Origin of the sequence: Staphylococcus sp. OJ82 (genome assembly GCF_000294465.1) — a bacterium.
In the GTDB taxonomy this organism is placed as follows: domain Bacteria; phylum Bacillota; class Bacilli; order Staphylococcales; family Staphylococcaceae; genus Staphylococcus; species Staphylococcus equorum.
This window is the reverse complement of sequence record NZ_ALPU01000003.1, coordinates 519,043-576,451: the sequence shown is the minus strand read 5'-3', so window position 1 is coordinate 576,451 and position 57,409 is coordinate 519,043. Positions and strand designations below refer to the sequence as shown.

The 57,409-nt window shown below is 33.3% G+C and carries 70 protein-coding genes (2 of these 70 running past the window's edge); 12 read left to right on the top strand and 58 right to left on the bottom strand.

Going from position 1 to position 57,409, the window contains the following annotated elements; all coding sequences use genetic code 11:
- The 4 genes from sdrM to SOJ_RS05025 form a co-directional block, all read right to left on the bottom strand.
- Window positions 1–343 carry the 5' portion of a multidrug efflux MFS transporter SdrM gene (gene sdrM, locus SOJ_RS05040; protein WP_002507013.1) on the bottom strand. The gene continues 998 nt to the left of window position 1, outside the view, so the window shows 343 of its 1,341 coding nt (coding positions 1–343); its start codon is at window positions 341–343; its stop codon lies beyond the left edge, outside the window.
- 339 nt (window positions 344–682) lie between these two features.
- Window positions 683–1,366, bottom strand: a complete 684-nt coding sequence (trhA, locus tag SOJ_RS05035) for a PAQR family membrane homeostasis protein TrhA (RefSeq protein ID WP_002507012.1) — start codon at window positions 1,364–1,366, stop codon at window positions 683–685.
- A 17-nt stretch (window positions 1,367–1,383) separates the two neighbouring features.
- Entirely contained in the window at window positions 1,384–2,571 is a 1,188-nt protein-coding gene (locus SOJ_RS05030) for a UTP--glucose-1-phosphate uridylyltransferase (RefSeq protein ID WP_002507011.1), read from the bottom strand.
- A gap of 124 nt (window positions 2,572–2,695) precedes the next feature.
- The gene (locus tag SOJ_RS05025) at window positions 2,696–3,190 is read right to left on the bottom strand and encodes a metal-dependent hydrolase (protein WP_002507010.1); all 495 of its coding nucleotides are present in this window, start codon (window positions 3,188–3,190) and stop codon (window positions 2,696–2,698) included.
- A 176-nt stretch (window positions 3,191–3,366) separates the two neighbouring features.
- Between SOJ_RS05025 and SOJ_RS05020 the strand changes: the two genes are divergently transcribed.
- Window positions 3,367–3,627: a SunI/YnzG family protein gene (locus SOJ_RS05020; protein ID WP_002507009.1), complete on the top strand. Its 261-nt coding sequence runs from the start codon at window positions 3,367–3,369 to the stop codon at window positions 3,625–3,627.
- 159 nt (window positions 3,628–3,786) lie between these two features.
- Window positions 3,787–4,101: a heme oxygenase gene (locus tag SOJ_RS05015; RefSeq protein WP_002507008.1), complete on the top strand. Its 315-nt coding sequence runs from the start codon at window positions 3,787–3,789 to the stop codon at window positions 4,099–4,101.
- Between the two features lie 130 nt (window positions 4,102–4,231).
- Here the strand turns inward: SOJ_RS05015 and SOJ_RS05010 are convergent, their stop codons facing one another.
- From SOJ_RS05010 to SOJ_RS04985, 6 genes are all read right to left on the bottom strand, one after another.
- A complete protein-coding gene (locus SOJ_RS05010; RefSeq protein WP_002507007.1) occupies window positions 4,232–5,605 on the bottom strand; it encodes a YjiH family protein in 1,374 nt (457 codons plus the stop codon).
- A 210-nt stretch (window positions 5,606–5,815) separates the two neighbouring features.
- Window positions 5,816–6,778, bottom strand: coding sequence for a FecCD family ABC transporter permease (locus SOJ_RS05005; protein WP_002507006.1), 963 nt, complete (start codon window positions 6,776–6,778; stop codon window positions 5,816–5,818).
- Window positions 6,775–7,809: a FecCD family ABC transporter permease gene (locus SOJ_RS05000; protein ID WP_002507005.1), complete on the bottom strand. Its 1,035-nt coding sequence runs from the start codon at window positions 7,807–7,809 to the stop codon at window positions 6,775–6,777. Before SOJ_RS05000 ends, SOJ_RS05005 begins: the two co-directional genes overlap by 4 nt.
- Before the next feature lie 11 nt (window positions 7,810–7,820).
- Window positions 7,821–8,831 (bottom strand): ABC transporter substrate-binding protein, encoded by a 1,011-nt coding sequence (locus tag SOJ_RS04995; protein ID WP_002507004.1) that lies wholly within the window; start codon window positions 8,829–8,831, stop codon window positions 7,821–7,823.
- Between the two features lie 91 nt (window positions 8,832–8,922).
- Window positions 8,923–9,984: an alanine/ornithine racemase family PLP-dependent enzyme gene (locus SOJ_RS04990; RefSeq protein WP_002507003.1), complete on the bottom strand. Its 1,062-nt coding sequence runs from the start codon at window positions 9,982–9,984 to the stop codon at window positions 8,923–8,925.
- Between the two features lie 2 nt (window positions 9,985–9,986).
- Window positions 9,987–11,744: an IucA/IucC family protein gene (locus tag SOJ_RS04985; protein ID WP_002507002.1), complete on the bottom strand. Its 1,758-nt coding sequence runs from the start codon at window positions 11,742–11,744 to the stop codon at window positions 9,987–9,989.
- 398 nt (window positions 11,745–12,142) lie between these two features.
- Between SOJ_RS04985 and SOJ_RS04980 the strand changes: the two genes are divergently transcribed.
- Entirely contained in the window at window positions 12,143–14,104 is a 1,962-nt protein-coding gene (locus SOJ_RS04980; RefSeq protein WP_002507001.1) for an IucA/IucC family protein, read from the top strand.
- Between the two features lie 124 nt (window positions 14,105–14,228).
- Here SOJ_RS04980 and SOJ_RS04975 read toward each other — a convergent pair whose 3' ends face one another.
- The 6 genes from SOJ_RS04975 to SOJ_RS04950 form a co-directional block, all read right to left on the bottom strand.
- Window positions 14,229–14,735 (bottom strand): Asp23/Gls24 family envelope stress response protein, encoded by a 507-nt coding sequence (locus tag SOJ_RS04975; RefSeq protein WP_002507000.1) that lies wholly within the window; start codon window positions 14,733–14,735, stop codon window positions 14,229–14,231.
- A 68-nt stretch (window positions 14,736–14,803) separates the two neighbouring features.
- Entirely contained in the window at window positions 14,804–15,043 is a 240-nt protein-coding gene (locus SOJ_RS04970; RefSeq protein WP_002506999.1) for a DUF2273 domain-containing protein, read from the bottom strand.
- 12 nt (window positions 15,044–15,055) lie between these two features.
- Entirely contained in the window at window positions 15,056–15,592 is a 537-nt protein-coding gene (amaP, locus tag SOJ_RS04965; protein ID WP_002506998.1) for an alkaline shock response membrane anchor protein AmaP, read from the bottom strand.
- Window positions 15,593–15,718: 126 nt separating this feature from the next.
- Window positions 15,719–17,329: a BCCT family transporter gene (locus SOJ_RS04960; protein ID WP_002506997.1), complete on the bottom strand. Its 1,611-nt coding sequence runs from the start codon at window positions 17,327–17,329 to the stop codon at window positions 15,719–15,721.
- A gap of 259 nt (window positions 17,330–17,588) precedes the next feature.
- Window positions 17,589–18,608 carry a zinc-binding alcohol dehydrogenase family protein gene (locus tag SOJ_RS04955; RefSeq protein WP_002506996.1) on the bottom strand — a complete coding sequence of 340 codons (1,020 nt, stop codon included), beginning with the start codon at window positions 18,606–18,608 and terminating at the stop codon, window positions 17,589–17,591.
- 21 nt (window positions 18,609–18,629) lie between these two features.
- Window positions 18,630–19,637, bottom strand: a complete 1,008-nt coding sequence (locus SOJ_RS04950; protein ID WP_002506995.1) for an NADP-dependent oxidoreductase — start codon at window positions 19,635–19,637, stop codon at window positions 18,630–18,632.
- A 147-nt stretch (window positions 19,638–19,784) separates the two neighbouring features.
- Here SOJ_RS04950 and SOJ_RS04945 point away from each other — a divergent pair, with 147 nt between their 5' ends.
- The gene (locus SOJ_RS04945; protein ID WP_002506994.1) at window positions 19,785–20,783 is read left to right on the top strand and encodes an LLM class flavin-dependent oxidoreductase; all 999 of its coding nucleotides are present in this window, start codon (window positions 19,785–19,787) and stop codon (window positions 20,781–20,783) included.
- Window positions 20,784–20,853: 70 nt separating this feature from the next.
- Here the strand turns inward: SOJ_RS04945 and SOJ_RS04940 are convergent, their stop codons facing one another.
- From SOJ_RS04940 to rpsJ, 36 genes are all read right to left on the bottom strand, one after another.
- On the bottom strand, window positions 20,854–21,732 hold the full coding sequence (locus SOJ_RS04940; protein WP_002506993.1) for an alpha/beta hydrolase: 879 nt from the start codon (window positions 21,730–21,732) through the stop codon (window positions 20,854–20,856).
- A 213-nt stretch (window positions 21,733–21,945) separates the two neighbouring features.
- Window positions 21,946–22,338 (bottom strand): 30S ribosomal protein S9, encoded by a 393-nt coding sequence (gene rpsI, locus SOJ_RS04935; RefSeq protein WP_002506992.1) that lies wholly within the window; start codon window positions 22,336–22,338, stop codon window positions 21,946–21,948.
- A gap of 19 nt (window positions 22,339–22,357) precedes the next feature.
- Window positions 22,358–22,795 (bottom strand): 50S ribosomal protein L13, encoded by a 438-nt coding sequence (gene rplM / locus SOJ_RS04930; RefSeq protein ID WP_002506991.1) that lies wholly within the window; start codon window positions 22,793–22,795, stop codon window positions 22,358–22,360.
- Window positions 22,796–23,002: 207 nt separating this feature from the next.
- Complete coding sequence (truA, locus tag SOJ_RS04925) at window positions 23,003–23,806, bottom strand: tRNA pseudouridine(38-40) synthase TruA (RefSeq protein WP_037539455.1); 804 nt, start codon at window positions 23,804–23,806, stop codon at window positions 23,003–23,005.
- A gap of 6 nt (window positions 23,807–23,812) precedes the next feature.
- Window positions 23,813–24,619, bottom strand: coding sequence for an energy-coupling factor transporter transmembrane component T family protein (locus tag SOJ_RS04920; protein WP_002506989.1), 807 nt, complete (start codon window positions 24,617–24,619; stop codon window positions 23,813–23,815).
- On the bottom strand, window positions 24,609–25,472 hold the full coding sequence (locus SOJ_RS04915; protein WP_002506988.1) for an energy-coupling factor transporter ATPase: 864 nt from the start codon (window positions 25,470–25,472) through the stop codon (window positions 24,609–24,611). Before SOJ_RS04915 ends, SOJ_RS04920 begins: the two co-directional genes overlap by 11 nt.
- Window positions 25,469–26,278 carry an energy-coupling factor transporter ATPase gene (locus SOJ_RS04910; RefSeq protein WP_002506987.1) on the bottom strand — a complete coding sequence of 270 codons (810 nt, stop codon included), beginning with the start codon at window positions 26,276–26,278 and terminating at the stop codon, window positions 25,469–25,471. The genes SOJ_RS04915 and SOJ_RS04910 overlap by 4 nt, the downstream gene beginning before the upstream one ends.
- A 616-nt stretch (window positions 26,279–26,894) precedes the next feature.
- A complete protein-coding gene (gene rplQ, locus SOJ_RS04905) occupies window positions 26,895–27,263 on the bottom strand; it encodes a 50S ribosomal protein L17 (protein ID WP_002506986.1) in 369 nt (122 codons plus the stop codon).
- An 18-nt stretch (window positions 27,264–27,281) separates the two neighbouring features.
- Entirely contained in the window at window positions 27,282–28,226 is a 945-nt protein-coding gene (locus tag SOJ_RS04900) for a DNA-directed RNA polymerase subunit alpha (RefSeq protein ID WP_002506985.1), read from the bottom strand.
- A gap of 77 nt (window positions 28,227–28,303) precedes the next feature.
- Window positions 28,304–28,693 (bottom strand): 30S ribosomal protein S11, encoded by a 390-nt coding sequence (gene rpsK / locus SOJ_RS04895; protein WP_002506984.1) that lies wholly within the window; start codon window positions 28,691–28,693, stop codon window positions 28,304–28,306.
- Window positions 28,694–28,716: 23 nt separating this feature from the next.
- Window positions 28,717–29,082: a 30S ribosomal protein S13 gene (gene rpsM, locus SOJ_RS04890; RefSeq protein ID WP_002506983.1), complete on the bottom strand. Its 366-nt coding sequence runs from the start codon at window positions 29,080–29,082 to the stop codon at window positions 28,717–28,719.
- Window positions 29,083–29,103: 21 nt separating this feature from the next.
- Window positions 29,104–29,217 (bottom strand): 50S ribosomal protein L36, encoded by a 114-nt coding sequence (rpmJ, locus tag SOJ_RS04885; RefSeq protein ID WP_002482634.1) that lies wholly within the window; start codon window positions 29,215–29,217, stop codon window positions 29,104–29,106.
- Window positions 29,218–29,248: 31 nt separating this feature from the next.
- Window positions 29,249–29,467, bottom strand: coding sequence for a translation initiation factor IF-1 (infA, locus tag SOJ_RS04880; RefSeq protein ID WP_001118443.1), 219 nt, complete (start codon window positions 29,465–29,467; stop codon window positions 29,249–29,251).
- A 172-nt stretch (window positions 29,468–29,639) separates the two neighbouring features.
- Window positions 29,640–30,290, bottom strand: coding sequence for an adenylate kinase (locus tag SOJ_RS04875; protein ID WP_002506982.1), 651 nt, complete (start codon window positions 30,288–30,290; stop codon window positions 29,640–29,642).
- Between the two features lie 17 nt (window positions 30,291–30,307).
- A complete protein-coding gene (gene secY, locus SOJ_RS04870) occupies window positions 30,308–31,600 on the bottom strand; it encodes a preprotein translocase subunit SecY (RefSeq protein ID WP_002506981.1) in 1,293 nt (430 codons plus the stop codon).
- Window positions 31,600–32,040, bottom strand: coding sequence for a 50S ribosomal protein L15 (rplO, locus tag SOJ_RS04865; RefSeq protein WP_002506980.1), 441 nt, complete (start codon window positions 32,038–32,040; stop codon window positions 31,600–31,602). The genes secY and rplO overlap by 1 nt, the downstream gene beginning before the upstream one ends.
- 16 nt (window positions 32,041–32,056) lie before the next feature.
- The gene (gene rpmD / locus SOJ_RS04860) at window positions 32,057–32,236 is read right to left on the bottom strand and encodes a 50S ribosomal protein L30 (RefSeq protein WP_002506979.1); all 180 of its coding nucleotides are present in this window, start codon (window positions 32,234–32,236) and stop codon (window positions 32,057–32,059) included.
- A 16-nt stretch (window positions 32,237–32,252) separates the two neighbouring features.
- The gene (rpsE, locus tag SOJ_RS04855) at window positions 32,253–32,750 is read right to left on the bottom strand and encodes a 30S ribosomal protein S5 (protein ID WP_002506978.1); all 498 of its coding nucleotides are present in this window, start codon (window positions 32,748–32,750) and stop codon (window positions 32,253–32,255) included.
- A gap of 20 nt (window positions 32,751–32,770) precedes the next feature.
- Entirely contained in the window at window positions 32,771–33,133 is a 363-nt protein-coding gene (rplR, locus tag SOJ_RS04850; protein ID WP_002506977.1) for a 50S ribosomal protein L18, read from the bottom strand.
- Between the two features lie 31 nt (window positions 33,134–33,164).
- Complete coding sequence (gene rplF / locus SOJ_RS04845) at window positions 33,165–33,701, bottom strand: 50S ribosomal protein L6 (protein ID WP_002506976.1); 537 nt, start codon at window positions 33,699–33,701, stop codon at window positions 33,165–33,167.
- Between the two features lie 27 nt (window positions 33,702–33,728).
- Window positions 33,729–34,127, bottom strand: coding sequence for a 30S ribosomal protein S8 (gene rpsH / locus SOJ_RS04840; RefSeq protein WP_002506975.1), 399 nt, complete (start codon window positions 34,125–34,127; stop codon window positions 33,729–33,731).
- 30 nt (window positions 34,128–34,157) lie between these two features.
- The gene (locus SOJ_RS04835) at window positions 34,158–34,343 is read right to left on the bottom strand and encodes a type Z 30S ribosomal protein S14 (protein WP_002482625.1); all 186 of its coding nucleotides are present in this window, start codon (window positions 34,341–34,343) and stop codon (window positions 34,158–34,160) included.
- 21 nt (window positions 34,344–34,364) lie between these two features.
- Window positions 34,365–34,904 (bottom strand): 50S ribosomal protein L5, encoded by a 540-nt coding sequence (gene rplE / locus SOJ_RS04830; RefSeq protein ID WP_002506974.1) that lies wholly within the window; start codon window positions 34,902–34,904, stop codon window positions 34,365–34,367.
- A gap of 25 nt (window positions 34,905–34,929) precedes the next feature.
- Entirely contained in the window at window positions 34,930–35,247 is a 318-nt protein-coding gene (gene rplX / locus SOJ_RS04825; RefSeq protein WP_002506973.1) for a 50S ribosomal protein L24, read from the bottom strand.
- 41 nt (window positions 35,248–35,288) lie between these two features.
- Entirely contained in the window at window positions 35,289–35,657 is a 369-nt protein-coding gene (rplN, locus tag SOJ_RS04820) for a 50S ribosomal protein L14 (RefSeq protein ID WP_002506972.1), read from the bottom strand.
- A gap of 30 nt (window positions 35,658–35,687) precedes the next feature.
- On the bottom strand, window positions 35,688–35,951 hold the full coding sequence (gene rpsQ, locus SOJ_RS04815) for a 30S ribosomal protein S17 (RefSeq protein WP_002506971.1): 264 nt from the start codon (window positions 35,949–35,951) through the stop codon (window positions 35,688–35,690).
- A 26-nt stretch (window positions 35,952–35,977) separates the two neighbouring features.
- Complete coding sequence (gene rpmC / locus SOJ_RS04810) at window positions 35,978–36,187, bottom strand: 50S ribosomal protein L29 (RefSeq protein WP_002506970.1); 210 nt, start codon at window positions 36,185–36,187, stop codon at window positions 35,978–35,980.
- Window positions 36,177–36,611, bottom strand: coding sequence for a 50S ribosomal protein L16 (gene rplP, locus SOJ_RS04805; protein ID WP_002506969.1), 435 nt, complete (start codon window positions 36,609–36,611; stop codon window positions 36,177–36,179). Before rplP ends, rpmC begins: the two co-directional genes overlap by 11 nt.
- Window positions 36,612–36,613: 2 nt before the next feature.
- Window positions 36,614–37,270 (bottom strand): 30S ribosomal protein S3, encoded by a 657-nt coding sequence (gene rpsC, locus SOJ_RS04800; RefSeq protein WP_002506968.1) that lies wholly within the window; start codon window positions 37,268–37,270, stop codon window positions 36,614–36,616.
- Window positions 37,271–37,293: 23 nt separating this feature from the next.
- On the bottom strand, window positions 37,294–37,647 hold the full coding sequence (gene rplV / locus SOJ_RS04795) for a 50S ribosomal protein L22 (RefSeq protein WP_002482617.1): 354 nt from the start codon (window positions 37,645–37,647) through the stop codon (window positions 37,294–37,296).
- A 28-nt stretch (window positions 37,648–37,675) separates the two neighbouring features.
- Window positions 37,676–37,954, bottom strand: a complete 279-nt coding sequence (gene rpsS, locus SOJ_RS04790) for a 30S ribosomal protein S19 (RefSeq protein ID WP_002482616.1) — start codon at window positions 37,952–37,954, stop codon at window positions 37,676–37,678.
- A 64-nt stretch (window positions 37,955–38,018) separates the two neighbouring features.
- On the bottom strand, window positions 38,019–38,855 hold the full coding sequence (rplB, locus tag SOJ_RS04785) for a 50S ribosomal protein L2 (protein WP_002506967.1): 837 nt from the start codon (window positions 38,853–38,855) through the stop codon (window positions 38,019–38,021).
- A 28-nt stretch (window positions 38,856–38,883) separates the two neighbouring features.
- The gene (rplW, locus tag SOJ_RS04780) at window positions 38,884–39,159 is read right to left on the bottom strand and encodes a 50S ribosomal protein L23 (RefSeq protein WP_002506966.1); all 276 of its coding nucleotides are present in this window, start codon (window positions 39,157–39,159) and stop codon (window positions 38,884–38,886) included.
- Window positions 39,159–39,782 carry a 50S ribosomal protein L4 gene (gene rplD / locus SOJ_RS04775; protein WP_002506965.1) on the bottom strand — a complete coding sequence of 208 codons (624 nt, stop codon included), beginning with the start codon at window positions 39,780–39,782 and terminating at the stop codon, window positions 39,159–39,161. The genes rplW and rplD overlap by 1 nt, the downstream gene beginning before the upstream one ends.
- Before the next feature lie 26 nt (window positions 39,783–39,808).
- Window positions 39,809–40,468, bottom strand: coding sequence for a 50S ribosomal protein L3 (gene rplC / locus SOJ_RS04770; RefSeq protein WP_002506964.1), 660 nt, complete (start codon window positions 40,466–40,468; stop codon window positions 39,809–39,811).
- Between the two features lie 27 nt (window positions 40,469–40,495).
- Window positions 40,496–40,804 carry a 30S ribosomal protein S10 gene (gene rpsJ / locus SOJ_RS04765; protein WP_002482611.1) on the bottom strand — a complete coding sequence of 103 codons (309 nt, stop codon included), beginning with the start codon at window positions 40,802–40,804 and terminating at the stop codon, window positions 40,496–40,498.
- Between the two features lie 359 nt (window positions 40,805–41,163).
- Between rpsJ and SOJ_RS04760 the strand changes: the two genes are divergently transcribed.
- Window positions 41,164–41,550 (top strand): hypothetical protein, encoded by a 387-nt coding sequence (locus SOJ_RS04760; RefSeq protein WP_002506963.1) that lies wholly within the window; start codon window positions 41,164–41,166, stop codon window positions 41,548–41,550.
- A 315-nt stretch (window positions 41,551–41,865) separates the two neighbouring features.
- Here SOJ_RS04760 and SOJ_RS04755 read toward each other — a convergent pair whose 3' ends face one another.
- Together SOJ_RS04755 and SOJ_RS04750 are read right to left on the bottom strand one after the other, a co-directional pair.
- Window positions 41,866–43,200 carry an NCS2 family permease gene (locus SOJ_RS04755; RefSeq protein WP_002506962.1) on the bottom strand — a complete coding sequence of 445 codons (1,335 nt, stop codon included), beginning with the start codon at window positions 43,198–43,200 and terminating at the stop codon, window positions 41,866–41,868.
- A gap of 110 nt (window positions 43,201–43,310) precedes the next feature.
- A complete protein-coding gene (locus SOJ_RS04750) occupies window positions 43,311–45,449 on the bottom strand; it encodes a DNA topoisomerase III (protein ID WP_002506961.1) in 2,139 nt (712 codons plus the stop codon).
- A gap of 122 nt (window positions 45,450–45,571) precedes the next feature.
- On the opposite strand from SOJ_RS04750, the gene SOJ_RS04745 reads away from it, so the two are divergent.
- The 3 genes from SOJ_RS04745 (at window position 45,572) to SOJ_RS04735 (ending at window position 48,509) form a co-directional block, all read left to right on the top strand.
- Window positions 45,572–46,441, top strand: a complete 870-nt coding sequence (locus SOJ_RS04745) for a GNAT family N-acetyltransferase (protein WP_002506960.1) — start codon at window positions 45,572–45,574, stop codon at window positions 46,439–46,441.
- A gap of 248 nt (window positions 46,442–46,689) precedes the next feature.
- Window positions 46,690–47,547 carry a RhaT/GlcU family sugar-proton symporter gene (locus SOJ_RS04740; RefSeq protein WP_002506959.1) on the top strand — a complete coding sequence of 286 codons (858 nt, stop codon included), beginning with the start codon at window positions 46,690–46,692 and terminating at the stop codon, window positions 47,545–47,547.
- 170 nt (window positions 47,548–47,717) lie between these two features.
- Entirely contained in the window at window positions 47,718–48,509 is a 792-nt protein-coding gene (locus tag SOJ_RS04735) for a glucose 1-dehydrogenase (RefSeq protein ID WP_002506958.1), read from the top strand.
- A gap of 303 nt (window positions 48,510–48,812) precedes the next feature.
- On the opposite strand, the gene SOJ_RS04730 is transcribed toward SOJ_RS04735, so the two are convergent.
- Window positions 48,813–49,721, bottom strand: coding sequence for an AEC family transporter (locus tag SOJ_RS04730; protein ID WP_002506957.1), 909 nt, complete (start codon window positions 49,719–49,721; stop codon window positions 48,813–48,815).
- Between the two features lie 149 nt (window positions 49,722–49,870).
- Between SOJ_RS04730 and SOJ_RS14555 the strand changes: the two genes are divergently transcribed.
- Together SOJ_RS14555 and mspA are read left to right on the top strand one after the other, a co-directional pair.
- A complete protein-coding gene (locus SOJ_RS14555) occupies window positions 49,871–50,047 on the top strand; it encodes an SE1832 family protein (RefSeq protein ID WP_002506956.1) in 177 nt (58 codons plus the stop codon).
- 64 nt (window positions 50,048–50,111) lie between these two features.
- On the top strand, window positions 50,112–50,429 hold the full coding sequence (gene mspA, locus SOJ_RS04725; RefSeq protein ID WP_002506955.1) for a membrane stabilizing protein MspA: 318 nt from the start codon (window positions 50,112–50,114) through the stop codon (window positions 50,427–50,429).
- A gap of 223 nt (window positions 50,430–50,652) precedes the next feature.
- On the opposite strand, the gene SOJ_RS04720 is transcribed toward mspA, so the two are convergent.
- The 3 genes from SOJ_RS04720 to SOJ_RS04705 form a co-directional block, all read right to left on the bottom strand.
- Window positions 50,653–53,826: an efflux RND transporter permease subunit gene (locus tag SOJ_RS04720; protein ID WP_002506954.1), complete on the bottom strand. Its 3,174-nt coding sequence runs from the start codon at window positions 53,824–53,826 to the stop codon at window positions 50,653–50,655.
- 209 nt (window positions 53,827–54,035) lie between these two features.
- Window positions 54,036–55,286: a lipid II:glycine glycyltransferase FemX gene (locus SOJ_RS04715; protein ID WP_002506953.1), complete on the bottom strand. Its 1,251-nt coding sequence runs from the start codon at window positions 55,284–55,286 to the stop codon at window positions 54,036–54,038.
- Between the two features lie 367 nt (window positions 55,287–55,653).
- Window positions 55,654–56,415 carry a VOC family protein gene (locus tag SOJ_RS04705; RefSeq protein ID WP_002506952.1) on the bottom strand — a complete coding sequence of 254 codons (762 nt, stop codon included), beginning with the start codon at window positions 56,413–56,415 and terminating at the stop codon, window positions 55,654–55,656.
- Window positions 56,416–56,635: 220 nt separating this feature from the next.
- Here SOJ_RS04705 and SOJ_RS04700 point away from each other — a divergent pair, with 220 nt between their 5' ends.
- Complete coding sequence (locus SOJ_RS04700; protein ID WP_002506951.1) at window positions 56,636–57,070, top strand: MarR family winged helix-turn-helix transcriptional regulator; 435 nt, start codon at window positions 56,636–56,638, stop codon at window positions 57,068–57,070.
- A 1-nt stretch (window position 57,071) separates the two neighbouring features.
- A protein-coding gene (locus SOJ_RS04695; RefSeq protein ID WP_002506950.1) for an MFS transporter crosses the window boundary here: on the top strand, window positions 57,072–57,409 show its beginning. It continues 862 nt past the right edge of the window; 338 of the gene's 1,200 nt are visible here — the first part of the coding sequence; the start codon lies at window positions 57,072–57,074; its stop codon lies beyond the right edge, outside the window.

Genomic DNA, 57,409 nt, shown 5'->3' with positions numbered 1-57,409 from the left:
TCAGTGCCATCATTACACCAGCACCTAAACCTTGTATAAAACGAGACATGATAAGTATCTCGAAAGTGCCACTTATTCCGGATAAGAAACTTCCTATAGTAAAAAGCAATAATCCTAAAAGTGTGATATAAATAATTTTCGTTCGATCTAGTAGTTCTCCTACAATCGGATTAGCTATGACAATTGCAATAAAATAAACTGCGAAAATCAATGAAATGGATGAAGTAACATTTAAGTCATCTCTTATAGTAGGAATTGCTAAAGAAACAATTGATGTTTCGATGGCAGACATAAACATAATTAATATTAATGCAACTACGACACCTAAAGACTTAATATTCATAATCTACCTCCTTGCATAACAAATTAAAATTCTTTTAGCATAATCAGAGCAATTACTATGTAGTAATAAGTTTCAAATCGACTTTTTGAGGCTAGGGCAGAAATACATGTTACAGTCTAAATCTTTCTTTGTTTTAAAAAAAGAGCGGGATAGAAATCAAAATCTGATTTCATATTCCCGCCCCCACAAAGCCTACTAAAAAATAATACAAGAGCCGAAACTCTTGCATAAGTACTTAAAACAAGCCGATATATATCAGACAGCTAGTGCCCATATAATAATTGCTTTTAAAACATAGATTTATGTCCTAGAGACTACTAAATCTATGTTTTTTTAGAATTACATAAAATATAAAATAGCTATAAAATGAAATACGGATGCAATTACTATAAAGAAGTGCCAAATCATATGAAAATATGGACGATCTTTTTGTGCATAGAACCATGCTCCAACGGTATAAGCAATCCCACCAAATAGTATAAATAGCATAAATGTTACCGATGAATCGAAAATAATTGTCGGTAAAAATAAAACGCCAATCCATCCCATAACTAAATACATAGTTAAGCTCAATTTATGACTAACATTTTTAGCTAAAGATTTGTATAGAATACCCCAGAGTGTAATACCCCAAAGTACTGCCATTGCAGTCCATCCTAACCATCCGCCAATTAACACTAAACATATTGGCGTATATGTTCCAGCAATTGCAACATATATCATACTGTGATCAATAATTCTGAGTATATATTTATGCGAAGAATTATTAGGCATCGCATGATAAATCGTTGAAGATATAAGCATTAAGAAAATACTTATCACATATAGCGAAACGCTAAATGAACCTAATATGCCATAATCCAAAAAACTTTGTATTGCTGCATAAGGCAATACACATAAAGCAATGAATGCAGCTGCCCCATGTGAAACTGCATTTCCAATTTCCTCACCAAATGTTAAAGGTACAATATTTTTAAATGTTTTAGCCACTTTGCTATTATCTACATCTACTGTATGAGACATAAGTGTAACCACCTTTTTTATATCAAATTCATACGTTTCAAATCAGCTGTAGCTGTTTCAACACTATCTTTACCTTCTTTATTTTTTAAAGGAGAAAACTCTTCTTCTCTCGGTACTTGTAATGTAATAAAGCTATTAGCATATTGGAAAATATCAAAATAGAATAATTCAAACTTAAGTGTCGGTTGCTCAATTACGCCAAAATCATCATCTAACTGTTTTAGTTTTTTAATCGCTAAATGATATGGCAATGCATGATCAACCACATTGTTAATAAATAAAAGTTTAAATGTATGTATTCCTATATTAGCGTTATTAAATTCATTAGCAACTTCAGGGTCTAATTCTGAATATTCAAGTACAGTATCTTTTTGATTAGCTGTCACTAATCTACCAACACTTTCTCCCTCTTTAGGTTGAATTGACTTTGTAGTGATATCCATACTTTTTTGGAATGTATAACCTGCAAATAATGGATCCAATACTTTCACAAGAACGTTATCAATATTATTCAAGAAAATATATTCCACTCCATTGTCTGTCATTTCATCTAAATAGCCTGAATTTTTAAGTGATTTAAACACGCCACCATTACCGTTAGGCGTTTCTAGGATATTACCATCTACGTCTAAAACTAACTTGCCTTCTTCAGATAAGGCAACAATGTTCTCTTGCTTGAAAAAGTGCACATGTGATTTATCATATCCAAAATAATCTTTAGCTTCGAAAAATAGTTGTGTTTCTTTGTCATTTACTTTGCTAGTCATGATATACCAATCGACAGCTACACCTGTTTGCTCTTTTAATGCTATTAATTGTTGTGCTTGAATTTCAAATAAACTAACGCCTTCAATTTCAAATGAACCTTTAGGTCCTTTATAACCTAAACGCGTCCCTTGTCCACCTGCCATTAATAACACTGCAAATTTACCTTTTTGAATTGCGTCTAAACCAACTTCTTCATATTTTTTGATTTCTTCTTCTGAAAAATCATTTTTAACATCATATTTCACCTCATTAATAGAGGAAACGTCATCAATTACTTTTTTATTTACATACAAATCTTCGTATAAATCTTGAATATCAGATAAGTTTAAAGAGTCTACTTTATTAGCCAATTGTTCTTTCTCATTTGTACTCATTAGTTTTTCAAATTCAATTAAATGGTCTTGATTAAACTTTTCTAAACCTTTCTTATCTAGCATGTTCTCTCTCCTTAATATTCAAATATTAGATAAAAATAGTATCTTATTACTGACTTGAATATATAATTTCACTATTTGTACTTTATATTATTATGATTATATGCACAACCTTAATCATAACCATTTAAAAAAACAGCTGCTTAATAAATGGTTGAAAAAACACATAAGTTGCGCCTATAGTTAACGCGCTCGCAAGTGATAAATCAACGAGACCACCTGTTTTAAAAACTAAAGGGAATTTCACACTGATTGGGATAGGATATAAAAATTTAACTCCCCTAGGTGTTAACATATCTAGTATAACATGAGACAGCATTCCTAATATAATCGTAATTAAATAATAAATTGGCGTTTGAATAGCATATAATAAACAAATTATAATTGAAATAAATAATAGCGAGTGTGTAAATGTCCTGTGACCAAATAATAATCTAATAAAAAAGCTCAAAACTTTAAATCGTCTACCAATTTTACTTTGTGCATGACAAATATCAGGTAATAAACTTGATATAACTGCAAGCGTTATAACCGTAATTGATGTAAACAAATCTGTATGAAAATATTCTATAGTTAATGCGCCTACTAATAAACCGCATGATGCGTGGGTTTTACCTGTCATTTTCACTTCTCCTTATCGCAATATATTTTATCATATCTTTTATATCAATGCGAACGTACTTTCGGAAAAAACACTGAGTATAACATATTAAATAAAAGTATCACACAATTACTTGAAAACGGTTGCATGTTGTTGTATGATATAGCTATAAATTAATTAAAGGATGTGTTCTAGATATGGCAATGACAGTTAAAAAAGATAACAATGAAGTAAGAATTCAATGGAGAGTTGCAGATATTAAGATTCCAACAAGTGATATTAAGAACATTTCACAAGATCAAAATATCCATGAAATTCCAAAATTAGATAGAAACAAAGTTTCGAGAATTGGTTCTACTTTCGGAAAAACGAACCGTGTTATCATCGACACTAATGACCATGAATACATTATTTATACGCAAAATGATCAAAAAGTATATAATGAAGTAACAAAATAATATTAAACAATTAACAATAAAAAGACGCAATTCTAACCCCACGTTAGAATTGCGTCTTTTTTATATTAATCACGACTTAAACATATAAGGGATATCAATTAACCTCTAATTCACAATGATGATATACTATAGCTAAATCTTAGAAAGTGGGTGCATATCATGTACGTTGTTACGAATAGAATTGATGTTAAAAAAGGTTTTGCAGAAAAAATGGCGCCTAATTTTACAAAAAAAGGCAAAATAAATGAATTAGAAGGATTCCGTAAAGTTGAAGTTTGGCTAATCGAAGACGAAACAGATTACGATCAAATGTATGTGAATACTTGGTGGGATTCTGAAGAAAACTTCAAAGCATGGCTTGAAAGTGATGCGTTTAAAGAAGCACACGCAGGTAAGTCAAAATCTAAAAGTGAAGATTCACCAGTCATAGGGAATAAAGTTGTTAAAGCAAATGTTTTATCAACACTTAATTAATCAGATACGTTTGTAAGTTTAAATACAACAAAACAGTAAATATTGCAAAACACCCCGAAGATTAGTTTTTCAATCTAACTTTCGGGGTGTTTTAATTGTATTCATATTCATAATTCATAATGTTTTTAAACTAATTAAAATATAGATGCGCCATCAACGCTATAATCGGTAATGCAATAATTGTTCTGATTAAGAAAATAACAAATAGTTTAAAGATACTGACTGGAATTTTCGAGCCTAATATCACCCCACCTACTTCTGATAAGTAGATTAACTGACTAATACTTAATGCACCGATAACGAATAATGTAATATCATTGCCTACGCCCTCAATTAATATAGAAGGTAAAAACATATCGGCAAAGCCTATTAATATTGTTTCTGATGCTTGAGCAGCTTCAGGAATTTGCAGCAATTCTAAATATGGTACAAATGGTTTACCTATAATTGCAAATATTGGTGTGTAGGTCGCAACGATTGTCGCTAGTGTACCAATACTCATAACAACTGGTAAAATAACAAACCACATATCTACAACTGTTTTAAGTCCCGATTTGAAAAATGATTTGAATCCTGGTGCATTAATACCTGTTTCTGTTGCCATATCAAAACCGTGACTTAATGCTGTTTTATTTTCTGGTAATTTTTCAGTTCTCATTTCTTCAGATACTTCTTTTGAGTATTCGTCTTTGATAGATTTTAATGGCCAGACTCTTGGCAAAATTAATGCACAAACAATACACGAAACAATAACTGAAAAGTAGAAATAGAAGAAATGGTTTTGCATATGTACTGTTTCCGCAATGACGATAGCAAATGTTATAGATACTACACTAAAGGTAGTAGCAATAACTGTTGCCTCACGTCTAGAATAAAAACCACTTTCATATTGCTTACTTGTTATTAATACCCCTACTGTTCCATCTCCAATAAACGATGCTAAGTTATCCACTGTAGAACGCCCTGGTAATGTGAATAAAGGTCTCATAATAGGTCTAAAGATTGGACCTAAAAATTCTAACAATCCATATTCCATAAGTAATGGTAAAAATAATGCTGCAAATAAGAATACAGCAACTAATGTTGGCAATAGACTTTCAAATACAAGCCCGCCAGTGTCTGCAGAATATATTACTTCAGTACCAACTTTCAAATAAGTCATCCATACAAAGACAACTGCTAATATTCTTAATAGCAACCAGACGATGTTCACATTAAATGCATTATATAAAAGACCGTCTGGTTTTAATTTATTTTTCAGTATTGTAGAGCATAAAATCGATAATATGCCTGATATTGTGACAATCAAAACAATAATTAATGGTATGGCATCCCCTAGCACATCTTGTAATAGTCCTGCTAAAAACGCAACGGGTAATGTGGTTTGTTTAACACCATCTTCAGTCACAGTAATAGGTACTAAAAACAAGATAATACCAATTAATGACATGACAATGAATTTTAATCTACCTCGTACTAATTGTGATTTACTATATTTATTCATTTCATTCACCCCTTAGGTGTTTATATTTTTATATACACTTAAAAAAGCAACAGCAATAATTATAACCTATTATGTATAAATATGTAAATCAATAATTTTAGGTTTTTATTGTCTTCTTGTATATGTATAAATAAAATAATTGACTCTAATATTATTTAGGGTCAATTACACTTTATATGAAAACGCTTACTTTTGCAATTTATTTTTGAATTATATTTTTCTTATTAAAAATAAAAAGTATGGAACGCCGACAATAGCAACGATTACACCGACAGGAATATCGATAGGTGGATGAATACCTCTTGCAAGTCCATCACTAATTGACAGTATAAGTGCACCAATCAAACCTGACATAATTATGATGTGGATATGTTTATGGCCAACTATTCGTCGTGCTATATGCGGTGCTATCAGTCCAAGAAAACTTAATCCCCCGACGAGTGAAATTGAAGCGCCTGCTAAAGCTACTGCTAAAAATAATAAAATCATTTTAATCTTTTTAATTTTTGTCCCTAGTCCCAGCGCTACATCGTCACCAAGAATTAAAATATCTAACTGATGACAGTAATAAAAAATGAGCGGTAAGGTAATGATAAACCATGGTAATATCACTGTTATGTTCGACATGTTGTGACCATATAAACTTCCAGTAAGCCAAACTAATGCAGTATTTGCATCTAGCGGATTACGTATTAACATATATTGAACAATCGCCGTACAAATTGCACCTATTGCTAAACCAATTAATGCGATTTTGGAACCTTTCATATTAAATTTAGATATTAACAAAGTCAAAATCAAACTAATACAAAATGCACCAAAGAAAGAACTAAATGGCAAAATATATAAAGGCGCTGTAGGAAATAGCATTATAACCGTAACAGCGGATAAACTCGCACCTTTTGTAATACCAATAACATCTGGTGATGCAAGTGAATTTCTTACAACACCTTGTATCAGAGCACCAGAAATCGCTAAGCTACTACCAACAATCAATGCCAAGCACATTCGTGGCACTCGATACTCATTTAAAATAAAGTTATCTTGTAAAAGTAAACTTTTAACCACTTCAGCAGGATGTATAAATACTGAACCTATGGACAATGATCCAATTGCAAAAATAATAAGTAATATCGTCACAATCGTATATTTTAATATAAGTCTAATATTCATATGCGATCCACTCCTTTAGCAGTAATTGCAAGGAAGTATAATGCACCTACAAATGAAGTAACAATACCTACAGGCGATTCAAATGGAAATGCAATTAATCTACTGAGTACATCAGATAGCAGTAATAAGTCTGCACCAATAATTATCGCTAAAGGAATCATCACCCTATAATTTGTATGTACATAATATTTAACAATATGTGGGACGATTAATCCTACGAAGCCAATAGGACCCGCTACTGAAACAGAAGTTCCTGCTAATAAAATAACAAGTATAGCTATAATAATTCTCACTACTTTTACATTTTGCCCTAAAGATATAGCTAACTGTTCACCTAGCTCCATAATTGTTAATTGTTTTGCTATCATAATAGTCCCAATAAAAGCAATAATAAGCCAAGGTAAGATGCCTAAAATTTGTGTCCAGTTGATAGTAGATAATGAACCTACAAGCCAAAACATAACTGTGGAAGTTGCATGTTCGTTTAGTAGAATAATTCCTTGAGTCATACTTGTAAAAAATAAATGAATGGCCATACCTGCTAGTGCTAACTTAATTGGTGTTATTCCTTTTGTAGATCCTGATAGCAGATAAACTGTTAAACCACCTACAAACGCGCCAAAAAATGCTAGTATTGTAGCAAATGGTGTTAAGGCAGGTATAAGCATCGTGATAAATACGATAACAAAAGAAGCGCCCGAGTTAACGCCAAATATTTGAGGCGATGCCAAAGGGTTTCTCGTCATAGCTTGCATGAGTAATCCAGCCACGCTAAGTGCTGCACCAATGAATAGTGCTGCAATCATTCTAGGCATACGCACATTATGAATTAAAAATGTTTGTTTCGTTTGATCGTGTGTCCATAGATAATCTATAAAATCCTTCGTTGTAATGTGTGAAGCACCAACCGTTAAATTAAAATACATCATAACAAAAAGCGCACCCACACTCACAATGAATATGAGTGCTGTGCGTTTTTGTATTTTGCTTTCAGACCTATTGGTTTGACTAATACGCTTTACTTTAGCCATTTACCATCACCCTACTGTTGTTGTTTATCATTATTTTTGGTTTTAGAAACTTCTACGAGTTGTTTTGCTATTTCTTCAGATGAAATAATACCACGTGCTCGTGCCCATGTATTTCGATCAAAAATAGATACTTTATTATTTTTCACTGCGTCTAGATTTTTCCACACTGGATCCTGTTCTTGTTTTTTCAAATTCGGGTCTTCTTTTCCTTCATCAACCATGATAAACATTCGTCCTGGATTAATATCTGAAAGTACCTCAGAATTTAATTGTAAATAAGGACCTTTTAAGTATTTAGCCAAATTATCTGTTTCTGTTTTATTTAATGCGTTCTTAAAACCTAGCTCTTTTAGCAGTTCACCAACATAAGTATTTTCAGGATGAGATAATAATCCTGATTTTGCAATGACAGTAGCTAACACTGGCTCAGATTTATCCATAGTAATTTCTTTACTGTATTCTGACATTAAATCCTGATGTTCTTTTAATCTTTCTTTTCCTTTATCTTCTTCGCCTACTGCTTTCGCAATTGTTTTAAACGCATCTAAATTATCTTTATAGTCACTATCAAAACTTGGCAGTAGAATTGTCGGCGCAATTTTTTCTAAATCTTTTTGTATGCCTTTATGTCTATTAGTATCAGCTATAATTAAATCTGGTTTTTGATTACTAATTTCTTCTAAGTTAGGCTGTTTACGTAAACCAACTGATTTATAATCACCAATTTTTTCACGAATTGGTTTTAATATTCTATCCTTTTTACCATCATCTGCTATACCCACTGGTTTTATATCTAAAGCTGCAAGTGCGTCTACATATGAAAATTCTAACGCTACGACTCGCTCAGGATGTTTATCAAGCTTTGTTGTACCGCCATCATGTTTAATCATCACGTCAACTTTATTAGCGTTATCCCTTTTAGATTCCCCAGTGTCTTTATCATTACCACTTCCACAAGCGGTCAATAATACTACTATCAAAGCTAATATAAGCACACTCATAAATTTAAAACTATGCTTCATCGTTGTCACTCCTTAGATGTGTATATTTACATATCTAATTTTATTGAGAATGATTATCGTTGTCAACATATTTTAATTAACTTTTAATTTTCTACAATGAATTAAACACTTGATTTTTAATGTTAGTGCATGCTTGCTCAACACCTTCATCACGTGTATATGCTTTTGTTAAATTAGGCATATACATGCTTTGTGCTAAAGCTTTATACCCTAGACTAAATTGTATTTTGTCTCCTAATTGATAAAAATCCTGATTTAATAAATCAATCATGACATGATCACTTGTAGCACCTAATATTTTCACTTGATGATGTATAGGTGTAATCGCTTCGACATGCGTATCCAAACTACCAATATCAATAATGGCTTGTAAATATTGTTTGCCTGTATCATAGTTCATACGTGGCTTAATCTCTACTATTTCTGCTTCTAAAATAATTGTATCTTGATATAACATTGCAATTGGATGATTTGTTGTGGTCTCAATTCCTCTGAAGAGCGTTTCGCCTATTCTCAGTTCGTTAATTTTACCTAAATCACTATAAGCCATTTGAGTTAACAAACTTGAATTTCCACCTGATATAATTTTAAATCTTATATTGGTCACTTCTTCAATAGACTTTACAAATTGATTAATCATTTTCACATCTTCATCTGTAGGTGCGTTAGACTGAAAACACATAAAGTTAAATGCTAACCCTGCAATATTAAGGTGATGCATCTGAATTATTTCTTTAATATAGTCAATCACATCATAAGTTAAGATACCTTCCCTAGCATCTTTCCAATCCACCATGAGTAAAATTTGGTGCTTCACTTGTTGTTTACCTGCAAGATTATTTAATTGTCGAATCGTCTCTATCTCAGTTTGAATACTTATATTCGTATAACGCACTACATCTTCAAGTTCATATTGATTTGTAGTTCCTATCATTATAAAAGATAGATTCGTATCTTTACTCTTCGTAATATTATCAATTCTGGCATCTGCAAAGTGTGTCATACCAATGTCTTTTAACACTTCTATAATTTTGCTATCACCAGCCACACATTTGGTTACAGGTGTAAAACAAATATTATTTTGACTGCACAAGGCGTTTAATACATGACCGTTATATTTAATTTTAGATAAATTAATCTGTAATTGTGCCATGTTTACACCTCTTTATATAATGGGTTCTTTAATTTTATCGTTACGTACTGTTTCACTTTACTTTCCATTCTCATGCGCAACAATGCTTTGACTGAAATCGTAGGTCCAAACAAAACTGCTTTCAACACTTGTGCATGAGCTTTTTGTGAATCTATCGCTTCATCTACTATGTTCCCAACTAATTTAAATAACGCTCGCTCATCTACTTCTTCATATTTTGAAAAATAATGAATCAGTTCTGCAATTTGATTTTGAATTACTGAATGTTGAAACTTTCCGATAACCGCTTCAATATTTTCAGCAATCAGACTTGAATTCGTTATATCAACATGAGGTAATTTAAGCTTTAAAGTGTCTAAATCTATTCTTGAACCACCTAGATCTCTAATAATAAATTTCATTTGATAATCCGGTCCAAGATTAATAATCGTATTTTGCATATGCGCTTCTAAGGCGATACCGTAATCTTGTATATATGCAATTAATGGTTCAATTAAAGTTTTCGCATAACTACACAAAAATTGTTTGATGGCGATTGATGTAGGTCCTTCTCCAATCCACTCCAAGTAACTATCTACAACGACTTTGTTATCAACTGGATTTTTATTAATTAGACTAGCTGTCACTAACGTCGTTCCGTTATCTGCGATATAAGGTTTGTGTCTCACTATGCAAGCCAATTGACGTGCGGTATCGTCATCTATATTTACATGAATACCATAAGGTTCCAAAGCGACTTGTAATTGTGGGTGTAGCTCTAACATCTCTTGTAATTCATAACTGAGTTTAGGTCCATCTACTGTCGTCACAGCTGCAACGGTTCGGATGGCACTCGTAGCTTGAATATTTACTGGTAATTTAATATGATACGGCTTATTGATTAACGCCATTGTTCTAAATGATAACGTTGCTTTAGATGCTACATCAAATGGTGTGGGTAATAATCGACCTTCTTTTATCCATTCCGAAAATTGATGCACAATCACATTGTCATATTGCCAAGGATGTACAAGTATTATTCTATAATCCTCCAGTTCAAACTGGTACGGTTCTAAAAATGCTTTGAGTTTATAACGATATTCAGGAATAATATGATTTAAAATATATTGTTCATCATCTTCCATTGACGTTGTAATACAATCTGCTTTATGAATAAGCATTACTTTTAATGGAATAATCTTTTCAAACTCTGGCGCATATAATTTTACTTCTTTTCTTGTTAATGGCAATTTCGTTTTAGACAAGGGATGCGTTGGATGCCCTTCTACAACGATACTCTCCGAATAAGTTAAATCATTAATTTCTTCTGAATCTTTAAAATGCTTTAACCAGACGAAGAAATTAATAGTTTCAGGCATTCTCGAAAATTTCAATGTTGCATGAATCAATGCTTGTCTATGAGAAAAATGGTCATACGTCAATGCAAAACCATCTCTACTAGAAATGAGTTCTTCTCTCAATCTGTTACTCATTGGTATATCAAATTGCTTATCCAATACATCGAGCAAGTGTTCTACAGTTTCGATTTCCATCATAGTGTTACCCTTGATGTAACGTATCTTTCCTCTAAATACATATCTTTCCATATCACTTTTATGTACTTTATCCACTTGTAAAAGTTGTCCATGATATTGTAATTCAATATAATCTTCAAACTCATTAACTATCATTTGATCAGGAAAAATATGTTCCTTAATAATCGCATTATAAATACGATACTGTACGTTTTTATCTGCAGTTTGCCATGTCCGATCCGTCATACAACAATGCCTCCATTTTGCTCAATCTATTTATTATATATTGAATAATGCTGTAATCACAAATGTATTCAATTCTATTACAAAGCATATGATTACTGTATTTAAAGTAATTTACTTCTACTTTTCCATTTAATACTCACTATGTTCCCTCTATTTTTCAAATCAACACAGTACTAAAAATAAATTATCCGGTGTCCATTCACTTTGGGATGTTAAAATACATAGAAAAGTGGTAAATATAAATGATGAAACTGTTATATTTCATATGTCATACAATCAAATTAACACTATTATGATAGAACCCATACTTTTTTATAATTGATAATTATTATCAATGTACTTAATATAGATTATATAAATACCTTATACTTTTGTAAAATAATTTTAAGAGGTGCCTTATGAATACAAACATAGACTTTAACAATTCAATTAATAAACTCACTGAAGATGAACAATATGCATTAACCTATTTAGAATCTATCAATTATGAATGGCGTGATGCATTTATGAAAGCGTTATTAATCAGTAGAGATAAAATATCACAGCGGCTCATCACTTCTTTACATAGAGAGAATTTAGTTAATAGTCGCGATTATAGTCAGGTCATTACAACACAAGATGCACCAATAAACTTAGCAACTAACCAATTACAAACATTAAAAATAAATTTCCCACACGCTCAAAAAACTTTATATGCACCTATTACTGGATTACATGCATTCGATAGAATTGATGTTGAAGGCCCCTTTTATTTTGAAAGTAAGCATAATTTTGAAAGAATTTTACATCCTAATGAGATATTAAGTTGTATTTTAACCGAAGTACCAACACTTAATAATGACGCAAGTTATCAATTTAGAGAAGATATAAATAATAGCGTAGCTAATATGGCTATTTCGCTTAGCTTTCAAATGATTACATTAGCTGATGAAACTTTGCCTCTTGGTCAACTAATTATTGAAGCGGAAGATAGTTATTTAAGATCCGAGCAAGCAGTTGTTGAAGGGCATCCCTTACATCCAGGTGCAAAATTACGTAAAGGTATGACACCTGAAACTGCAATTAATTATTCTTCTGAGTTCAATAATGTTATAGGCTTAAAGTTTATCTTAATACATAAAGATATTGCAAAAGTTGAAGCATTATCCAAAAATTACAATGAAACTCTATATGATTTATTCGAAGGCTTATATTCCGAAGTTTTAAAAGAGGTTGGTTCTGAACATATTGATACGTACTATGTCATGGTCATACATCCATGGCAATATAATGAAGTATTAATAAATCAGTATGACAATGAGCTTAAAGAAAAACGAATTATTCCAATTCACTATCAACTTGATTATCACGCTGGTCTATCGTTTAGAACACTAATGCCAAAGCTGCCTATAACTTCACCCCACATTAAACTATCAACTAATGTGCACATCACAGGTGAAATTAGAACTTTATCTGAACAAACAACAATTAATGGTCCACAAGTCACAAAAATTTTGAATGACATTAAACATAGCGATACCCTATTTCATAATATTGCAGGAGATACGATTGATGAAATTGCTGGCATCCACTTTTTTAAAACAGAAGATCCACATGATATACAAACTATAAGAAGTGAACAATTAGGTTCGTTATTTAGAACTAATATTTATGATGTTATTGATAATAATACAACACCTATGATTCCATCAAGTTTAGTTGCCAACTATGTTTATAACTATGAAACACCTATCAATACACTTATCAAAAAGTATGCACAAACACATGCTTTTGATTCTTATAAAGAAGCATGTATCACTTGGGTAGAACAGTATAGTCAAGCACTAATTGATATTACGCTACCTTTATACATTAAATATGGCATCGCTCTTGAAGCACATTTACAAAATACTATCGCTACATTTAATAGTGATGGCTCGTTAAACAAATTATATGTCCGTGATTTTGAAGGTTTACGCATTGATGAAGCTTACTTGAATCACATGGGATATAGAACCCAAAATTTTCATGAGAAATCCTTAATTTTAACGAATCAACCACAAACTGTTTTTAATAAAGTATTTTATTCTAGTATTCAAAACCATCTTGGAGAATTAATCTGTACTTTAGCAAAATCTAGTGCTATTGATGATTTAGAACAAAGCATATGGTCAAACGTAAGTGATCTATTAGCTAACAAGTTAAATGTTATCGGCAATACTATGGATGATTCTAAAAGAATCGATGAAATTAGAGCATTATTATTCGCGTCTGAAATTGACTATAAATGTGTAACCACGATGAGACTAGAAGATGAAGCAGATGTTTATACATATATAAAAGTGAATAATCCACTTCACCGAAATCATGAATCTCATTAAAGTATGATATTAAGTCTATATAAATATTAAAAAACCAAATGCTTTTATAGCAATTGGTTTTTCGACATTTTAAAACCGCTAAAGCAAATTAACTTTAGCGGTTTTTAGTTTGATACTCAATTAATTATTGTAAGCCTTTTTCCTCATTATTTGAGTTTTGGCTTTTTTCATTTTTTTGAGACCATTCTTTTTTAGTCATTACATCTTCAACGCGCATGTTAACTTCAACTACGTCAAGACCAGTAATATATTTAACTTGTTCTTTAACTAAATCTGTTACTTTACGGAAGATTTTAGGTGCTGATTCACCGTATTCTAATATTACTTTTAAATCAACAGCTGCTTGTTTTTCTCCAACCTCAACGCTTACGCCTCTTGAAACGTTCTCGTTGCTTCCGAATGAGTTAGAAATACTATCGACGAATCCGCCTTTCATTTCTAAAATTCCACTTACTTCACGCGCTGCGATACCTGCAATTTTCTCAATTACTTCATCAGAAAATGTTAATTTATTTGAAAATTGCGGTTCTTGTTTTTGTTGTTCTTGTTCTTGTTGCTTTTGTGCTTCTTGTTCATTAACTCCAGTTTGATTATTATATGCTTGTTTTGCTTTGTTATTATCTACTGCCATATTAAAATCTCCTTTGTCTTCTCAATTTTTAAAATTTAATTTTAAGTCATTTTCAAACTTTGGAAATACTAACTCCATCGATTTAAGAAATTTAAAAAGTCTTGCTTACGGTCTTTAGTATACCCGATTGCAATTCCAATCAAACATAATACTAAGATTAATATTGTACTCCAGAAACCTAGTGTTAAGAATAATATTGCGATAATCAAGAATGCTAAGAATCCAATGATTCTCCATTTAAATACTTTTAAGAAATCAACAACTTCTTGTGTAGAATCTTGTCCATTTTGGTGATTATTATTAGTCATGATAACCCTCCCTTACAACACACGTTTGCCTGAGGTTTTTTGATCTCTAACGTTGACCTCTAGTTTTGATACTGGTAATTCAGTAAAGTGTTCTACGTTCTGCTTAATGTCATTTCTAATTTCTTCCGTTAATGATTTAACTTGAACATCACCTGGTACAAAGAAATCCGCTTTCAAAGCAATATGTGATTTCTTCTTCTTGTTATACAATTTTGCAATCACGTTCGGTTGACGAATTTGATCATATTGTACAAGTGTATCGTATGCTGATTTTTCAATTGCTTTTCTCGATACATAAATATGACCATCATTGAAATCTTTGTATAGTCCGGGTTTTCTATACGTAGGTTTAAACAAGCTGAATACTAGTATCAGGCCAATTAAAATGAGTAACGCTGCTAAAGTTATTAAGGTTGGTTGAAACCAATTAAACTGTGTTAAGTAATCTTGATATTGAGTAATTCTAGAGTCTTTGATATACATAAACAGTAAAACACCAACGATTACTACAATTAAAAGTCCTAATATGAAATTTTTAAGTCGCTTCACCTCGTATGCCACCTCCTATGTTTCTAGATTATGTACTTGTTATATATGACTAATACCCTTTAAAAAAATCTTAGAAACATTTTTATTGTATTTGTTAAATATTTTCTATGGCAAAATAAGTTTGCTCTAGTTATTATTCTTCCGATCTTCAGTTGATTCTATTTGTTTATCGTCTTCTGTTTCTGAATCATCTTGATTTGCTTTACGATATTGTAAAAGCTGACTATCCGTGACAAGTAGCTTATTGCTAGGTCTCGGCTTTTCTATTGCTAATGATTTAAAGAGTGACCATATCATTAATATAATGACAATGGAGAATGGTAATGCTGCAATAATTAACAGGTTTTGAATCGATTGCGTTCCACCCGTATAAATCATAATCATCGCAAATAACGCTAAAATAATGCCCCAACTGACTTTGACTAAACCAGAAGGATTAATACTACCTTTAGAACTCAACATACCTAATACATACGTAGCTGAGTCGGCTGATGTTACAAAGAAAATCATAATGACTATCAGCGTAATAATACTCAATACAAATCCTAATGGAAATTGTTCCAATGTAGCAAAGGTCGCTGTTTCCGTTGCTTCTTTCGCGATATTCACAATACCGTTTTGTTGTAAGTAAATTGCTGAGGCGCCAAATACTGCAAAAAATATGAAACATACAAGCGCTGGTACAAATAATACACCTAATATAAATTCTTTAATCGTTCTACCTCGAGAGACACGGGCGATAAAGATTCCAACAAACGGCGCCCATGAAATCCACCAAGCCCAATAGAAGATTGTCCATTGTTTTAACCACTGGAATTTCTCTCCACCCGATTGCGGTATACGTAAACTCATGTTAAAGAAATTAGCAATATAATCCCCTAATGAATTGGTAAACGTATTTAATATCGTTAGTGTAGGTCCTACACAGAACAATAAGAGTAACACGAGGAAAGCTAACGCCATATTAATATTACTTAAGCTCTTAATACCTTTATCAATACCTGACCAAGCTGACCAACTAAATAATAAGGTTGCTATAATAATGATAATAACTTGACTCCCAAAATTAGAAGGTATTTCAAATAAGAAATTCAATCCTTCATTGATTTGCAACGCACCAAAACCAAGTGTTGCAGCAACACCTGTTACAGTAGCAATAATTGCAAGGACATCTATCGCCCCACCGATAGGACCTTTCATCATTTTACTGCCTAAAATAGGTATTAACGTAGCACTGACTAGTCCCGGATAACCTTTATGGAAATTAAAGTACGCAAAAACGAGTCCCACGATACCATATACAGCCCATGCGTGCACACCCCAATGAAAGAATGAAAATTGCATCGCATCATTAATTGCAGTTTGCGTGCCTGCTTTATGTAATGGGGTTAAAGTAAATGCATGACTAATTGGTTCAGAAGTTGTCCAAAAGACTAAACCAATACCCATACCTGCACTAAATAACATTGCGAACCATGATTTTAATGAAAATTCAGGGTCTTCGCCTTCTTCACCCAATGTAATAGATGAATATCTAGAAAATAATAGATAAACACATACAATTAATATGACTAATACAAGTAATAAATAATACCAACCAAAATTAACTGCTATAAAATTCGTAATAGATTGAGTGACTGATTCTAATTGTTTCGGTAATATTGCGCCATAGAGTACAAATACTGTACAAATAGCTAATGCCACCCAAAATACTGCTGTCATTTTTTTAAAATGCATAACAAAATTACACTCTCCCTTTGCTTTATGTAAGATACATACCCTATCATACTTAATATATTCCATATTTGTAACCACTTTTAAGGATTATTAAAATCTTATTTAAACACTATAAATAGATTTATTAAATGTGTAATTATAATAAATTTACATATTTAAAAGCCTTCCAATTATTCACCCATAAGGTAATTGTTTGGAAGGCTTATCTAGTATATTAATTTCATAACACATTAACATGACAGATTTTAATATTTATAACTTATGATTCTTGATTGAGTTGAATTACTAATTTACCAATCATGTTTTGATTTTCAAGTTTCGTATGTGCTTCGAACAGACTATTTGCTGTTAAACCATCTATCACTTCATTTAAAGTTGGTTGATATACATTCGCTTCTATTTTTTCAGAAATGTCCGTTAAATAGTCACGATGTAAAGTCATGTCTTCAGTTTCATGTAGCGGTCTTGAATACATATATTCATGTGTAAATGTAATACTTTTAGGTTTGAGTAAGTTTAAATCTTGTTTATTTTTAAAAGCGACAATGGTTGCAATGATCCCTCTTGGTTTTACGAGTTCGATCATTTTTTCATAGTATTGATCTGTATCAAATGTACAGAAAATATAATCAACTTCGCTTATTTCATATTTTTCAAACTCTTTAACTAAATCATTTTTATGATTTAATACAATATCTGCACCCATATCCTTAGACCAAAGATACGTTTCTTCTCGTGAAGCGGTTGTAATAACATGGAGTCCATAGTGTTTAGCTATTTGCGTTGCAATACTTCCTACACCACCTGCACCATTGATAATTAAAATAGTCTTACCTTTATTATCTTCTGGATTATGCGAAATTTTAAATACATCAAATAATGTTTCTGATGCAGTGAGTCCTGTTAAAGGTAAACTTGCAGCTTCAGCAGCACTTATATTTTTAGGTTTTTTAGCGACAAGACGCTCATCAACAAGTTGGTATTCTTGATTAGAACCTTGATATGCAGGAGAGCCAGAATAAAATACTTCGTCGCCAACTTTAAAATGATTAATTTCTTCACCTACCGCTTCTACCACACCAACAGCATCAAAGCCTAGAACTCGTGGTGGTTCGTCAACAGGAGACTGTCTTATTTTAGTATCTACAGGATTAACACTAATCGCTTTTACACGTACTAAAAGTTCGTATTGCGTTGGTTCAGGTCGTTCAACTTCAAATTCATAGAACTGATTTCCTTCATCTAGATCAAAACGAGTATCTGCACCTATTGCTTTCATATTACATATCTCCTTTAATGTTTAGATATTGTCTGACACCTGTACAACCTGTTTGCCAAAGTTATCGCCTGTAAATAAGTTTCTAAATGCCTCTGGTATGTGTTCAAATCCATTCATGACTGACGTTTTTGTTTTTATTTTATCTTCTTGGACCCATTGGGCAAGTTGTTTACTCGCATTTGCGAAATCATCTGCATAATTTGCCACAATAAAGCCTTTCATTAATGCTTGTGATTTTATGAGGATGGGTTGGATACGTGGACCATGTTCAATCGTTGTATCATTGTAACCAGAAATTGCTCCACAAACAGGAATGCGAGCAAATTGATTTAAGTGTTTCATTACTTCATCAGCAATCAATCCACCGACGTTTTCGAAATACACATCTACACCATTTGGTACTGCTTTAGCAAGTTGTTCTGAAAAATCATCTGCTTTATAATCCACACTCGCATCAAAACCTAATGTTTCTGTTAAGTATGTTGTTTTTTCAGGGCCACCTGCAATACCTACAACATAAGCACCTTTTAATTTAGCAATTTGTCCGACCACAGAACCAACCGCACCAGATGCTGCAGATACAACAACTGTTTCGCCTTCTTTCGGTTGTCCAATTTTTAATAGCCCATGATATGCTGTTTGACCAGGCATGCCTAACACGCTTAAATATAAATGTAGTGGAACATCTGTGTTAGATACCTTAATAACATGCTTTGCTGGGACATTGCTTAGTTTTTGCCAAGGGAATTGTCCAGTAACAATGTCACCTTTATCAAAACCATCTGCTTCTGATGCAATGACTTTACCAACAACATGCCCTGATAAAGGTTCATCAATTTGGAATGGTGTGATATAAGAATCACTATCATCCATACGTCCGCGCATATATGGATCTACTGATATATATAACGCTTCTACTTGAATTTCATCTTTTTTCGGCATATCTATTTCAACAGTTTCATATTTAAATATCTCATCTGAAGGAATGCCTTCAGGTCTCTTAGCTAATACGATTTGTTCTGTATTCATTATATTGCCTCCATTCGCTATTTTCTTTCATTTTATAGTGATATAACGGTGCAATCAATCAAATCGCTTATTGAGCTCTATGTGGTCATGTTATGCTTACGTTAAATTCATATACTAATCGATATATAGTAATAAGGAGATATTGAAGTGAAACTAAGTATTTTAGATTATGTTCCAATTTTTGAAGGCCGCAACGCGACACAGGCTTTAAATCATACCGTTGAATTAGCTCAATTAGCTGAGTCATTAGGCTTTTATCGCTATTGGGTGGCAGAGCATCATCAAGTGCATTCTGTAGCCTCTAGTGCGCCTGAAATGATTATGATGTCACTCTTAGAACAAACATCCTCCATTCATATTGGAAGTGGCGGTATTATGCTGCCTCATTATAGTGCATATAAAATTGCAGAACAATTTAAATTAATGGAAGCACGTCACCCTGGACGCGTCGATTTAGGCACAGGACACTCGCCTAGCTTCAAAAATGTGAATCATGCTTTAAATGAAGCTAAAACAAAAGATATAAGTTATAAAACACAAATTAATGATTTAATGCATTATTTTAATGATGACAATTCTTATAATCATCGTTTTAAAGGGTTACAAGCAACGCCATTAATCGATACGAAGCCGAGTATGTTTATATTAGGCATGAGTAAACAAAGTGCTGCAATCGCTGCAGAAAAAGGATTAGCTTTCGTAGTTGCACTTATGGGTCAAGCTAACCACATTACTGAAAATGTTATTAATCATTATCGTGACTTATTTAAACAATTTCATCCTGAAAGTGAATCTTATGTTATTATTTCTACGTTTGTAATTACTGCACAACAGCAATCACAAATAGCTCAATTAGAACATGCATTTCATTTATGGTTAGTGCGCATTGGTTATTTGGATCAGCCTGAGTTTTATCCTTCAATTGAATTTGCAATGCATCGACAACTCTCAACACGTGAACAAGATAAAAAGATTTCTAACCAAAATAGAGTGATTTCAGGTTTACCTAATGATGTTATAAAAGCACTGAATGATGTTGCTTTAAGATTTAATGCTGACGAAATTATGATTCAACCACACGTTTTTGGTGAAACACACCGAAAAACATTGCTAGAGTTAATTGCCAAGGAAAATATGACAGAATAATAATAAAAGCAATATATCGCCCACATTTAACTATCGGCTGATATATTGCTTTTTTGCATGATATTTTAATTTACAGATCTTTATCCCATAAGAATTCATTTATTTTATCTTGCACTTTTTTATTATTTGCTAGTTTTCCATGCTCTGCATTAGGCCCATGCACTTTAAATTCATCATATGATTTTACGTTGTCACCTAATAAATATTTTAATGATCTTGAAGATACATTAGTCACCCTACCGTCTGAGTCTGTACCATCTTCAATGTCTCCATATATATTTAGCACATTGACGTCATCAGGAAATTTATGTTTCATAGCTCGTAATTCTTTATAATCATCCATTATTTTATTAGGTTTGCCATTTTTATCTAATTCAACATTTAATTTTTTGCCATCTACATCTACCTCACCATTAAAGTTCCCGGCCAAATTTACTACTTTATTTAAAGTAGGTAGTTGTTCATCGTCTCCATAATTTAACATATAGTAACTAAATGATTTATTACTCATAGAATGTGCGACAAAATTAAATTTTTCAAAGTTATATTGATAGTTCGTGGCAATGATGGCATTTCTTATCCATTTTGCATTTTTTTCTACATTTTCATTATTATTATCTTCTAACTTAATTTTAATAATTGGATATTTAGATTTACTTGTTAAATTTCCATCGAATGTCACCTTTCCATCAGATGAAACATATGCTTGAATAACCTCTTTTGATGCACCTGACTTAATAGCTGAATTTACTAGAAAATTCCCTGAGTCAGCTGAGCCTTTATATCCATGAAGATAAAATGTAGGTATTGCTTCCTCGGAATCACTTCTGACAGGATATTCGTTATTTCCATAATATTTAATTACTAAAATAACTACACTTAATAAGGCAACGAGCAAAATGATAAGTAGTACTGTGTAGAAATTATGAGAGTTCTTTTTATCTTTCATGTAATCACGCCTTATATTATAGAGTTATTTTCCTTAATTACCCAACATCTTATCATACTTAACGTTTTAAAATAAATTTTTATTTTGTAATACAAAAAAAGCACTTTCCAATATAATTGGAAAGTGCTTTTTAATATCGAACACAAACTGTCTACACTAATTTGCGTACTGTATCTGGAAGCGAATAACTTCGCAACAGTTGCAGTAGTAATATTAACGTTTTGAGAACTGTGGTGAACGACGAGCTTTTTTAAGACCTGGTTTTTTACGTTCTTTCATACGAGGATCACGAGTAAGTAATCCAGCGCGTTTTAAAGAACCTCTGTATTCAGGATCTGCTTCTAATAATGCACGAGCAATACCGTGACGGATTGCTTGAGCTTGTCCAGTAAATCCACCACCGTGAACGTTAACTAAAACGTCATAGTTACCTTTAGTTTCTGTAACATCAAACGGTTGGTTTATATCTAAAATTAATGATTCAAATGGTAAGTAGCTACGTACATCGCTGCCGTTAACAGTAATATTACCTTCACCTGGTACTAAACGTACACGTGCTACTGAGTTTTTACGACGGCCTGTGCCTTTATATTCAACTTGTGCCAATGTAATTTCCTCCTTTTAATTAACCACGTAACTCGTAGTTTTCTGGTTGTTGTGCAGCGTGTGGATGTTCAGCGCCACCATATACAAATAATTTTTTACCTTGTTTTTCGCCTAAACGCGTGCTTGGTAGCATACCTTTAATTGAATTTTCAAGTAAACGTTCTGGGTTCTTAGCTTTTAACTCACCAGCAGAAATTGATTTAATTCCGCCTGGATGGTTTGAGTGACGATAATACATTTTATCTTGTTCTTTGTTACCTGTAAAATGTATTTTTGAAGCGTTGATGATAATCACATAATCACCTGTATCAACGTGTGGTGTATAAGTTGCTTTATTTTTACCGCGTAAAATAGTTGCTACCTCTGATGATAAACGACCAAGTGTTTTATCTTCAGCATCAATAACATACCATTTGCGCTCAATGTTTGATTCATTAGCCATAAATGTTTGACGCATATAATTGTCCTCCTAGAATAAATAAATGTTTCTTGTTTAATAGTTATTACTTTTAAGTTTAGATGTCATTTATTTTGTTAATTTTTTGTTCTTGTTCTACGTGCTTCTATATCTTGTTACACAATAAGATTCCGGGGCTTATCGTGGGTGATATAAAACAATACCGTTAGTAATCGTATAATTTTTAAGCCGTTTTGTCAATCTTATTTAATCATTTTGTGTTGATTTTTTTTGATGTATTTTTATATCACTACCAAAGTCATTGATTAACGCTGAAGATGTCAAATAAATCCGCTCTAAATATAATCCTTCAGATGGTGCAGTATACGGAACCTGATTACGATCTTTCATCATTAATAATTCAGGTACCTCTTCAGGATTACGCTTTCCTTTGCCAACTTCTAATAGAAACGCCATAAGCACACGTACCATATTATATAGGAATCCTGAGCCTGTGACAATATAATCCAGACCATTTTCTGTAATTTTAATACGACTTTCATATATCGTACGCACTTTACTCTCTACTTCTGTTTTTTGTGAACAAAAACCAGTAAAATCATGCGTTCCTACGAATAATTGGGCTGCCCGATTCATTTTTTCAGTATCTAATGAATCGGTAATATATGTTTTCAAACCGCATTGGAAAGGATCCTTGTGCTCTGATTGATAAATTTTATAACGGTAAGACTTGCCGACACAATCATATCTACAATGAAAGTCATCATCGACAATCATTACATCATTCACATAAACATCATCAGGCAAAGCACGATTCATTACGTACTTCCATTGTGGCGGAGCAATGTTCAATTCTGTATCAAAATGAAAATATTGTTCTAACGCGTGTACGCCTTTATCGGTTCTACTACTTGGGTGAATTCGCACATGACGTTTGTGCATTCTTTTAAGTATTTTTTCAAACTGTTGTTGTACTGTTCTACCATTTTGTTGTATTTGAAAACCAAGAAACTGACTTCCTTGGTATGAAATATTTACTAAAACACGCATCATGCATTACACTCCTATATATTTTAAAACAAACAATATCACTGCTATTGGTATTAGTAATATGAGCACTAATACATCTGTCCATCGCCATTGCAACTTACGATAACTCGTACGTTGTTTTTTAGTATCGTAACCTCTTACTTCCATTGCAATAGCTAAGTCTTCTGCCCTTTGAAACGCTGAAATAAACAATGGTATTAATAATGGTATAAATGCTTTAATTCGATTAATCAATCCTCCAGAGCTTATTTCTGAGCCACGAGATTTTTGAGCTAAAATAATTTTATCTAACTCGTTCATCAGTGTTGGTATAAATCGCAACGCTATCGACATCATCATGCTCAATAGATGCACAGGTATCTTAACAAGTTTAAGCGGTGATAATAGTCTTTCAAATGCATCTGTTAAGTCAATTGGACTTGTCGTTAACGTTAATATCGTTGAAATCATAATGATGAACATGAGTCTCAATACAATATAAATACCTTCTAAAATCCCCTGTGTATCAATAGAGATAAATGACAGCTCAAATATTCTTGTGCCACCCTTGGTTAGAAACAAATGCATTAGAAAGGTAAATATGAGAAATATCCATATTGGCGTTAATCCTTTTACTAAAAACCATAATTTAATATGGGCTAACTTCATGAAAGTCAATATTAATAGAAACAACCAAAAATAAGTAGCAAACGAATGTGCAAAAAAGATTAATACAATAAAGAAAAAGGCAAATATCAATTTTGAACGTGGGTCCAAACGATGTATTATTGTATCTAACGGCAGATAGCGGCCTATGATAAACTTATCTCTCATGTTTTTGCCACTCCTTATACATTTCAATAAATTCTGCTTCAGTTAATGCGATTTTATTAAAATAATATTGATGTTTATCTTCAATATCCCTTTGCAGTTTCACAATATTTGGTACATCTAAGTGCATTTGATTCACATAGTTCGTATCACTAAATAATTTACGTGGTGTACATGAATCAATAAGTTTGCCATTGCTCATAATTTTAACTTCATCTACATATTTTGCTACGTCATTCATTTCATGCGTTACAAGGATGATTGTTTTTTGTTGTTCTACTTGAAGTTTTTTTATTAATTCCATGATTTGTTTTCTACTCTTTGGATCAAGGCCTGCAGTAGGTTCATCTAAAATAACAATGTCTGGATCCATTGCGAGTATTGATGTAATTGCGATTTTTCTCATTTGCCCACCTGACATTTGAAAAGGAGACTGCTGCAATATATCCCTGTTAAAACCAAATTCTAATAGTAAACGAAACGCACGTTCTTTTACTTCGTTAAGTGGCATGTTAAAGTTTTGAGGACCAAAAAGAATCTCTCTTTCAACAGAATCTTCGAATAGTTGTGACTCCGGAAATTGAAATACAACACCTACGCGTTTACGTACTTGCTTTAAAAACTTATCTTTAGTCTTATGGGTGATTGTTATATCATCTACTTCTAATGCACCACTAGTTGGCTTTAAAAGGCCATTGAAATGTTGAATCAATGTTGATTTGCCAGAACCAGTTTGTCCTATTACAGCATAGTATTTTCCTTGTTCAAATGATGTGACAATGTCTTCCAACGCAAGATACTCAAAGGGTGTGCCATTTTGATATACATAACTAACTTGGTTAAAATGAACCGTCATAATTTTCTTACCAACCCTTCATAAGTTACGTAATCAGTAACGCCTAATAACTGCTGATGCATCCGCATTGAAAATGGAAGATCTAAACCAATCTTTGTGAGTTCATTACCATCACTAAAAATTTCTTCTGGTAAGCCCGATTGATGTACCGTACCTTCATTTAACACCACTACATGGTCGGCCTCTACTGCTTCTGACAAATCATGTGTAATAGAAATAATCGTAACATCTTTATCGTCTTTTAAACGATGAATCAATGAAAGTAACTCATTTCTACCAGCAGGGTCTAACATAGAAGTAGCTTCGTCTAATATAATGATATCTGTATCCAAAGCGAGGACTCCTGCAATTGCAACACGTTGCTTTTGGCCTCCTGAGAGAGACTGGGGTTCGTATTTAGCTCTATCTAACATTTCTACGTCAGCTAATGCTTCAGGCACAATACTCTGCATGCTTTCATATGTTACGCCATTATTTTCTAAACCAAATGCAACATCATACTCCACTGTAGACCCTACAAATTGATTTTCAGGATTTTGGAACACAATGCCAATGTGCTGTCTTAAATAACTCAAATTATCTTCTTGAACTAATCTATTAAGCAAATAAATATCACCATCAAATGGTGATTCTATGCCTATCATTAGTTTAGCAATAGTAGATTTACCTGAACCATTATGTCCTACAATTGATGTCCATTGTCCTTTTGGAATCTCAAAAGATACGTCATTTAACGCAAATCGTTCATCACTATTATATTTAAATGAAACATGATTAAATGTAATAATATTATCTCGCGTGTCCACATCAATTGCCTCCCAAAATTTATAATCATCATTGTTGTATACTTATCCTATTTTACATGAAACTTTCTAAAGAAGCACTAGTAAAGTCTAAAGAAACACTGCTATAAATAAGTACTTTAAAACTTTTATAAAATAACTCTTTTGACATTTGCGCATTAGTGTAAGTGTTCATACCTTGCTAATGGGAGTGGGACAGAAATCAAATTTTTCTAACAAGATTTCGTCGTATGAGCCAAGTCCCGCTAAGCGGACTAGAAAATGGCATACAAACGTTGAAGCTCTTGCATAAGAACTACTGCTCTTCATAGAAGTAGTTCTTTAAAAGTTTAATATAAGCGCATTTTCAGTTCAGTCAGCCACTGCCAATATAATAATTGAGGATGAGACATGTATTTTGTCCCAACCTCTTGATTTTCAAATGCATAAGGCCCCCTCAATTCTGTAGGAATTGTGGAGGCCTTATAAATAAAAAAAGCGCGCACCCCATCATATTTTTGAGTTCACGCTTTAAAGTTTATTAAGTTTGATGGGGTACTCTGAGCTAGACAATATTTGTATGTGGCAAACATTATCGTTGCACTCATTTGCTTTATACATAGTAGTACGTATATTTAAATTAAACTAATTCGATAATTACTGATTCAGCTCCGTCACCGCGACGAGGGCCTACTTTAAGAATACGAGTGTAACCGCCTTGACGTTCTGTATAACGTTCAGCAACTTCACCGAATAATTTTTGTAGTGCAGTTTGAATTGATTCATCATCATTTAAGATTTCAACATTGCGTAAAGTTTTAGCAGCTTGACGACGAGAAGCTAAATCTCCTTTTTTACCTAAAGTGATTAATTTTTCAACAACACTACGTAGTTCTTTTGCACGTGCTTCTGTAGTTTCAACACGTTCACTAACGATAAGTGATGTAGCTAAATCGCGTAACATAGCTTTACGTTGATCAGAAGTACGACCTAATTTTCTGTAACCCATGAGTTAACCTCCTTTATATTAATCTTCTTTTCTTAATCCTAAACCTAAATCTTCAAGTTTGTATTTAACTTCTTCTAAAGATTTACGACCTAAATTACGGACTTTCATCATGTCAGCTTCTGATTTATCAGCTAACTCTTGGACAGAGTTGATACCTGCGCGTTTTAAACAGTTGTAAGAACGTACAGATAAATCTAATTCTTCAATTGACATTTCAAGAACTTTTTCTTTTTGATCTTCTTCTTTTTCAATCATGATTTCAGCATTTTGTGCTTCATCAGTTAATCCAACAAAGATATTCAAATGTTCAGTTAAGATTTTTGCAGCTAATGAAACAGACTCTTGTGGCGTTATAGAACCATTAGTCCAAACATCTAACGTTAATTTATCAAAATCACTACTTTGACCTACGCGCGTGTTTTCTACAGTATAGTTAACACGTTCTACAGGTGAATATAATGAATCAACTGGAATTACACCAATTGGTAAATCACTAGTGTTATTTTGTTCTGCTAATGCGTAGCCTCTACCTTTATTAGCAACTAGACGGATTTTTAAATGTCCACCTTTAGAAACTGTTGCAATTTTAATCTCAGGATTCAGTATCTCTACATCACTATCATGAGTAATGTCACTTGCAGTTACTTCGCCTTCATCTTTAACATCGATTTCCAAAGTTTTTTCTTCTTCAGAATAGATTTTTAATGCTAGCTTTTTGATGTTCATAATAATTGCAGAAACATCTTCAACAACATTATCTATAGCTGAGAATTCATGTAATACGCCTTCGATTTCAATGTATTTAACGGCAGCACCTGGTAATGAAGATAGTAGGATACGACGTAAGGAGTTTCCTAGTGTAGTACCGTAGCCACGTTCTAGTGGTTCAACAACGAACTTACCGAATTTAGCATCATCACTAATTTCAATTGTTTCAATTCTAGGTTTTTCGATTTCAATCATTTACAAATATCCTCCTTGATTACGTCGACTTGATTTGTACTGTAATTTCTCAGTGACCTGCGACAATAACAATAAAATTATACGCGACGACGTTTTGGTGGACGACAACCATTATGTGGAACTGGAGTAACGTCACGGATTGCAGTTACATCTAATCCAGCTGATTGTAATGCACGGATAGCTGATTCACGACCAGGACCTGGGCCTTTTACAGTGACTTCAACAGATTTCAAACCATGTTCCATAGCTGATTTAGCAGCAGTTTCTGATGCCATTTGAGCTGCGAATGGAGTTGATTTTTTTGATCCTTTGAATCCAAGTGCACCTGCTGATGACCATGATAACGCATTACCAAATTCATCAGTAATTGTTACGATTGTATTATTGAATGTTGAACGGATGTGAGCCACACCATTTTCAATATTCTTTTTCACTCTACGTTTACGAGATACTTGTTTACGTGCCATTTAAATTTTGCCTCCTTTACCTATTATTTTTTCTTGTTAGCTACAGTTTTAACTGGGCCTTTACGAGTACGAGCATTGTTCTTAGTCTTTTGTCCGCGTACTGGTAAGCCACGACGGTGACGGATACCACGGTATGATGAGATTTCCATTAAACGTTTAATGTTTAAGTTTTGCTCACGACGTAAGTCACCTTCTACTTTATAGCTATCTACTACTTCACGGATACGACCTAATTCATCATCAGTTAATTCGTTAACGCGTGTGTCTGGTGAAACGTTAGCTTCTTCAGCAATTTTATTAGCTGTAGTAGTACCGATACCATATACATAAGTTAATGAAATAACAATACGTTTTTCACGTGGAATATCTACTCCTGCAATACGTGCCATAATTATTTACACCTCTCTTTATTAGCCTTGTCTTTGTTTATGTTTTGGGTTGCTACAAATTACCATTACTTTACCTTTACGTTTAATGACTTTACATTTTTCGCAAATTGGTTTTACTGATGGTCTTACTTTCATTTTAATACCTCCCTATATTATGGAGTGACGATTATTTATAACGATACGTAATTCTTCCGCGCGTTAAATCGTACGGAGACATTTCTACAGTTACTTTGTCGCCAGGCAGAATACGAATATAATTCATTCTGATTTTACCACTTACGTGAGCTAAAATCTCATGACCATTTTCTAATTCTACTTTAAACATTGCATTTGGTAAAGTATCTAACACAGTACCTTCTAATTCAATAACATCTTGTTTAGCCATTTATTAACTTCCCCCTTTTTGCAATAGTTGGTTATCGTCAACAATCAACTCTAACCATACGAGTCTATAAGTGTTGTTAATAAGTTTAACAAAATTAAAATGAATTACTATATCGCATTGTCACTCTTATTCAATTATACTTTCGACATTCCATAGACCGTACAAGTTGATATTATTTTAAGTTTTCTAAGATATCGATAACGTCTTCAGTTACGACTTTAATATCTCTTGAACCATCAATGTTTTTTAATACTTTTTTATTATCATAGAATTCTAAGATAGGTTTAGACTGTTTAACATTGACATTTAAACGATTTGCAACTGTTTCTGGGTTGTCATCTTCACGTTGGTATAATTTACCACCATCAAGATCACAAATACCTTCAACTTTAGGAGGATTGAATACAAGATGATAAGTTGTTCCGCATTTTTCGCAAATTCTACGACCAGTTAGGCGGTTCATTAATTCTTCTTCAGCTACCTCTATATTGATAACAGCATCAATTTTTCTATCTAATTCTTGCATAATTTCATTTAATGCTTCAGCTTGTTCAATAGTACGAGGAAAGCCATCTAGTAAGAATCCTTTTTTTGCATCGTCTTCAGAAATTCTATCTTTAACGATGCCCACAGTTACTTCATCAGGGACTAATTCTCCACGATCCATGAATGACTTAGCTTCTTTGCCTAAATCTGTTCCATCTTTAATCGCTTTTCTGAACATGTCTCCAGTAGATATGTGTGGAATTGGGAATTTCTTTACAATTTCACTCGCTTGAGTTCCTTTACCTGCACCAGGTAAACCCATTAAAATGATATTCATAAGTGCCCTCCTACAATTTATCTACCACCAAAGCCTCTATAATCTTTCTGAGTCACTTGAGCTTCAAGACTCTTCATTGTTTCTATTGCTACACCAATTACGATAAGTAAGCTGGTACCACCAAGCTGAATAGATTGAGGTAAGCTCATTACTTTAGTAGCAATGATTGGCAGAATCGCAATTACAGCTAAGAATATTGACCCTACAAATGTTAAACGATAGAGAACTCCAGTAATATATTTTTTTGTTTGTTCACCAGGTCTAATACCTGGAACATAACTTCCTTGTTTCTTGAGATTATCTGACATCTTTCCAGGATTGACTTGAACAAATGCATAGAAGTATGTGAATGCAATGATAAGCACCACATAAACAATCATACCGATATTACTCGATGGATTTGCCACGTCTGAAATCTTCTGCGCCCAACTAGCGTCAGGGAAGAACAATGTTAATGTTCTAGGTAACAAGAAGAATGCCATTGCAAAGATAACCGGGATAACCCCAGCAGCGTTAACTTTCAAAGGTAAATATGTTGCTTGTGAACCTAATCGTTGTGTTGATTGCTTTTTCGCATATTGAATTGGAATTTTACGAATAGCTTGTAATACAAATATTGCACCGACTGTTAATAATACCATTCCGATGATTAACCCTAGTACTTTCAACCATGCCATTGTAGTATCATCTTGACCTACGAAAGACTGTTGATAGAACTGAATTAATGATGAAGGTAGTGATGATAAAATACCACCAAAGATGATAATCGAAATACCATTACCAACACCGAATTGAGTGATTTGATCACCCATCCAAATTAAGAATGCTGTACCTGCTGTTAATACAACAGCTATTAATAAATAACTAAGGATTGATTGATCAATGATCAATTGACCCTTTAGATAATTATTAAATTGGAACGCCATCCCAATTGACTGGATAAAGGCAAGAACAATAGCAAAATAACGTGTGATGTTAGTAAGTTTTTTTCTACCTGCATCACCTTGTTTTGCCCACTCAGAAAACTTCGGAACAATATCCATTTGTAATAGCTGCATCACAATTGATGCAGTAATGTAAGGCATTATACCCATGGCAAAGATTGAGAAATTCTGCAAGGCTCCGCCACCAAATGTATTTAACAAATCAGTGACACCTTGAGATCCTTGTCTACTGTCAAAAGCAGCTGGATTTACGCCAGGTGCTGGAATATAAGTACCTATTTTAAAAATAACTAACATTGCGAGAGTAAAAAAGATCTTGTTACGAACTTCTTTAGTTTTAAAGAAGCTCACAAGCGTTTGAAACATTAGATCACCTCGTGTGCTCCGCCTTTTGCATCAATAGCATCTACTGCAGACGCAGAGAATTTGTTAGCTTTCACAGTTAACTTTTTGTCTAGTGAACCTTTACCTAGTACTTTAACACCAGATTTTTCGTTCTTAACTACACCAGATTCTACTAATAAAGCAGGAGTTACTTCAGTACCATCCTCAAATTTATTAAGTTGGTCTAAGTTAACAATAGCATATTCCTTACGGTTAATGTTAGTAAAACCTCGTTTTGGTAAACGACGGAATAATGGTAATTGACCACCTTCGAAACCTGGTCTTACACTACCACCTGAACGTGCTTTTTGACCTTTTTGTCCACGACCACTAGTTTTACCGTTACCAGTAGCTGCACCACGTCCAACACGGTTACGTACTTTACGAGAACCTTCTGACGGTTTTAGCTCATGTAATTTCATTTCGGCACCTCCTTAATTATTTTTCTTCTACTGTCACTAAGTGATTGATTTTGTTGATTTGCCCACGAATAGCAGGGTTATCTTCAACAACTACTGAAGAGTTCGTTTTTTTCAAACCTAGAGCTTCAACAGTTTTACGTTGTGTTTCTGGACGACCTATAACACTACGAGTGAGGGTAATTTGTACTTTAGCCATAACTTATTTTCCCTCCTTAATTGTATAATTCTTCTACTGATTTACCGCGTAATTTCGCAACTTCTTCAGCATTTTTAAGGTTTTTTAATCCATTAATTGTTGCACGAACCATGTTGATTGGTGTATTTGATCCTAAAGATTTACTTAAGATATCAGTGATACCAGCTAATTCTAATACCGCACGAACAGGGCCACCTGCAATAACACCAGTACCTGGTGCTGCTGGTTTCATTAAAACATTACCTGAACTGAAACGACCATTAATAATGTGAGGTGTTGTACCTTCAACACGTGGAACAACTACTAAGTCTTTCTTAGCTGCTTCTACTGCTTTTTTGATTGCTTCTGGCACTTCTTGTGCTTTACCAGTACCGAATCCAACGCGACCGTTTTTATCTCCAACCACTACTAAAGCAGTGAAACGGAAACGACGACCACCTTTTACAACTTTAGCAACACGGTTAATTGTAACAACGCGTTCTTCAAATTCTTTCACTTCTTCTCTACGAGCCATGTAAATGTCCCTCCTTCAAATTAAAATTCTAATCCATTTTCACGAGCTGCATCTGCTAAGGCTTTAACACGGCCATGGTATAAATATCCTCCACGGTCAAAAACAATTGTTTTAATACCTTTATCGCTAGCTCTTTTAGCTACAGTTTCGCCGACTTTAGCTGAAAGTTCAACTTTTGAACCTGTTTCATTTGCTAAGTCTTTTTCTTGTGTTGATGCTTGTGCTAATGTTTTGCCATTAACATCATCGATAACTTGTGCGTAAATATGTTTGTTTGAACGATAGATGTTTAAACGTGGTTTTTCAGCTGTGCCTGACAATTTATTACGGACACGAGCATGTCTTTTCAAACGCACTTGGTTTTTATCAATTTTGCTGATCATTTTATTACTCCTTTCTTCTGAAAGTTATTTATTATTTACCAGTTTTACCTTCTTTACGGCGAACGAATTCTCCTTGATAGCGAATTCCTTTACCTTTATACGGTTCTGGTGGTCTTGTTGCACGAATGTTTGAAGCGATAGCGCCAACTGCTTCTTTAGAAATACCAGTTACTGTAACTTTAGTATTTTTTTCAACAGCGAAACTAACACCATTATCAGCTTTAATTTCAACTGGGTGTGAATAGCCAACATTAAGGATTAAGTCTTCACCTTGCATTTGAGCACGGTAACCTACACCTACTAGTTCTAATGTTTTTTGGTATCCTTCTTTAACACCGATGATCATATTATTAATTAAAGTACGAGTTGTACCATGTACTGTTTTATCATCTTTAGAATCAGATGGTCTCACAACTTCTAAAGTACTTTCATCCTGTTTATATGTCATTCTTTCATCCATAGTTTTAAACAATTCACCTTTAGGACCTTTAACAGTTACTGTATTGCCTTCAATAGTTACTGTTACGTCACTAGGGATGTCAATAATTTTTTTACCAACACGACTCATGTTATCGCACCTCCTTGTTATTTATTATTACCAAACGTAACCTAGGATTTCTCCGCCGATATTACGTTTTCTTGCTTCTTTATCAGTGATAACACCTTCTGAAGTAGAAACTAATGCAATGCCAAGACCGTTAAGTACTTTAGGTACTTCGTTAGCTTTAGCATAAACACGTAAACCTGGTTTAGAAATACGTTTTAATCCAGTGATAACACGTTCATTGTTTTGACCATATTTAAGGAATAAACGGATAACCCCTTGTTTATCGTCTTCAACAAATTCTACGTTTTTAATGAAACCTTCACTTTTTAAAATTTCAGCAATTTCTTTTTTAATGTTTGAAGCAGGTAATTCTAATTTATCGTGACGCACCATGTTGGCGTTTCTTACACGAGTTAGCATATCTGCAATTGGATCGTTGATTGTCATTGATTGTTGCCTCCTTTCAGACTTTTTATATTACCAGCTAGCTTTACGAACGCCAGGGATTTGGCCTTTATAAGCTAATTCACGGAAACAAATACGGCATAATTTGAATTTACGATATACAGAATGTGGACGACCACAGCGTTCACAACGAGTATATTCACGTACTTGGAACTTTTGTTTTTTTTGTTGCTTAGCAACCATTGAAGTTTTAGCCACTTAATTAGCCTCCTTTAGAGATTATTTTTGAAATGGCATACCGAATTGTGTTAACAATTCACGAGCTTCCTCGTCAGTGTTAGCAGTTGTTACGATAACGATATCCATTCCTCGTATTTTACTTACTCGGTCATAGTCGATTTCAGGGAAAATTAATTGTTCTTTAATACCTAAAGTGTAGTTACCTCTGCCATCAAATGCAGATTTAGATACACCACGGAAGTCACGTACACGAGGTAGTGATACAGAAATTAATTTATCTAAAAAGTCATACATTCTTTCGCCACGTAAAGTTGTTTTAGCACCAATTGGCATACCTTCACGTAAACGGAATGTTGCAACAGATTTTTTAGCTTTTGTGATTAATGGTTTTTGACCAGTGATAGCTTGTAATTCCTCTACAGCATCATCTAATACTTTAGTATTTTGTACAGCGTCACCGACACCCATATTTACTACGATTTTATCAATTTGCGGCACTTCCATTACTGAACTATAGTTAAAATGTTTCACTAAGTTTTGAGTAACTTCAGAGTTGAATTTTTCTTTTAAACGGTTCACAGTGGATCCTCCTTTCAATTAGTTATTAATTATTAGTTTTGATTTCTTCGCCTGATTTTTTAGCGATACGAACTTTTTTGCCATCTTCGAATTTATAACCTACGCGTGTTGGTTCATTCGTTTTAGGATCTAATAATTGTACGTTAGAAACATGGATTGCTGCCTCTGTTTCTAAGATTCCACCTTCAGGATTAAATTGAGTTGGTTTTTGGTGCTTTTTGATTGTATTGACACCTTCCACAACGACACGGTCTTTTTTAGGTTCAGTTGCAACAACTTTACCTTCTTTACCTTTGTCTTTACCTGCGATAACTTTTACGTTGTCACCTTTTTTGATATGCATGTGTGGCACCTCCTTAAATTTATATATTTATAAATGTATTATTAAAGTACTTCTGGAGCTAATGATACAATTTTCATGAAGTTGCCTTCACGTAATTCACGTGCAACAGGTCCAAAGATACGAGTACCGCGTGGGCCTTTATCGTCGCGAATAATGACACATGCATTTTCATCAAATTTGATGTATGAACCATCGTTACGACGTACGCCTGATTTAGTACGTACGATAACAGCTTTAACTACTTCACCTTTTTTGACAACGCCACCTGGTGTAGCATTTTTAACACTTACTACGATAACGTCACCAATATTCGCTGTTTTACGACCAGATCCACCTAATACTTTAATTGTAAGAACTTCACGTGCACCAGAGTTATCTGCTACTTTTAATCGTGTTTCTTGTTGGATCATGAGTTAAACCTCCTTTATCTTCACTATTTATTAAATAATAACTGATTCTTCAACAATTTCTACCAAACGGAAACGTTTAGTTGCTGATAAAGGACGTGTTTCTTGTATTTTAACTGTGTCCCCTAATTTAGCTGAGTTGTTTTCATCATGAGTTTTGTATTTTTTAGAGTATTTTACTCGTTTACCATATAATTTGTGCATTTTGTATGTTTCAACAAGTACAGTTACAGTTTTATCCATTTTATCGGAAACGACTCTACCTACATAAACTTTACGATCATTTCTTTCGCTCACTATAGTAACCTCCTCTTTAAATTAAATTATTGATTAGCTTTACCTTGTTCAATTTCTCTTTCACGAACAACAGTTTTTAGACGTGCAATCGTTTTTCTTACCGTGCGAATACGTGCAGTTTCTTCTAATTGACCTGTTGCTAACTGAAAGCGTAGGTTAAAAAGCTCTTCTTTTGAAGATTTAATTTGTTCTTCGATTTCTGAAGTGGTTAAGTCTCTAATTTCCTTAGCTTTCATTTGTTTCACCACCCAATTCTTCACGTTTTACAAACTTAGTTTTCACTGGAAGTTTGTGACTAGCTAAACGTAATGCTTCGCGCGCAACTTCTTCGTCAACGCCTGCGATTTCAAATAAAATTCTACCTGGTTTTGCTACTGCAATCCAGCCTTCAACCGCACCTTTACCAGCACCCATACGTACTTCTAAAGGTTTTTTAGTGTAAGGTGTATGTGGGAAGATTTTAATCCAAACTTTCCCGCCACGCTTCATGAAACGTGTCATTGCAATACGAGCTGATTCGATTTGACGAGATGTGATCCAAGAAGTTGTAGTTGCTTGTAAACCATACTCACCAAATGTTACATGGTTACCGCCTTTAGAACGACCAGTTGTTTTAGGACGATGTTGGCGACGATATTTTACACGTTTTGGTAGTAACATTATTATTTTCCTCCTTCACTAGTGTTCTTAGTAGCAGGAAGAACTTCTCCACGATAAATCCATACTTTGACACCTAATTTACCGTAAGTAGTGTCAGCTTCTGCATGTGCGTAACTAATGTCGGCACGTAGTGTATGAAGTGGAACAGTTCCTTCTGAATATTGCTCGATACGAGCGATGTCAGCTCCGCCTAAACGACCTGAAACTTGTGTTTTGATACCTTTAGCGCCATTTTTCATAGCTCTAGTAATAGCTTGTTTTTGTACACGACGGAACGATGCACGGTTTTCTAATTGTACTGCAATATTTTCAGCAACAAGTTTAGCATCTAAATCAATTTTCTTGATTTCAATAACATTGATATGAACTTTTTTGCTTGTTAATGAGTTCAATTTATTACGTAATTTTTCAATTTCTGAACCGCCTTTACCGATTACCATACCTGGTTTACCAGTATGAATAGCGATGTTGATACGGTTAGCAGCACGCTCAATTTCAACTTGAGAAACTGACGCTTCTTTTAATGCGTTATCAATATACTTACGGATTTTTAAATCTTCGTGTAATAATGATGCGAAGTCTTTTTCTGCATACCATTTAGCTTCCCAATCACGGATGATACCAACACGAAGTCCGATTGGATTAATTTTTTGACCCACAGTGTTCCCTCCTTAAAAGATTATTAAGCTTCTTTAGCTTCTTCTTTACCGTCACTTACGACGATTGTAATGTGGCTTGTACGTTTGTTGATCGCACTTGCACGGCCTTGTGCACGTGGACGGAAACGTTTTAATGTTGGTCCTTCATTAGCATAAGCTTCTTTAACTATTAACTCATCAGTGTTCATGTCATAGTTATGTTCAGCATTTGCTAAAGCGGACATTAATAATTTTTCAACTACTGGTGATGAAGCTTTGTTTTTTAATTTTAAAATCGCTATAGCTTCACCAGCGCTCTTGCCTCTAATTAGATCTAATACTAATCTAACTTTACGAGGTGCGATTCTTATTGTTTTAGCAACCGCTTTTGCTTCCATTCGAATTTCCTCCTCTACTTGTTAGAAGTTATCTTCTAGTTTTTTTGTCATCTGCTGCATGACCTTTAAAAGTACGTGTTGGTGCGAATTCTCCTAATTTATGACCAACCATATCTTCAGTTACGAATACAGGTACGTGTTTACGTCCATCATATACTGCGAATGTATGTCCGATAAAATCAGGGAAAATAGTTGAACGACGTGACCAAGTTTTGATTACTTGTTTTTTCTCGCTTCCGCTTTGAGCCTCAACTTTTTTCTTTAGATGATCGTCAGCAAAAGGTCCTTTTTTAATACTACGAGCCATAGTGGCGCCTCCCTTCTTATTGTGAGCGTGCAGCAATCATGCCGCACACGCAAATAAGTCATTTTTATTTTTTCTTCTTACGTCCACGAACGATAAGTTTGTCTGAAGATTTTTTACCACGACGAGTTTTCTTACCAAGCGTAGGTTTACCCCAAGGTGACATTGGAGATGGCATACCGATAGGTGCACGTCCTTCACCACCACCGTGTGGGTGATCGTTAGGGTTCATTACAGAACCACGAACTGTTGGGCGTTTGCCTTTCCATCTAGAACGTCCTGCTTTACCAACGTTAACAAGTTCATGTTGTATGTTACCAACTTGACCAACAGTAGCACGGCAAGTTGAAAGAATCATACGTACTTCACCAGATCTTAATCTGATTAAAACATATTTACCTTCTTTACCAAGTACTTGTGCACTAGCACCAGCTGAACGAGCGATTTGCCCACCTTTACCAGGTTTCAACTCGATGTTGTGTACTACTGTACCTACTGGGATGTTAATTAATGGTAATGCATTACCTAATTTGATATCTGCATTTTCACCGTTTTCCAATACTTGACCTACTTTAAGGTTTTTTGGAGCGATGATATAGCGTTTTTCTCCATCAGCATAAACTAATAATGCAATGTTTGCTGAACGGTTTGGATCATATTGAATTGAATCAACTTTAGCGTTGATGCCGTCTTTATTACGTTTGAAATCAATAACACGGTATTGACGTTTATGTCCTCCACCGCGATGGCGAACTGTCAATTTACCTTGGTTATTTCGTCCCGCTCTTTTCGGTAGCGGTTGTAATAATGATTTTTCTGGAGTTGTTTCAGTGATTTCTGAGAAATCATAACCAGTCATATTACGACGACCATTAGTAATTGGCTTATATTTTTTTAGAGCCATTGTCGTTTACCTCCTTATTGGTAATGTTTTAGTTGAATAGATCGATTGATCCTTCTTTTAATTTTACAATTGCTACGCGTCTTTTGTTTGTATAGCCTTGGTAACGGCCCATACGTTTTTTCTTTGGTTTGTAGTTGATGATGTTTACATTTGCAACTTTTACGTCAAAGATTTCTTCAACAGCGATTTTAACTTGTGTTTTATTAGCACGAGTATCAACGTCGAATGTGTATTTGTCTTCTGCCATAGCGACAGATGATTTTTCAGTGATTACGGGGCGCTTAAGAACGTCTCTTGCTTCCATTATCCTAGCACCTCCTCAACTTTTTTAGCAGCTGATTCTGTAATTACTACACTGTCAGCGCTTGTGATATCTAGAACATTTAAACCTTGAGCTGTAGTAACTTGTACACCAGGAATGTTACGAGCAGATAATGCTACGTTTACATCTTCTGATTCAGTAACTACTAATACTTTTTTAGGTTGTTCTAAATTTGAAAGTACAGTTTTGAACTCTTTAGTTTTTGGAGCTTCTAAGTTTAATGTATCAACAACAGTTAAACCTTTTTCTTGTACTTTATAAGATAATGCTGAGCGTAATGCTAAACGACGCATTTTCTTAGGCATTTTGTATGAGTAGCTTCTTGGTGTTGGTCCGAATACGATACCACCACCACGCCATTGTGGAGCACGGATTGTACCTTGACGCGCACGTCCTGTACCTTTTTGTCTCCATGGTTTAGCTCCGCCGCCTCGTACTGCTGAACGGTTCTTAACAGCGTGTGTACCTTGGCGTAATGAAGCACGTTGTAAATTAATTGCTTCAAAAAGAACACTATTGTTTGGTTCGATTGCAAATACTGCATCGTTTAATTCAACTGAACCTGATTTAGTTCCATCTACTTTTAATACATCATAATTTGCCATTATGCATATCCTCCTTTCATTCTATATTATTTATTACCTTTGATTGATGAAGTGATTTCTAAGAAACCTTTTTTAGGTCCAGGTACATTACCTTTAACTAAAATTACATTGTTTTCAGTATCAATTTGAACTACTTCTAAGTTTTGAACTGTTACTGTGTCTCCACCCATACGTCCAGGCATTTTTTGTCCTTTAAAGACTTTTGAAGCATCTGATGCCATACCTATTGAACCAGGTGATCTATGGAAATGAGAACCATGTGACATTGGACCACGTGCTTGATTATGACGTTTAATGGCACCTTGGAAACCTTTACCTTTAGATACGCCTGTTACATCAATTACGTCTCCAGCTTCAAATGTATTAACTGAGACTTCTTGACCTACTTCGTATTCATCAACATTAACGTTTTTGAATTCACGAATGAAGCGCTTAGGTGCTGTGCCTGCTTTTTTAGCATGGCCTTCAGCTGGTTTGTTAGCATATTTGCTAGTTTTGCTACCTTTTTTATAAGCTCGTTTATCTTCGTAGCCTACTTGTATTGCGTTGTAACCATCAATCTCTTCAGATTTCTTTTGTAATACAACGTTTTGGCTTGCTTCTACTACTGTTACTGGGATTAAATCACCGTTTTCTCCGAAAACTTGTGTCATCCCGATTTTTCTTCCTAAGATTCCTTTGGTCATCGAAAGTCCACCTCCTAAATTTTTCTATTATAATTTGATTTCGATGTCTACGCCAGATGGTAAGTTTAAGCCCATAAGAGCATCAACTGTTTTTGGTGTAGGGTTAACAATATCGATTAAACGTTTATGTGTACGTTGTTCGAACTGTTCACGTGAATCTTTGTACTTATGCACGGCACGAATTACAGTATAAACTGATCTTTCAGTCGGTAACGGAATTGGTCCAGATACATCTGCACCAGAACGTTTTGCTGTTTCAACAATTTTTTCTGCTGATTGATCGATTACGCGGTGATCATAAGCTTTTAATCTGATTCTGATTTTTTGTTTTGCCATAATTTTCCCTCCTTATTCGTCTACATTTAAGTGATAGACTTCTCCACGAAAACTATCTCACACAGCGCCATGGCAAAGCGGCCGGGTGTGTCAGTAACCTTTCGCTTCATCGCGTGTTCTTAAAGTCCAACATTAGATATGTTACATGAAAAGCAGTGATTAATCAAGCTTTTCTGCAAAAGTTTTTATACTTTTTGTCTAACACATACTTTGTTATTGTACTTGAATACGCTAATCACTTCAACCTTTTTTGAAATCTTTTTGAAAATCTTTTTAAATCTCTACAATTGATTATTACTTATTATTATTTAAATCCATTGGTTTGTTTTATAATAGTAGATATTAGGTGGTGATTTGATATGAAAAGCGGTATTCGTACTACGCTTATAATTTTGAGTTTTATACTCCTTATAGGAGAGTTTGTTTATGGTATTCCATTTCTTGGTGGTAGCATTATTCTTAGTTTTGGTTGGCAACCATTGCTCATTAACGCCCTATTATACCTTGTAACTATGATAATACTTATTGTAGATAAACAAAACTCAATTAAACCAATGATGGTTATTCCATTATTAGGTCTTATCGGTTCATTCATTGCATTTTTACCTTTCATAGGTATGGTTGTGCATTGGATTTTATTCTTTTTAATGCTTTTCTTTATATTCGTACTCTTTTCAACTCCTCTGTATGTAGCTAACAAAAATGCAAAAGTAGTATATACAGAATATAGAGAAACTCATAAGTAATTAGTCTTTCTTTTTAAATTTGTTTTATAAGTTCTGTTAGTTAGGATTAACTATTTTTCATCGAGCGTATATTGTATGAGTCTTTGTTTGGTTAAATTATACCAATTAAGTAAATTCCTTCTTTATGTAAAGCATGACTTTTATTATCTTTTCTAAAATTGCTATTATAATGAAGAAACTTGTTTTTACTTCTTGTATAATATAGATTTGATGTATAATACTACCTACGAATTCTAAACAATTCCAAATTGATTATTTATAAAATATAAAAGCACATTGTTGCGTCACTTTGACGTTCAACAATGTGCTTTTAATTTATCCGTGAACAAACACGAAATAGAGAATAAATAATACCATTAAGCCATACATAATAGGATGTATTTCTTTATGTCTTTTAGAGATTAACATTGTAATTGGATAGAATATAAACCCGCAAGCAATACCTGTCGCAATTGAATATGATAAAGGCATCATAATAATTGTGACAAAAGCCGGTACTGCAACTTCAAATTTCTTCCAATCTATTTCTGCAAAGTTTGAAGCCATTAAGACACCAACTACAACTAATGCAGGTGTAGTAACTGCACTCGTCACTACTTCCATAAGTGGACTAAAGAATATCGCTAATAAGAAACAAAAACCTGTTACTACACTTGCAAATCCTGTCCTAGCTCCGACAGCAACACCTGATGTTGATTCAATATATGTAGTCGTTGTTGTGGTACCAAAAATTGAACCTACGATTGTTGCTAATGAATCTGAGAAAAGTGCACGTCCAGCTCTTGGAAGTTTGTTATCTTTCATCATACCAGCTTGACTAGCTACTGCTACTAAAGTTCCTGCTGTGTCAAAGAAATCTATGAATAAGAATGTTAGGATAACAATTAGAAATTGAACAGTAAATAATTGTGATGGATCTTTAAAGGCTTCAAAAGCTGCACCGAAAGTTGGTTCAATACTTGGAACTTGACCTACAATGCCACTCGGCGTATGTATAAGACCAGTAATCATACCAAGAATAGACGTAAGCATCATACCAATAAATATTGCTCCTGGCACTCTAACCGCATAGAGTATAACAGTGATAATAATACCAAATATAGTTAAGAGTACAGGACCCTCAGTAATTTGCCCCAATGTAACTAACGTAGAATCATTGGAAACAATAATACCAGAACTTTGTAACCCTACAAAGGTGATAAATAACCCGATCCCAGCAGAAACTGCCATTTTCATCTGGAAAGGAATTGCGTTTATGATTATTTCCCGTAGCCCCGTCATAGTGAGGACTGCAAATACTAAACCAGAAAATAGTACTCCAGTTAAACCGACTTCCCAAGGAATGCCCATAGTTAATACAACAGTAAATGCAAAGAATGCATTTAAGCCCATACCAGGTGCTAAAGCAATCGGATATCGTGCGATTAGCCCCATAAATAGTGAGCCAACAAAAGCTGCAAGTGCTGTGGCAACGAAAATAGCACCTTGATCCATTTTCATATCGTCAGACACGCCATCAACGCCTGCTAAACTAAGTACTTGAGGGTTAACAGCTAAAATGTATGCCATAGATAAGAAAGTCGTTAGCCCGCCAAGTATCTCTTTCTTATAGCTTGTTCCATGTTTATCAAACTTGAAATACTTTTTCACAGTTAGTTCTCCTTTTTTTAAAATACCTTCATATTTTAATATCAAATTAACTATTTTACAATAGCAAACACGAACTTTGTTAAATTATATATTTCGTTTGTTCGATTATTTTAGAATTTAAGGTCTTTTAGCGCGTCTTGGAATGGGTTATTCTCTATACCTTCATCTTTATTCATGTATTTTTTCATATCTTTTTTATTTATTTTATCTGACTTTTTATTTTTATGTCGTTTATCCATTTGAGCCTGACTTTCAGTATGACCACAAACACAGCGATAAACGGCATCCTTCCCTCTTCCGAATAATGTCATTTTTTTATGACAATTAGGACAGCGTGCGTTAGTTTTTCTTTGAACATTCTTTTTCGTTTTACACGTTGGATCCTGACAAACTAGCATTTGTCCATTTTTCGTTTTAACTTTAATCATAAATTTGCCGCAAGTTGGACACTCAGCAGTAGTTAAATTGTCATGCTTATACCTTTGTTCACTTTCCTTAATTTCAGATACAACGTCGTTAGTAAATTGTTTCATCTCTGATATAAACTGTTTCACATCATATTTGCCTTGTTCAATGAGTGAAAGTTTTTCTTCCCATTCTGCTGTCAATAATGGAGAAGTAAGTTTTTTTGGTGCTAATTCTAAAATTTGTTTTCCTTTAGAAGTTACTTTTATTTTGCCATCACGTGCTTCAATCGCATTCATATTAAATAATTTTTCTATGATATCTGCTCTGGTTGCTACAGTACCTATACCACCCGTTTCTTTTAATGTGTCATTATGTTTTTTATCATCTAACGCAAAGAATTTCTGAGGGCTTTCCATCGCTTTGAGTAAAGTTCCTTCATTAAAATACGCTGGAGGTGTTGTTTCATGTTGGTCTATGTTCACGCGAGTGATTTTAAGTGTTGCGCCTTTTTGCATTTGAGTAATTTGTTCATTTGTTTTTTCTTGTGTATCATAGACTGCTTTAAATCCTAATTTTGTAGTGATTTTATCTTTAAAAGTAAATTTATATCTACCAACACTTAATTCTATAGAAACTGATTCGTATTCATGAGGTGGCATTAGATTTTCTAAGTATCTTTGAGCAATCATCATGTATATTTTTGATTCTCGTTGGCTTAATTGATTCATATCAGGACGTACTTCTGTTGGTATAATAGCGTGATGATCTGATACTTTACTATTATTTACAAATCTTTGTTTAGCAGAAAATGATTGTGACATTTGTCCTTTTGCAATGTCTTTTAAAGTGGTAGCCATAATTGCTTGCAAACGGTCTTTAAGCGTATCTACCATGTCATCAGTTAAATAATTTGAATCTGTACGAGGATACGTCACAAGTTTATGCCTTTCATATAATGCTTGTAGTGTATTTAATGTCTCTTTAGGTCCTAAGTGATAACGTTTATAAGCTTCTTGTTGTAAGTCAGTTAAACTAAACAATTGTTGTTGGTATGATTTTTTATGACTTTTAGTTATTGTTTCAATCGTTGCTACTTGTCCTTCAATTTCCTTCTTGATATCTTCAAAAATTGTTTTATCTGGATGTGATTGAGGTTTAATACACTGAAAATTAAGACCACCTGCATTCAATTTCATCGTGAAATAAGTTTGTGGTTTGAATTGATTAATCTCATTTTGTCTCATTTGTACTAATTGTATTGTAGGAGTTTGCACACGGCCAAGTGACAATTGAGCGTCATATTTAGTTGTCAACGCACGCGTAGCATTGATACCAACAATCCAATCTGCTTCACTACGTGCTAATGCAGCGTGATATAAATTGTCATATTTACGACCATCTTGTAATTTATTAAAACCATCTTTAATTGCTTTATTTGTTACAGAACTAATCCATAAACGTTTAATTGGTTTATGATTATGTGCTTTATCTAATATTAATCGCGCTACTAGTTCTCCCTCTCTACCAGCATCTGTTGCAATGATGATGTCTTTAACATTATTGTTCTTAATTAAAGATTGAACTGTTGAAAATTGTTTTCTTGTCTTACTTATAACAACAGTTTTCATTTTATTTGGTATAATAGGTAAAACATCAAGTTTCCATTCTTTATAATTATTATCATACTGTTCTGGCGTAGCATTCGTTACTAAATGTCCTAACGCCCAAGTGACAATATATTTATTATTTTCAAAGTAGCCATTGCGCTTTTCATTAACATTCAAAGTATTTGCAATGTCTCTACCTACTGAAGGTTTTTCAGCTATAATTAGTGATTTCATAATTTCGCCCTTTCAATCTCAATATAATATTTATTGTAACATGTATATAGCACATCGAAACTTCCATTTATTTCAAAAAGTTCCTATAATTAACTTAAATAGTTTACAGACGGAGGTATTTTATGAAAACTATCAAATTAAACGACTATGACCAGATAGAACAATTTATAATTAACGCAGATTATCGCTCAGCTTCTTATTTATACAAATTACCACCAGCACATAAAAACATTACAACTAATATAAAACAACTGATTGAAGATCCAGGCGTCTATGCACAAATAAATGATCAAGACCAAATCATTATGCTAATTTCAGCCTTTCAATATGAACAAAATAAATATAAAGTTCTTGGTCCTTTCGTGAATAAATCAGTTTCACCATCAGTTTCAGCTTTTCAAGACTTATTTGAAACCTTAGCACAAAGCAAATCTGAGTCTACAAGTTTCAACTTTTCTTTTGAAGAAACAGAACAAAATTATTTAGATTTTATGAAAACCATCCAATCTTCTTATAGTTTTACAGATTATTATTTAGTAGCATCACAAGATATTGGTGAAATTGAGCACGCACAAAACATCACTGAATATCAGCCAGCTTACTATCGTTTATTTAGTAAATTGCACGAACACACATTTAAACATGATGTAATGACTGCAGATGAAATTGTTGAATCACTAGATGAGCATCATCGCCTATTTATCTTTATGTCTGAGGGACTACTGAAAGGTTATCTCTACCTTCAAATATTTGAAAATAGTCATAAGGCAGAAATTAAATATTTTTCTTCACACTCTGATTATAGACTTAAAGGCATAGCATTTGATTTACTATCACACGCTATACACATCGCGTTTACTAATCACGATATAGAAAAAGTTTTTTTCAAAATACGTAGTAAAAACACGACACTCGTTGAACGTTTTAATGAGCTAGGTTTTAATATCAATTATGAATATAAAAAATTTAAATACGTCGCTGCTCATATTTAATTCGTTATACCTTTATAAGCTTAAAATTTGGAATCCAACCAAATTTTAAGCTTATTTTAATTATTCTTATTAAAAATACTCAAAACAGTTACCCATCATATTTCACAATGATGTAAAATAATTTTGTATATAATCTAATATTTTTTACTATATTAATATTTTGCTTTAAAATATCATACAAGGGCAATCTAAGATAGTTATTTTGAAAGGAAAGTATTATTTAAATAGAGAGTGAGTGAAGATAAAGTATGGATATATTAATTGCCCTTTTACCCGCGTTATTTTGGGGAAGTGTTGTTTTAATTAATGTGCTCGTTGGTGGTGGCCCTTATAACCAAATTAGAGGTACTACATTTGGTGCATTAATCATTGGTATTATTTTATTATTAACTGGCAATGCTGAATTTGGTGACCCCACTATTATTATTGTCGGTTTAATTTCAGGTGCTTTTTGGGCACTTGGTCAAGGCTACCAATTGAAATCAATTAGTTTAATTGGTGTGTCTAAAACAATGCCTATCTCTACTGGTTTACAATTAGTAGGTACAACATTATTTAGTGCTGTATTTTTAGGTGAATGGAGTACTGGTACTCAAGTTACACTAGGCCTACTCGCTATGGTATTACTCGTTATTGGTATTGCTATGACGTCTATTAAAGGCAAAAATGAAGCATCAGAAAGCACGAAAAACTTTGGTAAAGCAATGCCTATCTTATTAATTTCTACTGTAGGTTACGTCGTGTATGTAGTTATAGCTCAAATCTTCGGTGTAGATGGAATGAATGCCCTTTTCTTCCAATCTATAGGTATGGCGATTGGTGGCTTAATTCTATCAGCTAAACACGAAACATCAATAAAAAGTACTGTATGGAATTTAATTCCAGGTGTTATTTGGGGGATAGGTAATTTATTTATGTTCTATTCACAACCCAAAGTCGGTGTAGCAACAAGTTTTTCATTATCCCAATTATTAGTCATCGTATCTACACTTGGCGGTATTTTCCTATTAGGTGAGCGTAAAGACAAACGTCAAATGACTGGAATATGGGCTGGTATTGTTCTCATTGTCATTGCTGCCTTTGTACTCGGAAATATTAAAGGTTAACATTAACAATCAAATATCATGTATTACAAATAGATAAACAACATTAAGTTTAAGGCAACGACAATTTTTCATTGCATATTAAATGATTAGTGACTTTCATCTCTAATCATTTAATATTTGTCTTAAACTTTTTGTTTTATACTATTACTATCAAGGAGGCGTCATACATTATGTTTAAAGACTTAGAAGGTAAAGTTGTAGTGATTACAGGTGCTGGTAGCGGTATTGGAAAAGCTATGGCAGAACAGTTTGGTGATGAAAAAGCCAACGTCGTTATAAATTATCGCTCAGAACGCCATTTAGAAGTTGTATCTCAAACTATTAAATTAATTGAAGATGCAGGCGGCAAGGCAATCAAGGTACAAGCTGATATATCAAAAGAAGATGATGTAGAACGTTTAATTCAATCTGCTGTAGATCAATTTGGTACACTCGATATCTTAATTAATAACGCTGGATTTGAAAAACCGATTCCTACACATGAAATGCCTTTAGAAGAATGGCAAAAAGTAATTGACGTCAATTTGACTGGTGCATTTATAGGCTCAAAAACAGCTATAAACCAATTTTTAAAAGAAGATAAAAAAGGTGTAATTATCAACACGTCAAGTGTTCATGATAAAATTCCATGGCCAAACTATGTAAACTACGCAGCAAGTAAAGGCGGATTAAAATTAATGATGGAAACAATGTCGATGGAATATGCACAATATGGTATTCGTATTAATAATATTTCACCGGGAGCTATCGTTACTGAACACACGAAAGAAAAATTCTCTGATCCAACAACACGTGAAGAAACATTAGAAATGATCCCATCTAAAATCATTGGCGAAGCTAGTCAAGTTGCTAACGTCGCAAGATTTTTAGCTTCTGACTTAGCGGATTATATTCATGGCACAACAATATATGTCGATGGTGGTATGACAAATTATCCTGCATTTATGGGTGGTAAAGGTTAAACTAACATTTAATCTAGCGAGCAATCATTAGCGACAGCAAAAAGCACACTTGTAAATAACAAGCGTGCCCTAGGTGAGACTGAGACAAAATACATGTCTCAGTCTCAATTATTATATTGGCAGTGGATGACTGAATTGAAAATGTACTTATATCAAGCTTTTAAACAACTACTACTTCGTTTATGAAGACAAGTAGTTCTTATACATGAACTTTAGCTTTTGCATTGCATTTTCTAGTCAGCCTTGTGGGACTCGGCTCATACGCTGAAATATTTTCAGAAAAATGAGGTTCCTCCCCTTCACTTATACAAATAAAGCTTGGTAAATGTATAATATAATTATACTAATAACAATCGTTAAATTGGTGACCATACCTACCAGTGGTAATGTCTTATATTTAAATTGAATTGCATAAGGTATGATGGCTACACCTACGGGTAATAACCATGCAACCTGTAGTGTTGTTTTTACCATTTGATCATCAACTGGTAAAAAGAAATATACGAGTAAGCCAGCGATAACACCTAGACCATAATGTAATAAAATGTACTTCATCGCAATTGGTAAAAAGCGTTTATCTATACTAAAATTCAACATTAACCCTATCAAAATCATCGATAATGGCATATTAGCCCCTGATAATACAGAGAAGAAATCAATTACTGGATCTGGAAAATGAATATTGAGCATATTTAAAATAAACATGATGATATATGTCATTAACGGTACTGATTTAAGAAGATTTTTCGCTAAATATTTAAAGTCAAAACTATCACCTGAACTACTAAAATAGCTTCCTACAAAGTAAGTAACCCCAAACATAATAATTGCGCCACCAATATCTACCATACCAAAATAAATCATACCAGTATTTGGCCATATGGCTTCTACTAGTGGATATGCAAATAAGCCTATATTGAGTGAAGCCATCATCATACCAGTTGTCCCTCGTATTTGATTATCATATTTCATAAAGAACCATACCATGATTAATTTTGTTAAAACACCATATAAAATCATCAGTATAGGTAAGACAGAAAGAGATAAATCTAAATCTGCTTCGTTTAAATTAACTATCACGAGCGAAGGCAATGTGACATTTAGAACTAATGTTGCAAAGACTTGGCTGTCGTTTGCCTTAAAGTAATTAATTCTTTTAAGTGCATAACCTAATGCAATAAGTAAAATAATTATGATAAATTGTTGGGTCACAATAAACCTTCTTTCGTTACATCTTTTCGTTTTCATTCCATTTTCATACTTTAACATATAACTCGGTTATTTTAGAAGCTTTCAATTTCATGTTATAATTTAAACTAAAATAGTGTGGTTAGTGCCGCATACAAAAGGAGTGTGTAAAAATGGATTTAAAAGAAAAATTAGCTGAACTAAAATATGATTATGTGAGACTACAAGGTGACCTTGAAAAAAGAGAATTCGTCAATCAACAAGTTGACCCATTATTACGACAACTTGAAGACATAGAAAAAGAAATTGCATCTGTTCGTTCAGAAATTAGTCAAAAAGAACGTAAATAACATCCTAGTAAATCAATTTTTTACGTGCTAAGATTAAGTGCATACATAGAAAGGATGTAATTCAATGCAACTGTACCTTATCTTTTTACCAATATTATATCTTATAGTAAGCTACATCAGTGTATTTAAAATGCCAACAATCATTACACGCATTTTACGTATTATTATGGCCTTGCTCTTATTATTTGTTGTAGCAATTACAACATTATCCTTCCCTGCAGTAAACTGGTGGGTGTTCATCGTACTATTACTTATCATTGGCAATGTAGAAATTACAGCATTTAAAAACGGTAAAAAAGATTCTAAAGCCGTTCAAATCTTAAATATAATTACAATTTTACTATTTGTGGTATACGCTATTTTAGTATTAGTATTATATTAATTATTTAAATATTGAGTATTGAAGTAGTTGCCTATTTCAATACTCTTTTTTTTGCGTAGTGCATTATTTTCAGTTAACTGACAAGATAAGCTCTAAGAAAACAAATGATTTATTCTGTATCTTTTCTATATAATGACAAATAAAACTGCTTACACATATAATACTGTGTAAGCAGTTTTTCTGTAGGCGTTTATTAATACATCCTAATATGAGTTAGCTATTTTTACTTTTTCTTGTTACGTTTATTTATAATTTTATCTTTCAAACTAAATAGTATTTCGTAAATAACAGGTACTACAATTAGCGTTAATAATGTAGAAGAAATTAACCCACCTATAACTGTCGCTGCCATACCTTTTGAAATAATAATTGAGCTGTCTTCACCAAACAACATTGGTAATAGTGCACCAATTGTAGCTATAGCTGTCATAAGAATTGGTCTAATACGCGTACCACCAGCTTCTAATAATGCGTCTTTCATTTCCAGACCTTGTTTTTCTTTATTAATAACTCTATCTACTAGCACAATCGCGTTTGTGACTACGATACCAATCAGCATAAGCATGCCTATCATACTTGGTACTGATATTGTTTCGCCAGTTAAAACAAGTGCGATTACTACACCTATTACAGTATATGGAAGAGAGAATAGAATTGTAAATGGTGCAAGCGCACCTTTAAACGTAAGAACAAGCACTAAATAAACAATTATTATTGCTGCTATCATTGCTAGCACCAATTGAGAAATAGCTTTGCTTATATCTTCATTAGCCCCTCCTACTTTAGTTTCTACGTTATTTGGTTTATCTATATCGTTCACTTTAGATATTACTTTTTGAGCCATACCACCGACATCATCGTTTGTTACTTTTGTAGAAACTGTTGCAGTGTAATCACCCGCTTCTGTTTCTATTTTATTAGGTGTGGATGATTTTTCTAAATCGGCAATCTCGCTTAACTCAATAGATTGACCAGTTGGTGTTTGTACTTCTGTGCTTTCTAATTTTTCTTCTGTCCAGTTTTTATCTTTGTCTTCTTTAACTTTTACATCTATGGATTTACCTTTTTCTTTAACAGTCGTAACCGTTTGTTCAGGTGTATTTTGATTTAATGTCATTGCTAATTGCGAAGCTGACAAACCATAGCTTGAAGCTTTATTTTGATCGACTTTGATATTATATTGCTCATAAGTTTGTGATAAGTCTGACTTAACATTAGCTAATCCTTTAATATCTTTCATTTCGTCTTCAACTTTTTTTACGGTTCCTTCTATCGAATCTAATGATGGACCTGTAACTGCAATTTCTAATGCTTTGTTGTCTGTGCCAGTACCCATATCTTGATTACCCCAATCACCAGGGTGTTTATATTTTTCAATATGACTGAGCACTTTATCTGGTTCTTCATCAAAATTTGGTGTGTTAGAATCATATTCCACCATTATCGCCATGCTGTTTGAACTTCCAGTAGGGTCAGTTGGCGTCGCACCACCAACTGAATATTGAACAGTATTTACTTTATCTTTTTTATTTAAATATTTCTGTACTTCTTCCGCATGATTCAAAACGCCTTCTTCAGTTTCACCAGGTTCTGGTGTATATGTAAGTGTCATATACTTATCTTCACCTGTGGAAATGAAACTTGTACCAAGTTTAGCAGCACCTAGCCCAATACTTGCTATCAAAATGATTGTACTAATAATAATAACAATCCATTTATGGTTTAATGACCAATTTAATACTTTTTTGTAATTACTACCTATCAAACCTAGTTTCTTTTCTTTATGTTGTTTGATTCCTTTTTTAAAGAACGTTGCACTTAATGCTGGAACAATTGTTACAGAAACAAGAAGTGACGCTAATAAACTAAAAGCAATTGCAAGTGCAAATGGTCTAAACATTTGCCCTACTGAACCTGTTACAAAGACTAGTGGCAAGAATACAATAATTGTCACTATAGTAGATGATAAAATTGGTTTGAATACTTCACTTGTAGCACTTATAACTAATTTATCTCCGCTTAATTGCTCTTCCTTATCTGATAATCGTCGGTATATATTTTCTACTACTACGATAGAGTCATCAATCACACGTCCTATAGCAACGGTTAATGCGCCTAAAGTAAGAATGTTTAATGAAACATCTGATAATTTCAATGCCACCATCGCTATTAAGATAGACATTGGTATGGATACAATTGAAATTGCAGTCGTTCTTATATTTCTTAAGAATAACAAGATTACGATAATCGCAACCATTGTACCTAAAGCTGCTTTTTCAATCATAGTGTAAAGAGAATCTTGTATAGGTTTCGCTGTATCCATGACTTTAGTTGAATTGACATCAGGATTTTCTTTAACAAATTTATCAATTTCATTTTTAGTATCTTCGGCTACTTTTACAGTGTTAGCATCTTGTGATTTAGTAACCTGTACATTCACCGCATCTTTACCATTTGTTTTGGAAATAGACTCACGTACATCGCCTACAGAGACATCAGCAATATCATCTAATTTTACTGATGGTACGCTTGCTCCAGCACCTTGCATTGCTGAACCTTGCGAAGAAGCTCCCGAACCATCTTGACTTTGTGCTGCGCCTTGTTGACTTGAATCACTTGCACTTTGTCCTTGAGTGCTAGAGCCAGCACCTGCAGTTAGTGGGATTTCTAAATCTTTCAATGCATCTACCGATGTGAATTGACCATCGATAAAAACAGATTTTTCTGTCTTATCAAATTGGAATAATCCGAGTGGCGTTTCACTTGTAGCACTCTTTAGAAATTGTTGAACACTTTCTGCACTTAAACCACTTTCTTGTAATTTATCTTGATCAAACTTCACAGATACTTCTCGTGACGTTTGACCGTTAAGTTGTGCAGTTTGTATGCCTTCAATTGTTTCTAAACGTGGGATCAGTTCGTTGTTAATTTTATTCGTCGTATCTTTGAGGTTATCTTCCTTATTACTAAATGAATAAGCTACGATAGGAAATGCATCCATTGAACTTCTTGTCAGTTCCGGTTCCTCAACTTCTTCATCAAATTTAATCTTATCGATTTCTTTCTGCAAATCATTTTCCGCTTTATCCATATCTGCAGTTTCTTCATATTCTACAGATACCATTGAAGCATTTTGTATAGATTGAGCGCTTACGTTTTTAACATCAGACATAGACCTAACTTGACTATCTATTTTATCGCTAATGTCTTCCTTTACTGTTTCTGGGGTTGCACCTGGTAATGCTGTTTGTATTGTAATTATAGGTGGTTCGGCATCTGGTAATAGTTCGAGTTTCATTTTAGAACTCGAGTATATGCCAGCTAATATAACTAACAAGACCATTAAGAAGATTGCAAATTTATTTCCTAATGAAAACTGTAATAATTTTTTTATCATGCGCTTAATCTCCTCTCGTACTTTCATTTCGTTATATCTAATTTACCATAAGTCTCTAACTTACAATATCATACATGCTAATAATTTCATAAAATATTTCGAATTTTTAAATTTATTTAGTATTTAAAAAATACACAGTATAAAGTTTTATAAAATTTAAATCAAAACTTTATACTGTGCATTTTTATGTTTAACTATTTTATTACATTTTACTTACTTCTAAGTTTACGAGATATTCTAATTTTTGCCTTAGTAAGCTTCGGTTTTACATTTTCAATTAATTGATACAGTGGTTTGTTTAATACATAATCAAACTCACCTATTTTTTCACTTAAATATGTGCCCCAAACTTTTTTGAATGTCCATAAGCCATAGTGATCGGAGTCTTTATCAGGATCATTATCAGTACCACCAAAATCATAAGTTGTTGCGCCGTGTTCCCTAGCATATTGCATCATAGCAAACTGCATATGATGGTTTGGTAGAAAATCACGATATTCATTTGAAGAGGCACCATATAGATAATATGATTTGTTACCTGCGAACATTAACAACGCGCCTGACAAATAAATACCTTCAGGGTGCGATAGTTCTAATTTTTCCATATCCTCAATTAATTCTTGGGTTTTAACGATTTTATTATTTACATCGTTGATTTTATTTAGTGTTTTTTTATCTTGTTTTTTTTCAGCTAATTTAACTTTTTCTTGCTCAAGCTGTGATAAGTCTTCTCTTAAATCTTCGAGTACTGGTTTAGGCTCTAATTTAACTAAGAATAATTCTGCATCGCCATCTGGATTCATAGCATCGTATATATTTTGGAAATAACTAATATCACGTGTTAAAAAGCCATCACGTTCACCTGTAATTTGCATTAAGTTAGCAAATGTTTTTAAGCCTTCTCTATTAGAACGCTCAACAGTCGTACCACGTTTTAAAGCTAATCTGACTTTTGAACGATTACGTCTTTCAAAACTTTGTATAAGTTCTTCATCCGACTTTTCAATTGGTGTTATCATTGTCATTCTTGGTTGTATATAATCTTTAGATAAACCTTCTTTGAAACCTTTGTGTTTAAATCCTAGTGATCTTAGGTTTGTTAATGCGTCAGCACCTTTGTCTACTTCAACATCTGGATCAATTTTAATAGCGTACGCTTTTTCTTCTTTTGCAATTTGCATTGCGTACTCTAAAAGCGTTTCTAATGCGAGTTTATTACTGTAATCTGTAACAAAACCTCTAGAAATATAGCATAACGTATATGGTAACTTAGGTACCTTTTTGAATAATAGTTGAGCAACGCCTTTTACTTCGCCCTCTTCTCCAACTGCAATACGTTTTGAATACCATCCAGTTAGTGTTTTTGTTTCTGCCCATTTTGTTAATTGTAATAAATCACCCTGTGGATGCGACTTAACAAATGCATCATGCGCTTGATTTGTGATATTCATCTTTTCCATACAACTGATGTCTCCTTTACCAATTCAATACTTTGATATTATACATTGCTTCGCTCATAATTTCACATATAAACAATTCATTTGTTATACTATATTAAAAGAAATAACGAGGTGTTTTCATGCGTATTTTTATTATTGGATTATTACTGATTATTAATTTAATCTTTGTAGTTCAAGCTTTTATCGAACCACTGTCAATATCATACTTAAGCTTAAGAGTAATTTTAGCAGCGTTGTCTTTTGTTATATGTGTTTACTTATTATTATTACGTACACATAAAGTCGCCACGTATTTAACTATTTTAACACTTATTATTTCATTGATACACATTTTCATTATTGCACATAGTGCATACCTTTATATTTATTAATCTGCCTCGAACTGATAGCTTGCTCCTCGAATAATTAAAGTATACGATGATGAAGTTTTATCGTCTCTTAATGTGACTGATTTATACCCTGAATGTTCACCATCATAAATGTGGTAAACGACATCATCATTTTTTAATTTTAATGCAGTATATGTTTTAGTTTCACTTATTTTTTCCATATCAAACCAATATTCCCATTTTTTTACAGTATGCTCTCGTTCTGTGCTGTGTATATTAATTGTTCTAATCGTAAATTCTTTTTGTTGCAACGGTTCTAATTTTGCATTTCTCACTTCTTCAGCTTCACTCCACTGTATAAAAAATGGTGGTTTTACTCTATAGTCTGGATCTGCAATATAAAGCAATTTCCAAGATGTTTTATCACCTTTCACATTTTCCCTATGCATATCTATGGGACCAATGACCTCTATATTTCTCGTTTCCAAATCTTTTTTCAATTGATGAATATCTTGCGTACGAAATGCCAGTGTTTTTATACCTTGACTATAATTATCTTGTACTATTTTAGAAGGAAACGATACACGTCCTTCATCTGTTTTTATCATTTTTAATAATACGTCGGGTTTATACACGTCTAACAACTCTATATATGCATTATTCAAATAGGCTAATCTGTTATAAGTTCCCAACCTTTCATGGTGGCCACCTTGATGTAATTTAAACAAATGCCCCGGATATTTAAAGTTATCTAATTGATGAATATAATGAATCATATGATCTAATTTTAAATACTGCATTAGGTATCTCCCTTATTTTAGCTTTAACTATATCTTAACAAATTGTATACCACTTTACTTGTCTTAACTAACGCTACGTAATAAATTTCTTATCTCCATAAACTTTTTCTTGAATTTTTAATGATTTTACATCGCCTACTATTGATTTTTTTATTAAAAAAGAATAGAATAAGTATGCTGTAAATTAAGTTAGCAAAGCTAACTATATTAGGAGGTCATTATGGAAAAAAATATTATATTTAATAACCTTATTGCAATTTATAGACCATACACAAAATTGTTTCAACCTATATTTGAAGAGTTTGATCTATATCCTGCTCAATGGTTAGTATTTAAAGATATAGCATACAATGCGCCTACTACTTTGGTACAAATATCAAAGCGCCGTGCCATCGAGAAACCAACGACACGTAAGATTTTAAAAGTACTTTCTGAAAAATCATTGCTTTCAATTGAGCCTGGAATTGATAAAAGGGAGAAATTATTAGCACTCTCAAAAGAAGGTCAGCTATTATATAACAACATTAGTACTCGAGTTGATAAGGTACAAGATCAGCTTATTGAAGACACAGGATTATCTGAAGGCGATCTTAAACAAGCAGTTAAGACTATTCAATCAATACATGAAGCTATAACAAAAATGGAGGAAGGGTAATATGAATCAAGCAATACCAACAAAATCACCCATATGGACAAAAAGTTTTAATATAAACTTTATAACCAATTTTTTAATATACTTATGTATGTACTTACTTATAGTAATAATCGCCAGTTATGCTAAATCTGAATATAATGTTTCAGATAGCACCGCTGGCTTAGTAACAGGACTCTTTATCATAGGTTCCTTAATTGGCCGTTTTGTAACTGGTAAATATGTAAATAAAGTCGGACCGAAACGTATATTGTTAATTGGATTAGTATTTTTACTCATTACCCAATTGTTATATTTTATAGAAGGTTCTATAACATTACTCATGTTTACTAGACTAATCAA

Bases quoted from the DNA above. Each gene is read 5' to 3' on its own strand.
- trhA (WP_002507012.1), bottom strand. From the start codon at position 1,366: ATGTCTCATACAGTAGATGTAGATAATAGCAAAGTGGCTAAAACATTT.
- SOJ_RS05030 (WP_002507011.1), bottom strand. From the start codon at position 2,571: ATGCTAGATAAGAAAGGTTTAGAAAAGTTTAATCAAGACCATTTAATT.
- SOJ_RS05025 (WP_002507010.1), bottom strand. From the start codon at position 3,190: ATGACAGGTAAAACCCACGCATCATGCGGTTTATTAGTAGGCGCATTA.
- SOJ_RS05020 (WP_002507009.1), top strand. From the start codon at position 3,367: ATGGCAATGACAGTTAAAAAAGATAACAATGAAGTAAGAATTCAATGG.
- SOJ_RS05015 (WP_002507008.1), top strand. From the start codon at position 3,787: ATGTACGTTGTTACGAATAGAATTGATGTTAAAAAAGGTTTTGCAGAA.
- SOJ_RS05010 (WP_002507007.1), bottom strand. From the start codon at position 5,605: ATGAATAAATATAGTAAATCACAATTAGTACGAGGTAGATTAAAATTC.
- SOJ_RS05005 (WP_002507006.1), bottom strand. From the start codon at position 6,778: ATGAATATTAGACTTATATTAAAATATACGATTGTGACGATATTACTT.
- SOJ_RS05000 (WP_002507005.1), bottom strand. From the start codon at position 7,809: ATGGCTAAAGTAAAGCGTATTAGTCAAACCAATAGGTCTGAAAGCAAA.
- SOJ_RS04995 (WP_002507004.1), bottom strand. From the start codon at position 8,831: ATGAAGCATAGTTTTAAATTTATGAGTGTGCTTATATTAGCTTTGATA.
- SOJ_RS04990 (WP_002507003.1), bottom strand. From the start codon at position 9,984: ATGGCACAATTACAGATTAATTTATCTAAAATTAAATATAACGGTCAT.
- SOJ_RS04985 (WP_002507002.1), bottom strand. From the start codon at position 11,744: ATGACGGATCGGACATGGCAAACTGCAGATAAAAACGTACAGTATCGT.
- SOJ_RS04980 (WP_002507001.1), top strand. From the start codon at position 12,143: ATGAATACAAACATAGACTTTAACAATTCAATTAATAAACTCACTGAA.
- SOJ_RS04975 (WP_002507000.1), bottom strand. From the start codon at position 14,735: ATGGCAGTAGATAATAACAAAGCAAAACAAGCATATAATAATCAAACT.
- SOJ_RS04970 (WP_002506999.1), bottom strand. From the start codon at position 15,043: ATGACTAATAATAATCACCAAAATGGACAAGATTCTACACAAGAAGTT.
- SOJ_RS04960 (WP_002506997.1), bottom strand. From the start codon at position 17,329: ATGCATTTTAAAAAAATGACAGCAGTATTTTGGGTGGCATTAGCTATT.
- SOJ_RS04955 (WP_002506996.1), bottom strand. From the start codon at position 18,608: ATGAAAGCAATAGGTGCAGATACTCGTTTTGATCTAGATGAAGGAAAT.
- SOJ_RS04950 (WP_002506995.1), bottom strand. From the start codon at position 19,637: ATGAATACAGAACAAATCGTATTAGCTAAGAGACCTGAAGGCATTCCT.
- SOJ_RS04940 (WP_002506993.1), bottom strand. From the start codon at position 21,732: ATGAAAGATAAAAAGAACTCTCATAATTTCTACACAGTACTACTTATC.
- rplM (WP_002506991.1), bottom strand. From the start codon at position 22,795: ATGCGTCAAACATTTATGGCTAATGAATCAAACATTGAGCGCAAATGG.
- truA (WP_037539455.1), bottom strand. From the start codon at position 23,806: ATGCGTGTTTTAGTAAATATTTCATACCAAGGAAGTCAGTTTCTTGGT.
- SOJ_RS04920 (WP_002506989.1), bottom strand. From the start codon at position 24,619: ATGAGAGATAAGTTTATCATAGGCCGCTATCTGCCGTTAGATACAATA.
- SOJ_RS04915 (WP_002506988.1), bottom strand. From the start codon at position 25,472: ATGACGGTTCATTTTAACCAAGTTAGTTATGTATATCAAAATGGCACA.
- rplQ (WP_002506986.1), bottom strand. From the start codon at position 27,263: ATGGGTTACAGAAAATTAGGTCGTACTTCTGATCAACGTAAAGCTATG.
- SOJ_RS04900 (WP_002506985.1), bottom strand. From the start codon at position 28,226: ATGATTGAAATCGAAAAACCTAGAATTGAAACAATTGAAATTAGTGAT.
- rpsK (WP_002506984.1), bottom strand. From the start codon at position 28,693: ATGGCACGTAAACAAGTATCTCGTAAACGTAGAGTGAAAAAGAATATT.
- rpsM (WP_002506983.1), bottom strand. From the start codon at position 29,082: ATGGCACGTATTGCAGGAGTAGATATTCCACGTGAAAAACGTATTGTT.
- rpmJ (WP_002482634.1), bottom strand. From the start codon at position 29,217: ATGAAAGTAAGACCATCAGTAAAACCAATTTGCGAAAAATGTAAAGTC.
- infA (WP_001118443.1), bottom strand. From the start codon at position 29,467: ATGGCTAAACAAGATGTTATTGAATTAGAAGGTACTGTGTTAGATACT.
- SOJ_RS04875 (WP_002506982.1), bottom strand. From the start codon at position 30,290: ATGAATATCATTTTAATGGGTTTACCTGGTGCAGGTAAAGGAACTCAA.
- secY (WP_002506981.1), bottom strand. From the start codon at position 31,600: ATGTTTCAAACGCTTGTGAGCTTCTTTAAAACTAAAGAAGTTCGTAAC.
- rplO (WP_002506980.1), bottom strand. From the start codon at position 32,040: ATGAAATTACATGAGCTAAAACCGTCAGAAGGTTCTCGTAAAGTACGT.
- rpmD (WP_002506979.1), bottom strand. From the start codon at position 32,236: ATGGCTAAAGTACAAATTACCCTCACTCGTAGTGTTATAGGTCGTCCA.
- rpsE (WP_002506978.1), bottom strand. From the start codon at position 32,750: ATGGCTCGTAGAGAAGAAGTGAAAGAATTTGAAGAACGCGTTGTTACA.
- rplR (WP_002506977.1), bottom strand. From the start codon at position 33,133: ATGATCAGCAAAATTGATAAAAACCAAGTGCGTTTGAAAAGACATGCT.
- rplF (WP_002506976.1), bottom strand. From the start codon at position 33,701: ATGAGTCGTGTTGGTAAAAAAATTATTGACATCCCTAGTGACGTAACA.
- rpsH (WP_002506975.1), bottom strand. From the start codon at position 34,127: ATGACAATCAACGATCCAATTGCAGATATGCTAACTCGTGTAAGAAAC.
- rplX (WP_002506973.1), bottom strand. From the start codon at position 35,247: ATGCATATCAAAAAAGGTGACAACGTAAAAGTTATCGCAGGTAAAGAC.
- rplN (WP_002506972.1), bottom strand. From the start codon at position 35,657: ATGATCCAACAAGAAACACGATTAAAAGTAGCAGATAACTCTGGTGCA.
- rpmC (WP_002506970.1), bottom strand. From the start codon at position 36,187: ATGAAAGCTAAGGAAATTAGAGACTTAACCACTTCAGAAATCGAAGAA.
- rplP (WP_002506969.1), bottom strand. From the start codon at position 36,611: ATGTTACTACCAAAACGTGTAAAATATCGTCGCCAACATCGTCCTAAA.
- rplV (WP_002482617.1), bottom strand. From the start codon at position 37,647: ATGGAAGCAAAAGCGGTTGCTAAAACAATAAGAATCGCACCTCGTAAA.
- rpsS (WP_002482616.1), bottom strand. From the start codon at position 37,954: ATGGCTCGTAGTATTAAAAAAGGACCTTTTGCTGACGATCATCTAAAG.
- rplB (WP_002506967.1), bottom strand. From the start codon at position 38,855: ATGGCTCTAAAAAAATATAAGCCAATTACTAATGGTCGTCGTAATATG.
- rplW (WP_002506966.1), bottom strand. From the start codon at position 39,159: ATGGAAGCAAGAGACGTTCTTAAGCGCCCCGTAATCACTGAAAAATCA.
- rplD (WP_002506965.1), bottom strand. From the start codon at position 39,782: ATGGCAAATTATGATGTATTAAAAGTAGATGGAACTAAATCAGGTTCA.
- rplC (WP_002506964.1), bottom strand. From the start codon at position 40,468: ATGACCAAAGGAATCTTAGGAAGAAAAATCGGGATGACACAAGTTTTC.
- rpsJ (WP_002482611.1), bottom strand. From the start codon at position 40,804: ATGGCAAAACAAAAAATCAGAATCAGATTAAAAGCTTATGATCACCGC.
- SOJ_RS04760 (WP_002506963.1), top strand. From the start codon at position 41,164: ATGAAAAGCGGTATTCGTACTACGCTTATAATTTTGAGTTTTATACTC.
- SOJ_RS04750 (WP_002506961.1), bottom strand. From the start codon at position 45,449: ATGAAATCACTAATTATAGCTGAAAAACCTTCAGTAGGTAGAGACATT.
- SOJ_RS04745 (WP_002506960.1), top strand. From the start codon at position 45,572: ATGAAAACTATCAAATTAAACGACTATGACCAGATAGAACAATTTATA.
- SOJ_RS04740 (WP_002506959.1), top strand. From the start codon at position 46,690: ATGGATATATTAATTGCCCTTTTACCCGCGTTATTTTGGGGAAGTGTT.
- SOJ_RS04735 (WP_002506958.1), top strand. From the start codon at position 47,718: ATGTTTAAAGACTTAGAAGGTAAAGTTGTAGTGATTACAGGTGCTGGT.
- SOJ_RS14555 (WP_002506956.1), top strand. From the start codon at position 49,871: ATGGATTTAAAAGAAAAATTAGCTGAACTAAAATATGATTATGTGAGA.
- mspA (WP_002506955.1), top strand. From the start codon at position 50,112: ATGCAACTGTACCTTATCTTTTTACCAATATTATATCTTATAGTAAGC.
- SOJ_RS04720 (WP_002506954.1), bottom strand. From the start codon at position 53,826: ATGATAAAAAAATTATTACAGTTTTCATTAGGAAATAAATTTGCAATC.
- SOJ_RS04715 (WP_002506953.1), bottom strand. From the start codon at position 55,286: ATGGAAAAGATGAATATCACAAATCAAGCGCATGATGCATTTGTTAAG.
- SOJ_RS04705 (WP_002506952.1), bottom strand. From the start codon at position 56,415: ATGCAGTATTTAAAATTAGATCATATGATTCATTATATTCATCAATTA.
- SOJ_RS04700 (WP_002506951.1), top strand. From the start codon at position 56,636: ATGGAAAAAAATATTATATTTAATAACCTTATTGCAATTTATAGACCA.